Origin of the sequence: Streptomyces sp. NPDC003036, from assembly GCF_040611175.1 — a bacterium.
Taxonomy (GTDB): Bacteria; Actinomycetota; Actinomycetes; order Streptomycetales; family Streptomycetaceae; genus Streptomyces.
Window position 1 is genome coordinate 22,123 of sequence record NZ_JBEXNO010000043.1, and the last position, 45,207, is coordinate 67,329.

The 45,207-nt window shown below is 71.4% G+C and carries 48 protein-coding genes, 1 rRNA gene and 2 pseudogenes; 26 read left to right on the forward strand and 25 right to left on the reverse strand.

Going from position 1 to position 45,207, the window contains the following annotated elements; all coding sequences use genetic code 11:
- Nucleotides 1-73 precede the first annotated feature (73 nt).
- The 6 genes and pseudogenes from ABZX67_RS26995 to ABZX67_RS27020 form a co-directional block, all read right to left on the reverse strand.
- A pseudogene (locus ABZX67_RS26995) lies at nt 74-220 on the reverse strand (folate-binding protein); the annotation flags it as partial.
- 22 nt (nt 221-242) lie between these two features.
- On the reverse strand, nt 243-680 hold the full coding sequence (locus ABZX67_RS27000) for a transcriptional repressor (protein ID WP_355365029.1): 438 nt from the start codon (nt 678-680) through the stop codon (nt 243-245).
- A gap of 40 nt (nt 681-720) precedes the next feature.
- A complete protein-coding gene (locus ABZX67_RS27005) occupies nt 721-1,293 on the reverse strand; it encodes an FABP family protein (protein WP_355365032.1) in 573 nt (190 codons plus the stop codon).
- Nucleotides 1,294-1,522: 229 nt separating this feature from the next.
- Nucleotides 1,523-2,326: a hypothetical protein gene (locus ABZX67_RS27010; protein ID WP_355365035.1), complete on the reverse strand. Its 804-nt coding sequence runs from the start codon at nt 2,324-2,326 to the stop codon at nt 1,523-1,525.
- On the reverse strand, nt 2,323-3,099 hold the full coding sequence (locus tag ABZX67_RS27015; protein WP_355365038.1) for a hypothetical protein: 777 nt from the start codon (nt 3,097-3,099) through the stop codon (nt 2,323-2,325). The genes ABZX67_RS27010 and ABZX67_RS27015 overlap by 4 nt, the downstream gene beginning before the upstream one ends.
- Complete coding sequence (locus tag ABZX67_RS27020) at nt 3,096-3,851, reverse strand: hypothetical protein (RefSeq protein WP_355365041.1); 756 nt, start codon at nt 3,849-3,851, stop codon at nt 3,096-3,098. Before ABZX67_RS27020 ends, ABZX67_RS27015 begins: the two co-directional genes overlap by 4 nt.
- 106 nt (nt 3,852-3,957) lie before the next feature.
- Between ABZX67_RS27020 and ABZX67_RS27025 the strand changes: the two genes are divergently transcribed.
- Nucleotides 3,958-4,320, forward strand: coding sequence for a DsrE family protein (locus tag ABZX67_RS27025; RefSeq protein WP_355365044.1), 363 nt, complete (start codon nt 3,958-3,960; stop codon nt 4,318-4,320).
- Between the two features lie 3 nt (nt 4,321-4,323).
- Here ABZX67_RS27025 and ABZX67_RS27030 read toward each other — a convergent pair whose 3' ends face one another.
- The 8 genes from ABZX67_RS27030 to ABZX67_RS27065 form a co-directional block, all read right to left on the reverse strand.
- Nucleotides 4,324-4,635: a DUF3099 domain-containing protein gene (locus ABZX67_RS27030; protein WP_355365047.1), complete on the reverse strand. Its 312-nt coding sequence runs from the start codon at nt 4,633-4,635 to the stop codon at nt 4,324-4,326.
- Nucleotides 4,636-4,697: 62 nt separating this feature from the next.
- Complete coding sequence (locus tag ABZX67_RS27035) at nt 4,698-4,985, reverse strand: DUF1416 domain-containing protein (RefSeq protein ID WP_355365050.1); 288 nt, start codon at nt 4,983-4,985, stop codon at nt 4,698-4,700.
- Between the two features lie 43 nt (nt 4,986-5,028).
- Nucleotides 5,029-5,874 (reverse strand): sulfurtransferase, encoded by an 846-nt coding sequence (locus ABZX67_RS27040; RefSeq protein ID WP_355365053.1) that lies wholly within the window; start codon nt 5,872-5,874, stop codon nt 5,029-5,031.
- Between the two features lie 176 nt (nt 5,875-6,050).
- A complete protein-coding gene (locus tag ABZX67_RS27045; protein ID WP_350497993.1) occupies nt 6,051-6,131 on the reverse strand; it encodes a putative leader peptide in 81 nt (26 codons plus the stop codon).
- A 196-nt stretch (nt 6,132-6,327) separates the two neighbouring features.
- Nucleotides 6,328-7,023, reverse strand: coding sequence for a DUF2993 domain-containing protein (locus ABZX67_RS27050; protein WP_355365056.1), 696 nt, complete (start codon nt 7,021-7,023; stop codon nt 6,328-6,330).
- A 112-nt stretch (nt 7,024-7,135) separates the two neighbouring features.
- Nucleotides 7,136-8,347, reverse strand: coding sequence for a hypothetical protein (locus ABZX67_RS27055; protein WP_355365059.1), 1,212 nt, complete (start codon nt 8,345-8,347; stop codon nt 7,136-7,138).
- Nucleotides 8,283-8,537, reverse strand: a complete 255-nt coding sequence (locus ABZX67_RS27060) for a MoaD/ThiS family protein (RefSeq protein WP_355365062.1) — start codon at nt 8,535-8,537, stop codon at nt 8,283-8,285. Before ABZX67_RS27060 ends, ABZX67_RS27055 begins: the two co-directional genes overlap by 65 nt.
- A 51-nt stretch (nt 8,538-8,588) precedes the next feature.
- Nucleotides 8,589-9,404, reverse strand: a complete 816-nt coding sequence (locus ABZX67_RS27065) for an alpha/beta fold hydrolase (RefSeq protein WP_355365065.1) — start codon at nt 9,402-9,404, stop codon at nt 8,589-8,591.
- Between the two features lie 221 nt (nt 9,405-9,625).
- On the opposite strand from ABZX67_RS27065, the gene ABZX67_RS27070 reads away from it, so the two are divergent.
- The 5 genes from ABZX67_RS27070 (at nt 9,626) to ABZX67_RS27090 (ending at nt 14,728) form a co-directional block, all read left to right on the forward strand.
- A complete protein-coding gene (locus ABZX67_RS27070; protein ID WP_355365068.1) occupies nt 9,626-10,411 on the forward strand; it encodes a response regulator transcription factor in 786 nt (261 codons plus the stop codon).
- A gap of 24 nt (nt 10,412-10,435) precedes the next feature.
- Entirely contained in the window at nt 10,436-11,464 is a 1,029-nt protein-coding gene (locus ABZX67_RS27075) for a LacI family DNA-binding transcriptional regulator (protein ID WP_355365072.1), read from the forward strand.
- A gap of 110 nt (nt 11,465-11,574) precedes the next feature.
- Entirely contained in the window at nt 11,575-12,549 is a 975-nt protein-coding gene (locus ABZX67_RS27080; RefSeq protein WP_355365075.1) for a trypsin-like peptidase domain-containing protein, read from the forward strand.
- A gap of 29 nt (nt 12,550-12,578) precedes the next feature.
- Nucleotides 12,579-13,310, forward strand: coding sequence for a response regulator transcription factor (locus tag ABZX67_RS27085; RefSeq protein ID WP_355365078.1), 732 nt, complete (start codon nt 12,579-12,581; stop codon nt 13,308-13,310).
- Nucleotides 13,307-14,728, forward strand: coding sequence for a HAMP domain-containing sensor histidine kinase (locus tag ABZX67_RS27090; RefSeq protein ID WP_355365081.1), 1,422 nt, complete (start codon nt 13,307-13,309; stop codon nt 14,726-14,728). Before ABZX67_RS27085 ends, ABZX67_RS27090 begins: the two co-directional genes overlap by 4 nt.
- A 75-nt stretch (nt 14,729-14,803) precedes the next feature.
- Here ABZX67_RS27090 and ABZX67_RS27095 read toward each other — a convergent pair whose 3' ends face one another.
- Nucleotides 14,804-16,612, reverse strand: coding sequence for a bifunctional metallophosphatase/5'-nucleotidase (locus ABZX67_RS27095; RefSeq protein WP_355365084.1), 1,809 nt, complete (start codon nt 16,610-16,612; stop codon nt 14,804-14,806).
- A gap of 246 nt (nt 16,613-16,858) precedes the next feature.
- Between ABZX67_RS27095 and mshD the strand changes: the two genes are divergently transcribed.
- The 10 genes and pseudogenes from mshD (at nt 16,859) to pstB (ending at nt 27,194) form a co-directional block, all read left to right on the forward strand.
- Nucleotides 16,859-17,794, forward strand: coding sequence for a mycothiol synthase (gene mshD, locus ABZX67_RS27100; protein WP_355365087.1), 936 nt, complete (start codon nt 16,859-16,861; stop codon nt 17,792-17,794).
- A gap of 92 nt (nt 17,795-17,886) precedes the next feature.
- The gene (locus tag ABZX67_RS27105) at nt 17,887-18,273 is read left to right on the forward strand and encodes a GntR family transcriptional regulator (protein ID WP_355365090.1); all 387 of its coding nucleotides are present in this window, start codon (nt 17,887-17,889) and stop codon (nt 18,271-18,273) included.
- Nucleotides 18,270-18,557, forward strand: a pseudogene (locus ABZX67_RS27110) (ATP-binding cassette domain-containing protein); the annotation flags it as partial. The gene ABZX67_RS27105 and the pseudogene ABZX67_RS27110, both read left to right, overlap by 4 nt.
- A 471-nt stretch (nt 18,558-19,028) precedes the next feature.
- Nucleotides 19,029-21,260 (forward strand): RNA degradosome polyphosphate kinase, encoded by a 2,232-nt coding sequence (locus ABZX67_RS27115; RefSeq protein ID WP_355365093.1) that lies wholly within the window; start codon nt 19,029-19,031, stop codon nt 21,258-21,260.
- Nucleotides 21,247-22,143, forward strand: coding sequence for a CHAD domain-containing protein (locus ABZX67_RS27120; RefSeq protein WP_355365096.1), 897 nt, complete (start codon nt 21,247-21,249; stop codon nt 22,141-22,143). Before ABZX67_RS27115 ends, ABZX67_RS27120 begins: the two co-directional genes overlap by 14 nt.
- A complete protein-coding gene (locus ABZX67_RS27125) occupies nt 22,140-22,604 on the forward strand; it encodes an NUDIX hydrolase (protein ID WP_355365099.1) in 465 nt (154 codons plus the stop codon). The genes ABZX67_RS27120 and ABZX67_RS27125 overlap by 4 nt, the downstream gene beginning before the upstream one ends.
- A 477-nt stretch (nt 22,605-23,081) precedes the next feature.
- On the forward strand, nt 23,082-24,212 hold the full coding sequence (gene pstS, locus ABZX67_RS27130; protein ID WP_355365102.1) for a phosphate ABC transporter substrate-binding protein PstS: 1,131 nt from the start codon (nt 23,082-23,084) through the stop codon (nt 24,210-24,212).
- 112 nt (nt 24,213-24,324) lie between these two features.
- The gene (gene pstC / locus ABZX67_RS27135) at nt 24,325-25,317 is read left to right on the forward strand and encodes a phosphate ABC transporter permease subunit PstC (RefSeq protein WP_355365105.1); all 993 of its coding nucleotides are present in this window, start codon (nt 24,325-24,327) and stop codon (nt 25,315-25,317) included.
- Nucleotides 25,317-26,393, forward strand: coding sequence for a phosphate ABC transporter permease PstA (gene pstA / locus ABZX67_RS27140; protein WP_355365108.1), 1,077 nt, complete (start codon nt 25,317-25,319; stop codon nt 26,391-26,393). The genes pstC and pstA overlap by 1 nt, the downstream gene beginning before the upstream one ends.
- Before the next feature lie 24 nt (nt 26,394-26,417).
- Complete coding sequence (gene pstB, locus ABZX67_RS27145) at nt 26,418-27,194, forward strand: phosphate ABC transporter ATP-binding protein PstB (RefSeq protein WP_355365111.1); 777 nt, start codon at nt 26,418-26,420, stop codon at nt 27,192-27,194.
- Between the two features lie 345 nt (nt 27,195-27,539).
- Here pstB and ABZX67_RS27150 read toward each other — a convergent pair whose 3' ends face one another.
- Together ABZX67_RS27150 and ABZX67_RS27155 are read right to left on the reverse strand one after the other, a co-directional pair.
- Entirely contained in the window at nt 27,540-28,538 is a 999-nt protein-coding gene (locus ABZX67_RS27150; RefSeq protein ID WP_355365114.1) for an inorganic phosphate transporter, read from the reverse strand.
- Nucleotides 28,539-28,543: 5 nt separating this feature from the next.
- On the reverse strand, nt 28,544-29,164 hold the full coding sequence (locus tag ABZX67_RS27155) for a DUF47 family protein (protein ID WP_031073426.1): 621 nt from the start codon (nt 29,162-29,164) through the stop codon (nt 28,544-28,546).
- A 195-nt stretch (nt 29,165-29,359) separates the two neighbouring features.
- Between ABZX67_RS27155 and ABZX67_RS27160 the strand changes: the two genes are divergently transcribed.
- A complete protein-coding gene (locus ABZX67_RS27160) occupies nt 29,360-29,734 on the forward strand; it encodes a metal-sensitive transcriptional regulator (RefSeq protein WP_355365160.1) in 375 nt (124 codons plus the stop codon).
- A gap of 21 nt (nt 29,735-29,755) precedes the next feature.
- Here ABZX67_RS27160 and ABZX67_RS27165 read toward each other — a convergent pair whose 3' ends face one another.
- Nucleotides 29,756-29,923, reverse strand: a complete 168-nt coding sequence (locus tag ABZX67_RS27165) for a hypothetical protein (protein ID WP_355365117.1) — start codon at nt 29,921-29,923, stop codon at nt 29,756-29,758.
- A 114-nt stretch (nt 29,924-30,037) separates the two neighbouring features.
- The gene (locus ABZX67_RS27170; protein WP_355365120.1) at nt 30,038-30,892 is read right to left on the reverse strand and encodes a hypothetical protein; all 855 of its coding nucleotides are present in this window, start codon (nt 30,890-30,892) and stop codon (nt 30,038-30,040) included.
- A gap of 163 nt (nt 30,893-31,055) precedes the next feature.
- Between ABZX67_RS27170 and ABZX67_RS27175 the strand changes: the two genes are divergently transcribed.
- Both ABZX67_RS27175 and ABZX67_RS27180 read left to right on the forward strand, forming a co-directional pair.
- Nucleotides 31,056-31,241 carry a hypothetical protein gene (locus ABZX67_RS27175; protein WP_355365123.1) on the forward strand — a complete coding sequence of 62 codons (186 nt, stop codon included), beginning with the start codon at nt 31,056-31,058 and terminating at the stop codon, nt 31,239-31,241.
- Nucleotides 31,242-31,269: 28 nt separating this feature from the next.
- Nucleotides 31,270-32,697: an FAD-binding oxidoreductase gene (locus ABZX67_RS27180; protein WP_355365126.1), complete on the forward strand. Its 1,428-nt coding sequence runs from the start codon at nt 31,270-31,272 to the stop codon at nt 32,695-32,697.
- A 25-nt stretch (nt 32,698-32,722) separates the two neighbouring features.
- Here ABZX67_RS27180 and ABZX67_RS27185 read toward each other — a convergent pair whose 3' ends face one another.
- From ABZX67_RS27185 to ABZX67_RS27200, 4 genes are all read right to left on the reverse strand, one after another.
- A complete protein-coding gene (locus ABZX67_RS27185; protein ID WP_355365129.1) occupies nt 32,723-33,433 on the reverse strand; it encodes a phosphatase PAP2 family protein in 711 nt (236 codons plus the stop codon).
- A gap of 121 nt (nt 33,434-33,554) precedes the next feature.
- The gene (locus ABZX67_RS27190) at nt 33,555-34,577 is read right to left on the reverse strand and encodes a bifunctional lytic transglycosylase/C40 family peptidase (RefSeq protein ID WP_355365163.1); all 1,023 of its coding nucleotides are present in this window, start codon (nt 34,575-34,577) and stop codon (nt 33,555-33,557) included.
- Between the two features lie 76 nt (nt 34,578-34,653).
- Nucleotides 34,654-35,442 (reverse strand): SAM-dependent methyltransferase, encoded by a 789-nt coding sequence (locus tag ABZX67_RS27195; RefSeq protein WP_355365132.1) that lies wholly within the window; start codon nt 35,440-35,442, stop codon nt 34,654-34,656.
- Between the two features lie 25 nt (nt 35,443-35,467).
- The gene (locus tag ABZX67_RS27200) at nt 35,468-36,376 is read right to left on the reverse strand and encodes an NAD(P)-binding domain-containing protein (protein WP_355365135.1); all 909 of its coding nucleotides are present in this window, start codon (nt 36,374-36,376) and stop codon (nt 35,468-35,470) included.
- Between the two features lie 111 nt (nt 36,377-36,487).
- Here ABZX67_RS27200 and ABZX67_RS27205 point away from each other — a divergent pair, with 111 nt between their 5' ends.
- From ABZX67_RS27205 to ABZX67_RS27235, 7 genes are all read left to right on the forward strand, one after another.
- A complete protein-coding gene (locus ABZX67_RS27205) occupies nt 36,488-37,087 on the forward strand; it encodes a TetR/AcrR family transcriptional regulator (protein WP_355365138.1) in 600 nt (199 codons plus the stop codon).
- Nucleotides 37,088-37,379: 292 nt separating this feature from the next.
- The gene (locus tag ABZX67_RS27210; protein WP_017945892.1) at nt 37,380-37,688 is read left to right on the forward strand and encodes a hypothetical protein; all 309 of its coding nucleotides are present in this window, start codon (nt 37,380-37,382) and stop codon (nt 37,686-37,688) included.
- Between the two features lie 103 nt (nt 37,689-37,791).
- On the forward strand, nt 37,792-38,607 hold the full coding sequence (locus ABZX67_RS27215; protein ID WP_355365141.1) for a hypothetical protein: 816 nt from the start codon (nt 37,792-37,794) through the stop codon (nt 38,605-38,607).
- On the forward strand, nt 38,597-39,967 hold the full coding sequence (locus ABZX67_RS27220) for a hypothetical protein (RefSeq protein ID WP_355365144.1): 1,371 nt from the start codon (nt 38,597-38,599) through the stop codon (nt 39,965-39,967). Before ABZX67_RS27215 ends, ABZX67_RS27220 begins: the two co-directional genes overlap by 11 nt.
- Complete coding sequence (locus tag ABZX67_RS27225; RefSeq protein WP_355365147.1) at nt 39,964-41,526, forward strand: SCO6880 family protein; 1,563 nt, start codon at nt 39,964-39,966, stop codon at nt 41,524-41,526. Before ABZX67_RS27220 ends, ABZX67_RS27225 begins: the two co-directional genes overlap by 4 nt.
- A gap of 14 nt (nt 41,527-41,540) precedes the next feature.
- A complete protein-coding gene (locus ABZX67_RS27230) occupies nt 41,541-42,941 on the forward strand; it encodes an ATP-binding protein (RefSeq protein ID WP_355365150.1) in 1,401 nt (466 codons plus the stop codon).
- Between the two features lies 1 nt (nt 42,942).
- A complete protein-coding gene (locus tag ABZX67_RS27235) occupies nt 42,943-44,442 on the forward strand; it encodes a type VI secretion protein (RefSeq protein WP_355365153.1) in 1,500 nt (499 codons plus the stop codon).
- On the opposite strand, the gene ABZX67_RS27240 is transcribed toward ABZX67_RS27235, so the two are convergent.
- Both ABZX67_RS27240 and rrf read right to left on the reverse strand, forming a co-directional pair.
- On the reverse strand, nt 44,432-45,007 hold the full coding sequence (locus ABZX67_RS27240) for a GNAT family N-acetyltransferase (protein ID WP_355365156.1): 576 nt from the start codon (nt 45,005-45,007) through the stop codon (nt 44,432-44,434). The two genes, ABZX67_RS27235 and ABZX67_RS27240, sit on opposite strands and share 11 nt — an antisense overlap.
- A 118-nt stretch (nt 45,008-45,125) precedes the next feature.
- Nucleotides 45,126-45,207: ribosomal RNA gene (rrf, locus tag ABZX67_RS27245) — 5S ribosomal RNA — on the reverse strand; the annotation flags it as partial.

Sequence of the window (45,207 nt, forward strand, 5' to 3'; positions counted from 1 at the left end):
CATGTTGGCGACTGACGGGCCCTGGTGGTTCTTGGTGACCCAGTCGATGCCCGCGACGACCTGCTCGGTGGTGCACGCCTCGGTGGCTGAGGTCCACCATGCCTTTGCCGTCGGCGAGGGCGCGCTGCTCACGGAACAGGTCGCCGTAGTGCGCGGCGACCCCTTCGTCGCGTCCCTCGGCGGGCACCGCGCCGGGCAGGGACAGGAGAGGGCTCTTCATGGCAGCAAGCCTACGACCCGTACTACGAACCGCTGGTCGTACGTTTCGCCGTGCAGTCCCGGCACCGCCCGAAGATCGCGAAGTGCTTCAGGTCGGTGTCGAAGCCGAAGGTCTCGCGGAGCTTCCCGGTGAACTCGGCGGCCACCTCCACATCCGCCTCGATGACCTCCGTACAGTCCCGGCACACCAGGTGCAGGTGGTGGTGGCGGTCGGCCAGGTGGTACGTCGGGGCGCCGTGCCCGAGGTGGGCGTGGCTGACAAGTCCGAGCTCTTCCAGCAGCTCCAGCGTCCGGTAGACGGTGGAGATGTTCACGCCGGAGGCGGTCTTGCGGACCTCGGTGAGGATGTCGTCGGGCGTCGCGTGCCCCAGCGCGTCCACCGCTTCCAGGACAAGCTGGCGCTGGGGAGTCAGCCGGTAGCCGCGCTCCCGCAGATCGCTCTTCCAGTCGGTGCTCACCACGCGCTCCAGTGTAGGAGCACCGACCGCCGATTCACCGGGCCTACTTGAAGAAGGCGATGCCGTCGTCCGGCAGGTCGCCCAGGTCCTTGGCCCACGCCGCGACCTCGTCGGGCGTGACGACCTTCTTCAGGTGCGCCGACATGTACGGCCGCAGCGGCACCTCGGGCGTCGACTTCTCGCCGACCCACATCAGGTCGCCCTTCACATAGCCGTACAGCCGCTTGCCACCGCTGTACGGGCCCGAGGCCGCGGTACGCGCGACGGCGTCCGTGACCAGGTCGATCTGCGGCTTCTGGTCGGCGAGCTCGCCGTACCACACCTCGACGACGCCCTGGTCGCGCACCATCACGATTTCGACCTTGCGGTCCTTGTCGATGCGCCAGTAGCCGCTCTCGCTCTCCAGGGGGCGGACCTTCTGGCCCTCGGCGTCCAGGACCCAGGTGCGGGAGGTGTACTCGATGAAGTCCCGCCCGTCATGGCTGAAGGTCACGGACTGACCGAAGTTGCACTTCTCGGCACCGGGGAAGTCGGAGACACCCGCGCCCTCCCACGTACCCAGGAGGAACGCGAGGGGAACGAGGTCGGGGTTCAGGTCGGACGGGATCTCGATCATGAGCAGCTCTGTCGGTCGGTGGGAGTGGTCAGCGCTGGCCCTGGTACAGCTTCTTCACGGTCAGGGCGGCGAAGGCGACGACGCCGACGCAGACCAGGACCAGCAGGGCGGAGAAGAAAGCCTCAAGCACGGGTGCTCCTCGGTGAGCGATGTGGGTGAAGAAGGGGCCGGCTCCCAGCGTAATGGGTGGGACCCGGCCCCTCGGTGTGAGGTGCGTCCGACGCCCGCGTCAGCCGAGGAGCTGGTTCTGCAGCACGACCGTCTGGTGGAACGGCACCTCGGCGGTGTCGCCCTTGCGGGACTGCACGATCATCGCGACGGTGTCGCCGGCGACGATGTAGGCGAGCCGGGTCCGCTCCGGCCCGTACGGCGCCTTCTCGACGTACGCGTGCGAGGTCGTCCCGGGCACCACGTCCTGGCTGGGCCACTTCTCGTCGGGCGCGAGGTCCGGGGAGCCGGCCAGGGGCTTCCCGGCGGCGGCACCGAACTCCAGGTCGACGTCCTGGAAGGCCTGGGTGAAGGCCACCGAGTCGAATCGCAGCAGGTGGATACGGGTGGAGGTGCCGTCGGGCATGGTCCAGCCGCGGGCGACGACGTGCCGGACGGCGTGCTCGGTGAGCGCCTGCTGGAGCGCGGGCCGCTCGTCCTTCTCGTACTCGGCGAGGTACTGGCCGACGGTCGTCCAGCCACCGTTCAGTTTCTTGTCGACGGTGGCGCCGGCGGGCGCGGGCAGCAGCAGCTTGCGCAGGTCGGCGTGGTGGGCCTCGGCCTGGTTGCCGTCGGTGAAGGGACGCGGGGAGCCCTGGGGCAGCGCGGGGAGCGTCAGCTTCGGGTACTCCCAGCGCCCGTCGTGCTCGGTCGCGAGCCCCGGCACCTCGTGCCGCTCCATCCCGCTGATCCCGTACGCCGTCCCGGCCCCGAGCCCGCCGCACACCACGGCAGCGGTGACCCACCGCCCCACAGCCCGCAGGACCCTTCGCGTACGGACGCCGGTCGTGGGGTCCGTCGCGATCGGTGCGGTGTCGTCCGTCATATGTACTCCCCCGGGGACGCGATGTGGTCGAGCTGGTCCTTGACCAGATCGGCCACTTCCGAGCGGTCGAGCGGCTTCGTGCCGTACGCCTTGACGGCCACTTGGAGATCGTTCGCGTACGAGGCGCAGTGCATCGACTCCAGGGCCGCGTCCCCGCCGTCCTTCTTCAGCGGCCGCACAAAGCAGCTGGCCTTCTTGTGGCCCTCGATCTTGGGGCCCTTCTTCATGTCCAGTGCCTCGGCCAGGTCCGTTCGGAGCTGGTGCAGGTCGTGGATCTCCTTCGTGTCCTTCATCCGCACGATCTGAACCTCCAGGACCAGGTCGTTGCCGTACGAGACGTACGAGCGCATGGCGATGCCCTGGACGCCCAGCTCGTCGATGCGCTTGTCGAAGGCGCGGCGCTTCTTGCCGGCCAGTCCGCGGCCGGACTCCTTGATCAGGGCCGTGGCGGCCTTGCCACTCAGCTCGCCGTCGTTGCCGTAGTCGGCGATGTCCGGGCCGAGGTGGTACGACTCCGGCACCGGCATCAGCAGCTTGCCGAGCGGCGTGTGCGCGCGGCCCTTCTCGAAGCCGGCCGCCGGGTCCTTGGCGTTGGCCTCCTTGGGCCCCGACCACAGCGTGGTGGTGACGCTCCGGTCCGCCGTGTCGACCGTGTGCCGCGTGTACGCCAGCCCACCGCCGACCGCGCCCAGCACCAGGGCCAACGGCAAGGCGATCCCGAAGACATTGCGGGCCCTGCCCGGTGTCCGGCGCGGCTCGTGCTCCTCGTTCACAGGCGCTCCAGCTGTTGTTCGGCGAGCTTGCGGATGACGTCCTTGCCGATGCGCTCCGTGTCGAAGACGTCGATGTCGACCATCACGTCACCTCGGTGGAAGATCGCCCGCGCCCGGTACATCGGGAGGTAGCCGGGCTTGTTCTTGACGGGGTACAGGTAGTAGCGCCCTTCGGTGCTGCCGTTGATCGGATCGCCGTCGTTGCCGGCTCCGTTCTTGTCCTCGGGCATGTAGGCGCGCTGACCGGAGGCGTGGAGGGCGGCGCCCCGCTGGTACCCGGCGTGGAACTGCACGAGCTTGATGGTGGTGTCGCGGTGCTCTTCCTCCGACCAGCCGGCGATGGCGATCCGGCGGAGCCCCTGTCCGACGAGGTTCTCGAACATGTAGTCCTCGTCCTTGAACTCGAGCGCGTAGTCCACGGGGTCAAGCCAGCCGTCGCCCACACTCCAGTTGTCCAGGTCGCGTGCGCCCTTCGGCCGCGGCAGCAGCAGCTTCCGGAGGTCGCCCTCCGTCCGGACCGCGCGGTCCTCGGCGGCGCTCAGCGGCCTCGGCTCCTGGCCCTTGGGCAGGGGCTTCGCCGGGTAGGCGAGGCCCGGCTGGTTCAACGGCGGAAGCGGTGTCGGCGGACGGTCGGCCTGGATCCGGTAGCCGGTGGCCGTGCCGCCGACGATCCCGATGACGGCCGCCGCGGCGATCAGGAGCGCCGTACGGCCACGCCGACGGCGCTGCGCCGGTCTTTCTTCGATGTCCAAGAGGTCCCCCCACGAGACCGGTGAAGTGCGGGCTCGGATACCTGCACACATCACTGACATGTACAGGCAGCGCAGGGTTGTACGCGCGCGGATTACAGTTCCGCGTATGGCGAAGAAGCTCGTGATCAAGGTGACCGCCGGGGCCGACGCCCCCGAGCGGTGCTCGCAGGCGTTCACGGTGGCGGCGGTGGCCGTGGCCAGTGGGGTGGAGGTCTCGCTCTGGCTGACCGGCGAGTCGTCGTGGTTCGCGCTGCCCGGGCGCGCGGCCGAGTTCGAGCTGCCGCACGCCGCGCCGCTGCCCGATCTGATCGAGTCGATCCAGGCGAACGGGCGCATCACGCTGTGCACGCAGTGCGCGGCACGCCGCGAGATCACGGAGCAGGACGTGCTGGAGGGCGTGCGCATCGCGGGCGCGCAGGTCTTCGTCAGCGAGGCGATGGCCGAGGGGACGCAGGCGCTCGTCTACTGAGCCCTACGGGCGCTTCCGCTTGCCGTCGAGCTCGTCCCACCACTCGTCGGACTTCGGGTCGCCGGACGGGTCGTCCCACCAGCGGTCGTCCGGCCCGCGCCGGTTCGCGATCATCGCGGCGACGGGCGGGATGACCATGGCGACGAAGCACATCGCGACCGCTGCCGTGACCGACCACAGCCGGACGACGGCCCAGGCGCCCACGAAGAGCACCAGGCAGGCCGTCATCAGCGTGAAGTAGACACGCCTGCGCCGCGCCAGCATGTAATCAGCGTACGACCGAAGGGCCGCACCTCGGTCCCGGTAAGCGTCCAACCCCCAGGAGGTGCGGCCCTTCGGCCGGTATGTGTGACGTCGCCGTCAGAGCGTCGTCGCCGTCAGACCGCGATCGCGACCTCGGCCAGGCCGCCCTGCTGCGCGACGACCGTGCGGTCGGCCGTGGCGCCGGGGACCAGCGCGCGGACGGTCCACGTGCCCTCGGCGGCGTAGAAGCGGAACTGGCCCGTCGCGGAGGTCGGGACCTCGGCGGTGAACTCGCCGGTCGAGTCCAGCAGGCGGACGTAACCGGTGACGGGCTCGCCGTTACGGGTCACCTGGCCCTGGATCGTGGTCTCACCGGGCTTGATCGTCGAAGCGTCCGGGCCGCCGGCCTGTGCTCCACACATGGGTACTCCTGAGGGGTGTGAGGGGTGGACGGGAGGTCCGGGATTACTTGTTGGCGCCGAGCTCGATCGGCACGCCGACGAGGGAGCCGTACTCGGTCCACGAGCCGTCGTAGTTCTTGACGTTCTCCTGGCCGAGCAGCTCGTGCAGGACGAACCAGGTCAGGGCCGAGCGCTCACCGATGCGGCAGTAGGCGATGGTGTCCTTGGCCAGGTCGACCTGCTCCTGGGCGTAGAGCTCCTTGAGCTCCTCGTCGGACTTGAAGGTGCCGTCGTCGTTGGCGTTCTTCGACCACGGGATGTTGCGGGCGCTCGGCACGTGGCCGGGGCGCTGCGACTGCTCCTGCGGGAGGTGCGCCGGGGCGAGCAGCTTGCCGCTGAACTCGTCGGGGGAGCGCACGTCGACGATGTTCAGGCTGCCGATGGCGGCGACGACGTCGTCGCGGAAGGCGCGGATCGAGGTGTCCTGCGGCTTGGCCTTGTACTGGGTGGCCGGGCGGTTCGGGACCTCGGAGCCGTCGACCAGGTCGCGGGAGTCGAGCTCCCACTTCTTGCGGCCGCCGTCGAGCAGCTTGACGTTCTCGTGGCCGTACAGCTTGAAGTACCAGTAGGCGTACGCGGCGAACCAGTTGTTGTTGCCGCCGTAGAGGACGACGGTGTCGTCGTTGGCGATGCCCTTCGCGGACAGGAGCTTCTCGAAGCCCTCCTGGTCGACGAAGTCGCGGCGGACCGGGTCCTGGAGGTCCTGCTTCCAGTCGATCCGGACGGCGTTCTTGATGTGGTTCTTGTCGTACGCGGACGTGTCCTCGTCCACCTCGACGATGACGACCTTCGGGTCGTCGATGTGGGCCTCGACCCAGTCGGCGTCTACCAGGACGTCGCTGCGGCTCATGCTTTTCTCCTCCGGGGCAGTGTGCGGCGGGGTGTGGCGGGTGGTGCCGGCCGGCCGTCGGTCGCTCGTCGTGTACGGGGTACGCGGGTACGGGCGCGCTCGTCGGCTGCGTTCGGCACGGGGGATGGGCCCGAGGTGCTCAAGGGCCCGGGGAAGGCGGGAGGTTGGGGTCCCGCTCAGACGGAGCGACAGAGCATGGCGGCGACGCGGCACAGGTCTACTGCCCGCCGCTTCGTGAGGTCCGCCTGTCGCTTCATGGGTCAGATCGTAGGGACGGACGGGCGGCCGTGTCACCGGCGTGTCGCATTTCGAGACGCGATCGTCCGCGATGTGGGATGAGGTAGGGCCCCGGAGCCTCCCCGGCCCCGCGCCTCTCAGGCCGTCGTCGCAGGTGGTTTACGGAGCGGACGCCGCCGTCTCACCATGTGGCCACGGCCCCCTGGAGCTCGCTCGTCAGCCCGCCAGGACGACGTTCGTGCCGGTCAGCGTGATGACGACGCCCTCGGCCGTCGCCTCGACCTTCTGGAGCTTCAGGCCGGCCGGCAGGCCGGCGACCGAGCGGTCGAAGTCCGTGCGCTCGCGGACCCGCTCCTCCACGCCGGGTATGCCCTCGCCGGGCACCTCGTCGGCGCGGACCCGGATCGTGTCGCCGTCGGCGATGCTCACGGTCGACAGCACGCTGCGCGTGACGCTGCCCAGCACCGGGACCTGCACCGAGCCGGTGACCTTCACCTTGCCGTTGCCGCCGTAGCCGACGGTGACGTCCTCGCCGGACGCCTTGGCGAGCTCGGCGTACGAGACGCGCGCGGTGCCGGTGGCGGTGGCGGCGGTGGCCGTGGAGAAGTTGCTCCCCAGCCGTACGTCGTGGAGCGCGGCGGTCATCCGGGCGATGTGCAGCGTGCGGCCGCCGGCCTGCGCCTCGACGCCGTTGAGGGTGACGTCCACCTCGTCGAGCTCCTTGCCCAGCACCTGCGTCAGGAATGGGAAGCCCTTGATGGAGACGTCCGCCGAGCCGCCGCCCACGCCCCGCTGGGCCTGGATCTTGCCGGCCACCTCGCCCTCCGCGTAGTTCAGCGCCAGCCGGTCCGCGGCGATGAAGAGGCCACCGAGTACCACGGCGGTGATCAGCAGTATTCGCAGTGCTCGCATGGTTCGGTGATCCCCCACCCTTGTCGCGCCCGGCCCCCCGTCACGTCATGATCGACGTACGGGATCGTTCATTGGTTCCCTCACGAAAAGCCGCGGCCGTCAGCCGCAGCCGTCACACCAGCACGCGCCCCAGCAGGTACACGGCGGGCGCGGCGACCGCGAGCGGCAGCGCCACCCCGGCCGTCATGTGCACGAAGCGCGACGGGTAGTCGTAGCTCGCCACCCGGTGGCCGACCAGCGCGCAGACCCCCGCGCCGAGCCCCAGCAGCGCGCCGCCGAGCGGCCCGGCACCGACCGGCCCCCCGGCGGCGGCCCCGGCTCCGGCGGCCGCCAGCAGGCCCCCGAGGAGCGACACGGCACCCGGCAGCGGCAGCGCGCGGACGAGCACCGCGGCCGCGGCCGCGAGGGCGCCCACGACCACCGCGTCCGGCGCGGCGGCGAGGTACCCGGCCGCGACGACGGCCAGCGCCGACGAGGCCACCGTGGCCATCAGCCCGTACCGCCGCTCGTCGGCGCCCGCGTGGCTGCGCAGCTGGAGCACGAGCACCAGCAGCACCCACACCCCGAGGGTGCCGAGGATCGCGACGGGCGCGTGCTCCTCACCGGCGGCGAGCAGCGCGATGTCGGCGGTGACGCCGCCCGCGAAGGCGAGCGCGATGCCCTGCCGGGCCGGCCACATGCCGTTGAGCCGGAACCATCCGGCGGCCGTGACGGCCTGGAGCAGCACCAGCGGGACGAGGAGCCCGTACGGGGAGAGGGCGGCGCCCGCGGCGAGCAGGACGCCGAGCAGCGCCGTGAGCGCGGCCGGCTGGACACCGGGCTCGATGATCGGCGAACGGCCCTCGGCGCGGGCGCGCTGGGCGGCGGTCATCCGGGCGTTGCCCAGCGTGGTGGGCGCGCCGTACTCGGGGACCTCCGCCACCGCGGGGGCCGGTTCGGGCGCCACCGGGCGCAGCATCGTCGTCGGGGTGTCGTACGGCATTTCCGGCGGCAGCGGGTACGAGACCGGGGGCTGGGCCTGGGGGTGGGCCGGAGGCTGGGCCTGGGCCGCCGCCTGCTGCTGCTCCTGCACGCTCGGCTGGTAGTTCGTGTCCCAGGTCTGGCCCTGCCACGTCTGCGCGACGCCGGGCTCGGGCTCGGGCTCCTGGTAGCCGTACGCCTGATGCCCGTACGCCTGCTGCTCGTACGACGGACCGCCGTACGACGACTCGCCGTACGGCGGGTACTGCTGGTCGCTGCTGCTGCTCATGGTGTGCGGTTCACCCTCCTGCGAACGGCGGGAGCACCTCGACCGTGCCGCCCTCGGCCAGCCGTACGGTCTCATGCGCCCGGGTCCCGACGGGGTCGCCGTCGACCAGGAAGGAACACCGCTGGAGCACGCGGGCGAGCTCGCCCGGGTGCCGCTCGCGCACGGCCTCCAGCGCCTCGGCCAGGGTCTCCGCGGCGTACGGCTCCTCGGCGGTCCCGGCGGCGGCCTTGGCCGCGGCCCAGTAGCGGATGGTCCCCGCTGCCATAGCGGCACTCCTCTCGTCGGCCTCATCGGCCTCGTCGGCATCCATGATGGGCTATGCCGCCGACAGCCAGTCCGCGAGCCGGGTGAGGAGGGCGTCGTCGGCGGCGTTCTCGGCGTGGCCCATGCCCGGCTCCAGCCACAGCTCGGACGGTCCGGCCGCCGCCAGCATCCGCGGGTGGTCCAGCGGGAAGTACGGGTCGCGGTCGCCGTGCACGATCAGCAGCGGCGCCGGCGCGATCAGCGGCACCGCCTCGACCGGCGGCATCGGCACCGGGTCCCAGTCGCGGTCGTGGATGCGGGTGCGCAGCCCGTAGCGGCCCACCAGGCGCCCGGCGGGCCGGGTCACCACCCAGTGCAGCCGGCGCATCGGAGCCGTACCCCGGTAGTACCAGCGCGCGGGAGCGCTCACGGCGGCGACCGCGTCCGCGCGCGCCCTCGGGTCGTCCCGGTACAGCGCGCCGTGCCGCAGCGCCACCGAGCCGCCCATGGAGAAGCCGACCGTCACCACACGCGTGTACCCGAGCTCCCGCGCCCAGCTCACGGTCGCGGCCAGGTCCAGCACCTCGCGGTCGCCGACCGTCGAGCGGCCGCCGGAGCGGCCGTGCCCCCGGAAGGAGAAGGTCACCACCGCCGCGCGCCGCGAGAAGGCCCGCGCCGCCCGCCGGACGGCCGGCCGGTCCACCGAGCCGGTGAAGCCGTGGGCGACAACGATGGCCGTGTCCGTCACACTGTCCCTATGGCCCATATGCGGCTCGTGTACCGCTTCGATACGGATCCCGTCGGGGGTACGGAGGGTGGCGCGCAGAAGTCCAGGAGTGACCGAGGAAACATCCGCGATGTGAAACGCACCCTCTGCCTCGGATCCCATGTCGGCTATTGTGCTGGGAAGAGGATCCGGGCGAAGCAGCCCCCGGGTCCTTTTGTGTTTTGCCACCGTTGTTACAGGCGGATGAACAAAGGCTCTCTGGGCGCGGGAGTCGACAGCAGTGCCACAGGACGTCCTCGCAGGGACCGAGGAGGAACCGACGTTATGGGCGAGCGAACCGTGCACGACCGAGGAACGACGACCCGGGCAGGTGGGGCGTCGCGATGAGCTCTCTGCTGCTCCTGACCAATGCCCTCCAGCCGTCCACGGAGGTGCTCCCCGCCCTCGGACTGCTGCTGCACAACGTGCGCGTGGCGCCCGCCGAGGGCCCCGCACTCGTCGACACCCCCGGTGCCGACGTGATCCTCGTCGACGGCCGCCGCGACCTGCCGCAGGTGCGGTCGCTGTGCCAGCTGCTGCGCTCCACCGGGCCCGGCTGCCCGCTGATCCTGGTCGTCACGGAGGGCGGACTGGCCGCCGTCACCGCCGACTGGGGCATCGACGACGTCCTGCTGGACACGGCGGGCCCCGCCGAGGTCGAGGCGCGGCTGCGCCTGGCGATGGGCCGCCAGCAGATCACCGCCGACGACTCCCCGATGGAGATCCGCAACGGCGACCTGTCGGTGGACGAGGCGACGTACAGCGCGAAGCTGAAGGGACGGGTCCTGGACCTGACCTTCAAGGAGTTCGAGCTGCTGAAGTACCTCGCCCAGCACCCGGGCCGGGTCTTCACCCGCGCCCAGCTCCTGCAGGAGGTCTGGGGCTACGACTACTTCGGCGGCACGCGGACGGTCGACGTCCACGTACGGCGGCTGCGCGCCAAGCTGGGGCCCGAGCACGAGTCGCTCATCGGAACCGTCCGGAACGTCGGCTACCGGTTCGTCACCCCGGAGAAGGTGGAGCGCGCGGCCGACGAAGCCCGTACGAAGGAGGCCAAAAAGGCCGCCGTCACCCGTACGGCCGACACCGAAGAGGTCGAGGAAGCGGCCGTACGACCTGCCCAGAGGTAGGTCACCCCGCGTAGACTGCGGCGCGTGGCCAAGGTGACGCGGGACGACGTGGCACGACTTGCGGGTACTTCGACCGCGGTCGTGAGCTACGTCATCAACAACGGACCCCGGCCGGTCGCCCCGGCCACGCGCGAGCGGGTACTCGCAGCGATCAAGGAGCTGGGCTACCGGCCCGACCGGGTCGCCCAGGCCATGGCCTCGCGGCGCACGGACCTCATAGGCATGATCGTCCCCGACGCCCGGCAGCCGTTCTTCGCGGAGATGGCGCACGCGGTCGAACGGGCCGCCGCCGACCGCGGCAAGATGGTCCTCGTCGGCAACTCGGACTACCGCGACGAGCGCGAGCTGCACTACCTGCGGGCCTTCCTCGGCATGCGGGTCGCCGGCCTCATCCTGGTCAGCCAGGGCCCCAGCCAGCGCGCCGCGCAGGAGATCGAGGCGTGGGACGCCCGCGTGGTGCTGCTGCACGAGCGGCCCGAGGCCATCGACGACGTCGCGGTCGTCACGGACGACATCGGCGGTGCCCAGCTCGCCGTCCGCCACCTGCTGGAGCACGGCCACGCGTACGTCGCCTGCCTCGGCGGCGTCGAGTCGACCCCGGCGGTCGGCGACCCGGTGGCCGACCACGAGGAGGGCTGGCGCCGCGCGATGCTGGAGTCCGGCCGCTCGGTGGAGGGCCGGCTGTTCCAGGCCGCGTACAACCGCTACGACGCGTACCAGGTCGCCCTGAAGATCCTGTCCGGCCCGGACCGGCCTCCGGCGATCTTCTGCTCCACCGACGACCAGGCCATCGGCGTCCTGCGCGCCGCCCGCGAGCTCCGCCTCGACGTCCCCGGCGACCTCGCGGTCGCGGGCTTCGACAACGTGAAGGAAGCCGCCCTGACGGACCCGCCCCTGACGACGGTCTCCTCCGACCGTCCGGCGATGGCCCGCGCGGCGGTGGACCTGGTCCTCGACGACGGGCTCAGGGTGGCGGGCTCGCGCCGGGAGCGGGTGAAGCAGTTCCCGTCGGCGCTGATCGTGCGCCGGTCGTGCGGGTGTGACGGGGAGTAGGCGGCGCGCAGGCGCTCCGCGCGGCTCTTTATATGCGGCATACGGGAATCTGTCCGGACTCTTAGGGCGTCCTCAGCGTCCTCTCATGTACGGCACCGAGAGTCGTATCCATGACGGACTACTCGCAACGTGACCAGCAGCAGACGTCCCCGCCGTACCCGCCGCCGCCGGCGTACGCGCCACCCGAGTACGCCTCACCCGGGTACGCGCCCGCGCCGCCACGGCGCGAGCGGGCCCGGCGGCCCGTCGCGCTCATCGTCGCCGTCGCCATCGCGGCCGCCGGGATAGGGGGCGGGGCGTCGGCGCTGGTGCAGCAGGTGAGCCGGGGCGGGGAGGGCGCGGGGAGCGCGGTCAATGGGACCAGCGTGGCGCAGTCCAGCAAGGGCACCGTCGCCGGCGTCGCGCAGGCCGTGTCGCCGAGCATCGTCGAGATCAAGGCGGCGTCCACGGCCGGGCGGTCCACCGGATCGGGGGTGATCATCACCGGCGACGGCGAGATCATCACCAACAACCACGTGATCTCCGGCGCCTCCGAGATCACGGTCCGGCTCAGCGACGGCACGACGTACGCCGCCGAGGTCGTCGGCACCGACCCCGGCAAGGACCTCGCGCTGATCAAGCTCAAGGGCGCCTCCGGGCTGAAGCCCGCCACACTCGGCGACTCCGGCAAGGTGCGCGTCGGGGACCAGGTCGTCGCGATCGGCTCGCCCGAGGGCCTGACCGGCACCGTCACCAGCGGGATCGTCTCCGCGCTCGACCGCGATGTGACGGTCTCCAAGGAGGGGGACCAGCAGCCGCAGGACCCGGGACAGGGGTGGCCGTTCGAGTTCGGCGGGCAGGAGTTCAACGGCGACACCGGCCGGTCGAAGACGACGTACAAGGCCATCCAGACCGACGCCTCCCTCAACCCCGGCAACTCCGGCGGCGCGCTGATCAACATGAACGGCGAGGTCATCGGCATCAACTCCGCCATGTACTCGCCGAGCGCCGCCACCGGGTCCACCGCCGGCAGCGTGGGCCTCGGTTTCGCCATACCCGTCAACACCGTCAAGGCCGACCTCGACGAGCTCCGCGACGGCTCCTGAACGCGTGCGAGGCTGACTCCGTGAACCTCATGAACCCCGTGAACGCACCCGCTGACGCCGAGCGCATCCTGATCGTCGACGACGAGCCCGCCGTCCGCGAGGCGCTCCAGCGCAGCCTCGCCTTCGAGGGGTACGGCACCGAGGTCGCCGTCGACGGCGTCGACGCGCTCGCGAAGATGGAGGCGTACGCGCCCGATCTCGTGGTGCTCGACATCCAGATGCCCCGCATGGACGGCCTGACCGCCGCGCGCCGCATCCGCGCCGCCCGGTCGACCGTGCCGATCCTGATGCTGACGGCCCGGGACACAGTCGGCGACCGCGTCACCGGACTGGACGCGGGCGCGGACGACTACCTGGTCAAGCCGTTCGAGCTGGACGAGCTGTTCGCCCGGATCCGCGCGCTGCTGCGGCGCAGCTCGTACGCCCGGACCGTGGGCGAGCAGCCGGAAGCGGAGGTGTTGAGCTTCGCGGACCTGCGGATGGACCTGGCGACGCGCGAGGTGACGCGGGGCGGGCGGCGCGTGGAGCTGACCCGTACCGAGTTCACGCTCCTGGAGATGTTCCTGTCGCATCCGCGGCAGGTGCTGACGCGGGAGCAGATCCTCAAGGCCGTGTGGGGCTTCGACTTCGAGCCGAGCTCCAACTCCCTGGACGTGTACGTGATGTACCTGCGGCGCAAGACGGAGGCGGCGGGCGAGCCGCGCCTGGTGCACACCGTCCGGGGCGTGGGCTACGTACTGCGCACGGGGGGCGACGGATGAGGGGCCCGCTGCGACGCTTCCACGCGCTGCCGCTGCGCTCGCGCCTCGCCCTGCTAACGGCGGTCGCGGTCGCGGTGGCGGTGGCCGCGGTGGCGGTGACGTCGTGGTTCATGGTGCGGGGCGCGCTGCTCGGCTCGCTGGACGAGGCGCTGCGGGTCAACCGGGTCGACCCGCGGGGGGTGCTGGAGGAAGTCCGGGCGGGCCGGTGCGCCCCCGACCGCACCACCCAGGACCTGTTCAAGCAGACCATCCAGGTCATCGACGCCAAGGGCAACAGCTGCGTCCTCACCGGCCAGCAGTCCGTCACCGTCACGCCCGCCGACATCGCGGTCGCCGAGGGCCGGGCGGAGGAGACCGCGCACAACGCCAAGGCGTCCGACGGCTCCGAGTACCGCGTGCTCACCTATCCGCTGGCCGGCTACTCCGGTGCCGTGTCCGTGGCCCGCCCCCTCAACGAAGTGGACGACGCGCTCGGCGATCTGACGCTCGTCCTCGCCCTGCTCGCCGGGGTCGGGGCGGTCGGTGCGGGCGCGGCCGGGCTGTGGGTGGCCCGGACCGGGCTCAAGCCCGTCGACCGGCTCACCGGGGCGGTCGAGCACGTGGCGCGGACCGAGGACCTGGCGGTACGCATCCCCGTCGAGGGCGAGGACGAGATCGCCCGCCTGTCGCGGTCGTTCAACGCGATGACGGCCGCGCTCGCCTCCTCCCGCGACCGGCAGGCCCAGCTGATCGCCGACGCCGGGCACGAGTTGCGCACGCCGCTGACCTCGCTGCGGACCAACATCGAGCTGCTGGCGCGCAGTGACGAAACCGGCCGGGCGATCCCGCCCGAGGACCGGCGGGCCCTGATGGCGTCGGTCAAGGCGCAGATGACGGAGCTGGCGGCGCTCATCGGCGACCTCCAGGAGCTGTCCCGGCCGGACGCGACCGGACCCGGCGGCCGGCTGGAGGTGGTGGCGCTGCACGACATCCTGGACACGGCGATCCAGCGGGCGCGGCTGCGCGGCCCCGAGCTGACGATCACGGCCGAGGACGTACGCCCCTGGTACGTACGGGCCGAACCGGCCGGCCTGGAGCGCGCGCTGGTCAACGTCCTCGACAACGCGGTGAAGTTCTCGCCGCCGGGCGGGACGATCGAAGTCACCCTGGTGGACGGCGAGCTGACGGTACGGGACCACGGGCCGGGCATCCCCACCGAGGAGCTCCCGCACGTCTTCGAACGCTTCTGGCGCTCCCCGTCGGCCCGCAGCCTGCCGGGTTCCGGGCTCGGCCTGTCGATCGTCGCCCGCACCGTGAGCCGGGCGGGCGGCGAGGTGCGGCTGATCCCGGTGGGCGCGCGGGAGGGCAGCGGCACCCGCGCGGTGATCCGCCTGCCGGGTGCGCCGACGCCGCCCCCGGCGGCCGCCCCCCACACGTGAGCGGGGCGGCCCGGACCTCGATGGTCCGGGCCGCCCCGCCCCGTGCTCGTACGCGTACCCGCTACGCGACGCCCGCTACTTGACGACCGTGATGCGGTCGGCCGCCGGAGGCGCGATCGGGTTCGACGGCGAGGAGTTCGCCGCCAGGTAGGCGTTCAGCACGTCCAGGTCGGACGCGCCCACCAGCTTGTTCTTGCCCTGGCCGAGCGCCGGGAAGCCGTCGCCGCCACCCGCGAGGAACTCGTTCATCGCGACGCGGTACGTCTTCGCCGGGTCGATCGGCTCACCGTTCAGCTTCACCGAGGCGGCATCGACACGGGCCGCGCCCGTCTTCGTCAGGTCGAGGGTGTAGGTGAAGCCCTTCGACACCTGGAGGATCTTCGGCGAGGCCTCGTTGGAGCCGCTGACCTGCTGCTGGAGACCCGCGATGAGCTGGGCGCCGGTCAGGTCGACGACGTTCATCATGTTGGTGAACGGCTGCACGGTGAACGCCTCGCCGTACGTCACCACCCCGTCGCCCTCGGCGCCGGACGCCTTGTACACCAGGTCCGAGCGGATACCGCCCGGGTTCATCAGCGCGATCTGCGCGCCGCCCTTGTCGGCGGGGGCGAGCCCGGCGAGCTGCGCGTCGGCGATCAGGTCGCCGAGCGGCTTCTCGTACGCCGTGGAGCCGCGGCCGTTGATGTCGGCGGAGATGTAGCCCTGCGGCTTGTTGGCGATGGGCGCGGCGAGCGCGTTCCACCGCTCGATCAGCGAGGTCATGTCGGCGGCCTTCGCCACGTCGCGCGAGACGACGCGGTTGGCCGACTTCACCGCCGTACGGACGATGTCCTTGGTCTTCCGGTCGTACGTCAGCGTCGTGTCGGTGTAGAGCTTGCCGTATGAGGACGCCGACGTGACCATGCGCGGCTTGCCGCTCGGGTCCGGGATCGTGCAGACGTACGCCTGGTGCGTGTGGCCGGTGACCAGGGCGTCGACCTGCGGGCTCAGCCTCTTCGCGATGTCGACGACCGGCCCGGAGATACCGTCGCCCGCACCCGGGCTGTCGCAGTCGTAGTTGTAGGAGGACGAGGCCGGGGCGCCGCCTTCGTGGATGAGGGCGACGATCGACTTGACGCCCTTGCGCTCCAGGACCTTGGTGTACTTGTTGATCGTCTCGACCTCGTCACCGAACTTCAGGCCCTTGACGCCCTCGGCGGTGACGATGTTCGGGGTGCCCTCCAGGGTCACGCCGATGAAGCCGATCTTGACGCCCTTGCGCTCCCAGATGAAGTACGGGTCGAGGATCGGCTTGCCGGTCTTCTCGTCCGTCACGTTGGCGGCGAGGTATGGGAAGTTCGCGCCGGGGAAGGTCTTGCCGTCCTCGTAGCAGCCGCCGGTGGGGTGGCAGCCGCCGTTCTGCATCCGGGCGAGCTCCTTGGCCCCCTCGTCGAACTCGTGGTTGCCGACGGACGTCACATCGAGCTTGAGCTTGTTCAGCGCCTCGATGGTGGGCTCGTCGTGGAAGAGGCCCGACATCAGCGGCGAGGCGCCGATCATGTCGCCGGCGGCGGCGGTGATGGAGTACGGGTGGCCCTGGCGCGCGGTGCGCAGGTGGGTGGCGAGGTACTCGACGCCGCCCGCCTTGATCTTCTCGACCCGGCCGTCCGCGTGCGTGTGGCTGACCTCGCCGGACGATCCGGCCGGGGGCTCCAGGTTGCCGTGCAGGTCGTTGAAGGAGAGCAGCTGTACGTCGACGGTGCGGCCGGAGTGGTGCCCGGCGGCCTGCACCCGGTCGTCGGCGCCCGCCGGCAGGGCTGCGACCACGGCTCCGACGGTCGCCAGTCCGGCGGCGGTGGCGAGTATCCGCGTGACCGCGCGCTGCTTCTTGTGTGTCGCTGACATCTGTCCCCTCTGGGTACGGCAAGGCGTGTGGACGGGTAGGGCCCAGCGCAGCCTAGAGTCAACGCGCGTAGCGCAACAGGGGGGAGCGGGTTACGAGCTGGTTGCCTTCCTCCGAAAGGCCCTAGGTCGTGTCGTCAAAGTCCCGTCTGCCCGGCGACGCCTGGCACGCGCATCTGCCGCCGCCTGGCCCAGCCTCCGGGCGGACGACGCTACTTTGACGACACTCCCTAGTCGTACGCTCGTCGCATGACGACTGACGCCCCCGTACCCGGCATTGAGCCCGGTCGACGTATCGACACCCTCGACGAGCTCACCCCCGCGCAGGCCCAGGACGTCCTCGACCTGCTCGCCGAGGCCGCCCGCATCGACGGGATGCAGGCCGTCTCCGAACAGGGGCGGCTCCAGCTGCGCCACGGGCGACGCGAGGGGGTCTCGCACCTGCTGCTCACCGTCAGCGGCGAGCTCGTGGGGTACGCGCAGATGGAGGACACGGACCCGGTCGAGGCGCCGGCCGCCGAGCTCGTCGTCCACCCCTCGCACCGCGGCCGTGGCCACGGGCGGGCGCTCGGCGCCGCGCTGCTCGCCGCCTCGGGCAAGCGGCTGCGCGTGTGGGCGCACGGCGGCAAGTCGGCCGCCCGCCACCTCTCCCAGGTCCTCGGGCTGACGCTCTTCCGCGAGTTGCGCCAGATGCGCCGGCCGCTCGCGCCGCTGGACATCCCCGAGCCCGAGCTGCCGCCGGGCATCACCGTGCGCACCTTCGTACCGGGCCAGGACGACGCGGCCTGGCTCGCGGTGAACGCGGCCGCGTTCGCGCACCACCCGGAGCAGGGCTCGATGACCCAGCGGGACCTGGACGACCGCAAGGAGGAGCCGTGGTTCGACCCGAAGGGCTTCTTCCTCGCCGTACGGGAAGCGGACGGCGAGCTGGTGGGCTTCCACTGGACGAAGGTGCACGCCGAGGAGCGGCTGGGTGAGGTGTACGTCCTCGGCATCAGCCCGCAGGCGCAGGGCGGCGGCCTCGGCAAGGCGCTGACGGCGATCGGCCTGCGGCACCTGGCGGCGCAGGGGCTGCCGACGGCGATGCTGTACGTGGACGCGGACAACACGGCCGCGGTGCGGGTGTACGAGCGGATGGGGTTCGCGACGCACGAGGTGGACCTGATGTACCGCTCGGAGACGTGACGTAACAGCGCTTGGAGGGCGAGGTGTTGACACCTCGCCCTCTCTTGCACCACCCTTTCACTACTTGATTAGTGAAAGGGTGGTGCAAGGACGTGGTCGCGTACCGCATCGACCGGCGCAGCGGCGTCGCCACCTACCTCCAGATCGTCCAGCAGACCAAACAGGCCCTGCGCCTGGGACTCCTGGAGCCCGGCGACAAGCTGCCCACCGCGCGCGAGGTCGTTGAGGCCACCGCCATCAACCCGAACACGGTGCTCAAGGCCTACCGCGAACTGGAGCGCGAGGGCCTCGTCGAGGCCCGCCGCGGCCTCGGCACCTTCGTACGGAAGACGCTCGGCAGCGCCTCCGCCGACTCCCCGCTCCGCGACGAGCTGGCCGCCTGGGCCGCCCGCGCCCGCGCGGCCGGGCTGGAGCGGGACGACGTGACGGCGCTCTTCGGCTCCGTACTGGAACAGACTTACGAGGGGGACGACTCATGACCAGCGCCTTCGTGGCCCACGGCCTCACCAAACGGTACGGACGGCGCAAACCCGCCCTGGACGACTGCTCCTTCCGCCTCCCGGAGAGCCGGATCTGCGCGCTCGTCGGCCCCAACGGCGCCGGCAAGTCCACGCTCCTCGCCCTGGCCGCCGGCCTGATGCGGCCGACCGCCGGCACACTCCGCGTCCTGGGCACCGACCCGGCCGCCACCCGCCACCGCGTGGCGTACGTCGCCCAGGACAAGCCGCTGTACCCGCAGCTCACCGTCGCCGACACCCTGCGCTGAGCGGGCCGGGCACCGACAAGCTCACCGGCCTGCAGGGCCTCCCCCGGGACGCCTTCCTGCTCGAGTCCGGATACGTCACCGCGCACGGCCGACTCCCGTACGACGCGTGCTGGCGGGCAACCGGCGGCCTGGACGACTGCCCCGCGAGCCTCGGCATCACCGGCTGGTACGCCGAATACCACCCCGCCTCGCACTTCTGGCCCGTCCAGCTCGCCGAGACCGACATCGTCCTCGCCCTCGCGGCCCTGGCCGCGTACGCCGCCTTCCGCGTCCTGCGCCGCCACCATGCGTAACCACCGGACCGGGGGGCGGTCGGCCCGGACGGGGGTCTGGCCGTCCGCCCCCAGCACGTCACGTAATGGTTACCGACCATTCAGAAGGGCTTGCGACGCTCAGCGAATGAAGCCCGCCGTGTCAGCGGCCCGCTCCGACGCGCTTGACCACCCCCTGGCGCGGAAGAATGGTGCCATGAGCCAGCAGCCCGCCGAGGCCGACGTCCCGATCCAGCACGCCCAGCCGTCCGTGGGGTCCATAGCCGCGCACCGACCGCACATGGTGACCGCCGGGCCCGTGTCCGACCTGGCGCCGGACCTCGACTCCGACCTGGACGCGTACGACGAGGACGGCCCCGCCGGCGAGCTGCCCCCCGGCCGCTTCCTGGACCGCGAGCGGTCCTGGCTGGCGTTCAACGAACGGGTGCTGGAGCTGGCCGAGGACCCGGCGACGCCCCTCCTCGAACGAGCGAACTTCCTCGCGATCTTCGCCTCCAACCTCGACGAGTTCTTCATGGTCCGGGTCGCCGGCCTCAAGCGCCGCATCGCCACCGGCGTGGCCACCCGGTCCGCCTCCGGGCTCCAGCCGCGCGAGGTCCTGGAGCTGATCTGGACCCGCTCGCGGGAGCTCATGGCCCGGCACGCCGCCTGCTTCCAGCAGGACATCGCCCCGGCCCTCGCCGACGAGGGCATCCACCTCATCCGCTGGCCCGAGCTGACCGAGAAGGAGCAGGCCCGGCTCTTCACCCTCTTCCGCCAGCAGATCTTCCCCGTCCTCACCCCGCTCGCCGTCGACCCGGCGCACCCCTTCCCGTACATCTCCGGCCTCTCCCTCAACCTCGCCGTCGTCGTGCGCAACCCCGTCAGCGGCCACCGCCACTTCGCACGCGTGAAGGTCCCGCCGCTGCTCTCCCGCTTCCTGGAGGCATCGCCGCAGCGCTACGTCCCGCTGGAGGACGTCATCGCCGCGCACCTGGAGGAGCTGTTCCCGGGCATGGAGGTGCTGGCGCACCACATGTTCCGCGTGACGCGCAACGAGGACCTGGAGGTGGAGGAGGACGACGCCGAGAACCTCCTCCAGGCGCTGGAGAAGGAGCTCATGCGGCGCCGCTTCGGCCCGCCGGTGCGCCTGGAGGTCGAGGAGTCGATAGACCCGTACGTCCTCGACCTGCTCGTGCGCGAGCTCAAGGTCACCGACGCCGAGGTGTACCCGCTGCCCGGACCGCTGGACCTGACCGGGCTGTTCGGGATCTCGGCGCTGGACCGGCCCGAGCTCAAGTACCCGAAGTTCGTGGCCGGGACCCACCGCGACCTGGCCGAGGTCGAGTCGGCGTCCGCGCCGGACGTCTTCGCCGCCCTGCGCGAGCGGGACGTCCTGCTCCACCACCCGTACGACTCGTTCTCCACCTCCGTCCAGGCCTTCCTGGAGCAGGCCGCCGCCGACCCCGACGTCCTCGCCATCAAGCAGACGCTGTACCGGACGTCCGGCGACTCCCCCATAGTCGACGCCCTCATCGACGCGGCCGAGTCGGGCAAGCAGGTCCTCGTCCTCGTCGAGATCAAGGCCCGCTTCGACGAACAGGCCAACATCAAGTGGGCGCGCAAGCTGGAGGAGGCCGGCTGCCACGTCGTGTACGGCCTCGTCGGGCTCAAGACCCACTGCAAGCTCTCCCTGGTCGTCCGCCAGGAGGGCGAGACGCTGCGCCGCTACTCCCACGTCGGCACCGGCAACTACCACCCCAAGACCGCCCGCCTGTACGAGGACCTCGGCCTGCTCACCGCCGACCCGCAGGTCGGCGCGGACCTGTCCGACCTCTTCAACCGGCTGTCCGGCTACTCGCGCCGCGAGACCTACCGGCGCCTGCTCGTCGCGCCCAAGTCGCTCCGCGACGGCCTGGTCTCCCGCATCAACAAGGAGATCGTCCACCACCGGGCCGGGCGGCTCGCGTACGTCCGCATCAAGGTCAACTCGATGGTCGACGAGGCCGTCATCGACGCCTGCTACCGCGCCTCGCGGGCCGGCGTACCGGTCGACATCTGGGTCCGCGGCATCTGCGCCGTACGGCCGGGCGTGCCCGGCCTCTCCGAGCACATCAGGGTCCGCTCCATCCTCGGACGGTTCCTCGAACACTCGCGGATCTTCGCGTTCGGGAACGGCGGCGAGCCCGAAGTGTGGTTTGGTAGCGCCGACATGATGCACCGTAACCTGGACCGCCGGATAGAAGCGCTGGTCCGGGTCTCCGACCCCGCGCACCGCGCCTCGCTCTGCCGGCTGCTGGAAGCGGGCATGGCCGACACGACCTCGTCGTGGCACCTCGGCCCGGACGGCGAGTGGACGCGGCACGCGACGGACGGGGACGGCCAGCCGCTGCGGCATGTCCAGGAGATGCTCATAGACGCGCGGAGGCGCCGGCGTGCTCAGCCCTGACCAAGTCACCGCGGGCGAGGTCCTGTCCCCGTACCTCCACGCCCGCGCGGGGGACTTCCTACGGAACCTGCGCCAGCACGCCGAGAGCGGCGCGGACACGGCGGGCGCCGAGGAGGCGGCACGGGGACTGCGCACCGCCGCCCGGCGCATCGGCTCCACGCTGCACACCTTCCGGCCGCTGCTCGACGCCTCCTGGGCCGACCAGCTGCGCACCGAACTGGCGTGGCTGTCCGGCCTGCTGGCGCAGGAGCAGGCGTGCACCTCGCGGCTCGTCCGCCTGGTGGACGCGCTGTCCCGCCTGACGGGCGGCGCCGAGGCGCTCGCGGTGGGCGGCGCGCGGGCCGGGGCCCTGCTGGAGCGCCGCCTGACCCTCGCGCGGACGCGCGCCCACTCGGCGGCGCTCCAGGCCCTCGGCTCGTCCCGCTTCCACGCGGTCGCCGACGCGGTGGCCCTGCTCGCCTCGGAGGTACCGCTGGGCCCGGCCGCGGCCGCCCGCGCCGGCGAGGTCCTCGGCCCGCCCGCCGAGGCCGTCGAGCGGCGCCTGCTGGACGCGGTGGCCGCGCTGCCGATGAGCCCTGCCGTGGGCGGCGAGCAGCACGACACCTCCTGGCACCACGTACGGCTGCTGCTGCGGCTGCACCGCCACGCCCAGGAGGTCCTGGGCACGGACGCGCAGCTGTACGAGGCAGGCCGCGCGCTCGACCGGCACCGGGACGCCGCGGACGCCGCGTCCGCGGCGGCGAGCGCCGCGCGCACCCCGCGCATCGCGCCGGCGACGGCGTACGTGCTCGGCGTGCTCCACGCGGACCAGCGGCACGAGGTGGAGGCGGCGCGCGTCTGCTTCCACCGCGCGTGGCAGCGTACGGCGGTGACGGCCCGGTGACGCCCCTGGTCCATGCCGCCGGCTGCGTCCTGTGGCGCCGCGTCGCGGCCGGCGGCAGCGGCACCGGCAGCGGCAGCGGCAGCGGCAGCGGCAGCGGCAGCGGCGACATCGAGGTGGCCGTCATCCACCGCCCCAAGCACGACGACTGGTCCCTCCCCAAGGGCAAACTCGACCCCGGCGAGGACCACCGGCACGCGGCCGTCCGCGAGGTGCTGGAGGAGACCGGTATGACCTGCGCCCTCGGTCCCGAGCTGCCCAAGGCCTGCTACCGGGCGGGCGACCGTCCCAAGGAGGTCCGCTACTGGGCGGCCGAGGCCACGGGCGGCGCCTTCCGCCCCAACGGCGAGGTCGACGAGCTCCGCTGGCTCTCCCCGCCCGAGGCCCGGGCGCTCCTGTCGTATCCCGTCGACCGGGACCTGGTCGACGCGGCCCTCGCGGCGATCTCCCCCGGGCGCCGCTGACCGCGCGCGGCACCGGCGACCCTCAGCTTTCCGGGCGGCCTCGCCTTTCTGGGCGGCCTCACCCTTCCGGGCGGCCTCACCCTTCCGGGGGCAACCCGCCCCGCACCACCGCCACCCTCACGAGTGGCCCCGGTGCGGCCTCCGTGCGCCCGCGTACCGGCGCACAACCCCGCGCTCCGCGCCTCGCGCCGCCGGAGCGCGCCCTCGCCTGCCCGGGACCCCGTACGACCCCGCGCGACCCCGCCGTAAACCTCACTCCCGCCGCCCACCGCGCCCCCGGGACAATGGCCCCACAGGCTCTGGCCACGGCTCACCACGGCTTCCGTCACGGTTCACCTACCGTTCACTCTCCCCCGCCAGCCATGTCACCTGATCTGCCTAATTTCGGCCGTACACGGTTACTGACACACGCCGCCACCGCGCTCACGCACGGATTCGGACGACGCCGCGGCGGCTCCTGGAAGGAACACCCAAACAGTGAAGCTTCAGCGCAAGACCGGGCTTCGCGCCACCGCGCTCGGCGCCCTCGCCGTCTCCGGCGCCCTGGTACTCACGGCGTGTGGTTCGGACAACAACACGGGCGCCCCCGACGGCGGCCAGAAGACCGGCGCCACCTCGAACATCACGTGCGACGGCGCGAAGGGCCAGCTGCTGGCCTCCGGCTCCTCCGCGCAGAAGAACGCCATGGACCTGTGGGTCAAGAACTACATGGCCGCCTGTCCGGGTGTGGAGATCAACTACAAGTCCTCCTCCTCCGGCGAGGGCATCATCGCCTTCAACCAGGGCCGTGTCGGCTTCGCCGGCTCCGACTCCGCGCTGAAGCCGGAAGAGGTCGCCGAGTCCAAGAAGATCTGCAAGTCCGGCCAGGGCATCAACCTCCCCATGGTCGGCGGCCCGATCGCCATCGGCTACAACGTCCCCGGCGTGAAGGACCTCGTCCTCGACGCGCCCACCATCGCCAAGATCTTCAACGACAAGATCAAGAAGTGGGACGACCCGGCGATCGCCAAGCTCAACCCCGAGGCCAAGCTCCCGAGCACGCCGATCCAGGCCTTCCACCGCTCCGAGGACTCCGGCACCACCCAGAACCTCGGCAAGTACCTCGGCAAGGCCGCCAAGGCCGACTGGCCGTACGAGGCCGAGAAGAAGTGGCCCGCCCCCGGCGGCCAGGCCGCGTCCGGCTCCTCCGGCGTCGCCGCCCAGGTCAAGCAGGTCGAGGGCGCCATCGGCTACTTCGAGCTGAGCTACGCCGCCTCGCAGAACATCCCGGCCGTCCAGATCGCCACCGGCGCCCCCGCCCCGGTCCCGGCCACCTCCGAGAACGCCTCCAAGGCCATCGCCGCCGCCAAGATCAAGGGCACCGGCAAGGACCTGGCGCTCGACCTCGACTACACCACCAAGGCCGAGGGCGCGTACCCGATCGTCCTGGTGACGTACGAGGTCGTCTGCGACACCGGCAACAAGGCCGACACCCTCGGCACCGTCAAGTCCTTCCTGACCTACACCGCCTCCGACGAGGGCCAGAAGGTCCTGGCCGAGGCCGGCTACGCCCCGATCCCGGCCGAGATCAACGCCAAGGTCCGCGAGACCGTCAACGGCCTGTCGTAACCGCACGCAGGGCCGGCCCGGCCGCTCGCCGGGCCGGCCCCCCACCCCATCCGGTGCACCGCCGCCAGGGGAGCCGCCACCGCGGACTTCCCCCACACAGACCGGAAAGACCATGGCTATAACGACTGACAACGCACCGGCTCCGCCGCCGGTCGCCGGGAAGCCGGGCCCCACCTCCACCGGCCGCGCGGGCGACAAGATCTTCCTCGGCCTCTCCCGCGGCTCCGGGATCCTGCTCCTGGTGATCATGGCGTCGATCGCCGTGTTCCTCAGCTACCGGGCCTCGCTCGCCCTCGCCGAGAACGAGGGCAACTTCTTCACCACCTTCGACTGGAACCCGGTCGGCGACCGCCCGGTCTTCGGCATCGCGGTCCTCCTCTTCGGCACGATCATGAGCTCGGTCATCGCGATGGTCATCGCGGTCCCGATCGCGGTCGGCATCGCGCTGTTCATCTCGCACTACGCGCCCCGCAGGCTCGCCGCGCCCCTCGCGTACGTCGTCGACCTGCTCGCCGCCGTACCGTCGATCATCTACGGCATCTGGGGCGCGCTCTTCCTGGTCCCGTACCTGGAGGGCCTGAACCTCTGGCTGGACCAGTTCTTCGCCTGGACGTACGTCTTCGACAAGACCGAGGTCGGCGTCGCGCGGACCCTCTTCACCGTCGGCATCCTGCTCGCGATCATGATCCTGCCGATCGTGACCAGCGTGAGCCGCGAGGTCTTCCTCCAGGTGCCGCGCATGAACGAGGAGGCCGCCCTGGCCCTCGGCGCCACCCGCTGGGAGGTCATCCGGCTCGCCGTGCTGCCCTTCGGCCGCTCCGGCGTCATCTCCGCCTCGATGCTCGGCCTCGGCCGGGCACTCGGCGAGACCATGGCCGTCGCCACCGTCCTCTCCCCGAGCTTCCTGATCTCGCTGCACCTGCTCGACCCGGGCGGCGGCACGTTCGCCCAGAACATCGCGGCGAAGTTCGACGAGGCCGACCAGCTCGGCCGTGACGCCCTGATCGCCTCCGGCCTGGTCCTCTTCGTCCTCACCCTGCTGGTCAACGGCGCGGCCCGCCTGATCATCGCGCGCCGCAAGGAGTACTCGGGGGCGAACGCCTGATGAGCAACGCAATCCAGGACGCGCCCGCCAAGGCCGCCCCCCGCCCCCGCAAGGACAGCCTCAGCCAGCGCCACCTGCCGCGCTGGGCCCCGGCCGCCTTCGCCGCCGTCGCCGTCGCCCTCGGCTGCGGCACCGGCGTGGCCGCCGGCCTCGAGAGCCGCATCCAGTGGGGCCTGATCTCGGCGCTCGCCTTCGTCGTCGTCTCGTACGCCGTGACCTCGGCCGTCGAGAACCAGCGCCAGGCCAAGGACCGCCTCGCCACCAGCGTGGTGTGGGTGTGCTTCATCCTCGCCGTGATCCCGCTGTTCTCGCTCATCTGGGTCACGGTCAGCCGGGGCCTGAAGGTCCTCGACGGCTACTTCCTCACCCACTCGATGGCCGGCGTCCCCGGCTTCGACGTCGGCGGCGGTGTCTACCACGCGCTCGTCGGCACGCTGGAGCAGGTCGGCCTCGCCACCCTCATCTCCGCGCCGATCGGCCTGCTGACCGCGGTCTACCTCGTCGAGTACGGCAAGGGCTCCCTGGCCAAGGCCGTGACGTTCTTCGTCGACGTCATGACGGGCATCCCGTCGATCGTCGCCGGCCTCTTCATCCTCTCCATCATGCTGATGGCCGACCTCCAGCCGTCCGGCCTGATGGGCGCGCTGGCGCTGGCGATCCTGATGATCCCGGTCGTGGTCCGCTCCACCGAGGAGATGCTCAAGCTCGTCCCGAACGAGCTGCGCGAGGCGGCGCTCGCCCTCGGCGTACCGAAGTGGCGCGTGATCCTCAAGGTCGTCATCCCGACGGCGATCGGCGGCATCACGACCGGCGTCATGCTCGCCATCGCCCGCATCGCCGGTGAGACAGCGCCGATCATGCTGCTGGTCTTCGGCAGCCAGCTGATCAACACCAACCCCTTCGAAGGTGCTCAGTCCGCGCTCCCCTTCTACATCTGGGAGCAGTACAAGGTCGGCAGTGAGGCGTCGTACGACCGCGCCTGGGCCGCCGCACTCGTCCTGATCGCCTTCGTCATGATCCTCAACCTGGTCGCCCGCGGCATCGCCCGCTGGAAGGCCCCGAAGACCGGCCGCTAAGGCCTCCTGGAAGTGATCGAAACCATGGCCAAGCGAATCGACGTCAGCGGCCTGACCGCCTACTACGGCGCCCACAAGGCGATCGACGACATCTCCATGACCGTCGAGCCCCGCTCCGTGACGGCCTTCATCGGCCCGTCCGGCTGCGGCAAGTCCACCTTCCTGCGCACCCTGAACCGCATGCACGAGGTCACCCCCGGTGGCCGCGTCGAGGGCAAGGTGATGCTGGACGACCAGAACCTGTACGCCAAGGACGTCGACCCGGTCGCGGTGCGCCGCACGGTCGGCATGGTCTTCCAGCGCCCGAACCCCTTCCCGACGATGTCGATCTTCGACAACGTGGCGGCGGGCCTGCGCCTGAACGGCAGCTACCGCAAGCAGGACCTGGCCGACACCGTCGAGCGGTCCCTCAAGGGCGCGAACCTCTGGAACGAGGTCAAGGACCGCCTCAACAAGCCCGGCTCCGGCCTCTCCGGCGGCCAGCAGCAGCGCCTGTGCATCGCCCGCGCGATCGCGGTCGAGCCGGACGTCCTGCTGATGGACGAGCCGTGCTCGGCGCTGGACCCGATCTCCACGCTCGCCATCGAGGACCTGATCAGCGAGCTGAAGGAACGGTTCACGATCGTCATCGTGACCCACAACATGCAGCAGGCGGCCCGCGTCTCGGACCGCACCGCCTTCTTCAACCTGGCGGCGGTCGGCCAGCCGGGCAAGCTGGTCGAGATCGACGACACGGAGCGGATCTTCTCCAACCCGTCCGTCCAGGCCACCGAGGACTACATCTCGGGCCGCTTCGGATAGACCGTCCGCCGGAATCCCCTTGCGGTGCTGCATGGCGGTGCCACCGCAAGGCAAAGGGCCCGCCCCCTGTCCCAGGGGGCGGGCCCTTCCGTCACTCGAAAAGCAGCCCCGCCGGCGATTGAGGCGCGGGGGCCGGGGGGCAGAGCCCCGGTTCGGGAAGGGGCGGGGTGGGGAACAGCCCCGCAGGGCCCACCGCACCCGCCCGGCACGCAGCCGTCAGCCGAACACCAGCCGCACCACACCGAAGCTCGCCGCGGCGACCAGCGCCGCCGCCGGCATCGTGATACTGCAATCCCCCGGGGGATAACCCCCGGACCCCCAGCAACACGGCCCGGCACGCAGCCGTCAGCCGAACACCAGCCGCACCACGCCGAAGCTCGCCGCGGCGACCAGCGCCGCCGCCGGCATCGTGATGAACCATCCGAGGATGATGTTCTTCGCGACACCCCACCGCACCGCGTTGACCCGCTTCGTCGCGCCGACACCCATGATCGCCGACGTGATGACGTGCGTCGTCGAGATCGGCGCGTGGAACAGGAACGCCGAGCCGAACATGATCGACGCGCCCGTCGTCTCCGCCGCGAACCCCTGCGGCGGGTCCAGCTCGATGATCTTGCGGCCCAGCGTCCGCATGATGCGCCAGCCACCGGCGTACGTACCCAGCGACAGCATCACCGCGCAGGCGACCTTGACCCAGACCGGGATCGCCTCCCCGGCGTCGTGGACGTCCGCGATGACCAGTGCCATCACGACGATGCCCATCGTCTTCTGGGCGTCCTGGAGGCCGTGGCCGAGCGCCATGCCCGCCGCCGACACGGTCTGGGCGATACGGAAGCCGCGCTTCGCCTTGTGCGGGTTCGCCTTGCGGAAGATCCACATGATCCCGCACATCACCAGGTAGCCGACCACCAGGCCGACCACCGGCGAGATGAACATCGGGATGACGATCTTGTCGACGACGCCCGACCAGATCACATCGGTCCCACCCGCCAGCGCCGCGCCGACCATGCCGCCGAACAGCGCGTGCGACGAGGACGAGGGCAGGCCGAAGTACCAGGTGATGAGGTTCCAGACGATCGCGCCGACCAGCGCCGCGAAGAGGATGCCCATGCCGCGCGAGCCCTCGGGCGTCGCGATCAGGCCCTCGCTCACGGTCTTGGCGACCCCGCTGCCGAGGAAGGCGCCCGCGAGGTTCATCACCGCGGCCATCGCCAGCGCCGCGCGCGGCGTCAGCGCCCGCGTGGAGACGGACGTGGCGATGGCGTTCGCCGAGTCGTGGAAGCCGTTCGTGTACGTGAAGCCGAGCGCGACCGCGATGGTCACGACCAGTGCGAAGGTGTCCACGAAGCTCAGGACTCCTTGACCGCGATGGTCTCCACCGTGTTGGCCACGTGCTCGAAGGCGTCAGCGGCCTCTTCCAGCACATCCACGATCTGCTTCAGCTTGAGCACCTCGATGGCGTCGTACTTGCCGTTGAAGAGGTGGGCCAGCAGCTTGCGGTGGATCTGGTCGGCCTGGTTCTCGAGCCGGTTGACCTCGATCCAGTACTCGGTGAGGTTCTCCATCGTCCGCAGGTGCGGCATCGCCTCGGCGGTCAGCTCCGCCGCCCGCGCCAGCACCTCGATCTGCTGCTCGACGCCCTTCGGCAGTTCCTCCACGTTGTAGAGGACGACGAGGTCGACGGCCTCCTCCATGAAGTCCATGATGTCGTCGAGCGACGACGCGAGGGAGTAGATGTCCTCGCGGTCGAACGGCGTGATGAAGGAGGAGTTCAGCTGGTGGAAGATCGCGTGGGTCGCGTCGTCACCCGCGTGCTCCGCCGCCCGCATCCGCTCCGCGATCTCGGCCCGGGCGGAGGATTCCGCCCCGAGCAGTTCCATCAGGAGTTTGGAGCCCGTGACGATGTTGTCCGCGGAGGCGGAAAACATGTCGTAGAAGCTCGTCTCCCTGGGGGTCAGACGAAAGCGCACGTGGGGTCCTCGGGGTGCATGGGTTTCGGTCAGGCTGATGCTAGGCGCATCATCCGGCCACGGCTAACCGGCGTCATTCAGTGTCGCCCATCAGGCACAGTGAACAGAACCGGGGCCCCGCCACCTTGGCGCGAGGATCGGTACCATATACCCATGAGGGGTATAGAAACCCCTACTGGACAACGGGAGGACGCGATGACGACCACCGAGGCGGCCGGCCTTCCGGTCGAGGAGCAGACCATCGGGGAGCAGGCCGTCGAGGAGCCGGTCACCGACCACGACCACGGCGTGCACGGCTACCACAAGCAGAAGGACGAGCACCTCAAGCGCCTGCGCCGCATCGAGGGCCAGATCCGCGGCCTCCAGCGCATGGTCGACGAGGACGTCTACTGCATCGACATACTCACCCAGGTCTCCGCGTCCACGAAGGCCCTGCAGTCCTTCGCGCTCCAGCTCCTGGAGGAGCACCTGCGCCACTGCGTCGCCGACGCCGCGGTCAAGGGCGGCGACGAGATCGACGCCAAGGTCGAGGAGGCCACGAAGGCGATCGCCCGCATGCTGCGCACCTGACGCTCCGCCCGGAGCCAGGGCTCACTGGGGTGCGGCCGGCGTGACCTTCAGGACCTCGTCGATGAGGTCCGCGCTGAGCCGCTCCCCGTCCGTGGCCGATGCGGCGATCATCAGTTCACCGCACAGCTCGATCTCGGCGAGGGCCACGTGGTCCTGGACTGTCGTAGAAGGGAGCGGGGCCACGCGCATCACCTCTTCCTGCGGGTCCTGGCGTATCCCAGCGTAGGGAGCGGACCACACGCCGCGCATGGCACGTCCGGACCATTCTTCGGGCCCTGACGGATCACGCGGCTCACGCCCGTCTCAGGCCTCGATCTTCCCGGCGTAGATGTCCTTCCGGGGCGGAAGCCGTACGACGACGGGCACGCCGAAGTCGTACAGCAGCGTCGTCGACGCGACGGCGACCGTGCGCCCCTCGTTGGTGAAGCTGAACCGGTGGCGCACCTTCCGCAGCCGCCCCTCCCGGTCCAGGTACGCGTCGAACGGCACCGCGTCCTTGGCGAACCCTTTCGCCGCCGCCGCGAGCGCCCCCCGCACCTGCGGTGACGCGGCCCGCGCCGCCCGCCCGAGATCGGTGACGCCGCGGTAGTGCGTGACCGGCACCCCGGCGAGCTCCTCCTCGCCGACGTACGTGACGCGCTCGGCGCCGCGCAGCAGCTCGGCGGCGGCCGCCGGATCGGTCGCGCCGCCCGTGACCAGGTTCCCGTCGGCCAGGGTCGTGGTGTCGACGCGCACCCACTTGTCGGCGGGGACACCGGCGCCGCGGTTCTTCATGTAGAGCGCGCCGGGCGCGAGGAGCTCGGTGATCGGCCGGTGGCGGCTGCCGCCGGCGGCGTCCTTGGGCAGGACCACCTTGAGCTGCCCGTGCCGCGCGGCGAAGTCGTACGCGCCCTCGCCCCGGATCGTCACCCGGGTCCCGCCGGTCGCCATCTCCATCGACGTACGGGCCTTGGACGTGCCCGCGCGCGCCAGCGCGTCGGGGGCCTCCCGCACGGCGGCGGCCGCGGCGGCCGCGTCGGCACCGGGGCTCGCGCCCGCGGGGCCGGAACACCCACCGGCCGTCACCGCCACGACCACGGCCACGACCGGCGCCACGACCGGGGCCACCGGGAACCCGCGCCCGTACCGCCGCCGCTGCTGCTGTCCCTGCACCACCATCGCCTGCAACCCCCAACGCCTAGACGCTGCTGCCTGCCTGCTTACCTGCCTGCCTGTGCTGCCTGACCGAGACCCCCACCCTTCCCCTGGGCCCTGAGGGCCCAGGGACACCCCAACCCTTAACGACCACCGCGGCGCCCCGTCACGCCGGTACCGTGGTGCCGTGCCTGTGCATGACTCACCTCCGGCCGTCACGAGCGGCCACGAAGCCACCACCGTCGAACGCGGCTCGTTCTGCGTGGCCCGGTGCAGCTGCGGCTGGTCGGGCCCGGCGCGGCGCTCGCGGGACCGGGCCCGTACGGACGCGGCGGCGCACACGACGGCACCACCGGCCGACGCCGACGACTGAGCGGGGCCCTTCGGGGAAGGGTCACCCCATGGACGACTGGGCCGCCCTCGCCCGCGGCCTCGACGGCCCGCTCGTACGCCCCGGGGACACCGAATACGCCACCGCCCGCCGGCTCTACAACACCCGCTTCGACCACCTGCGCCCCGCCGCCGTCGCGTACGTCGCCGGGGACGACGACGTACGCGAGTGCCTCGCCTTCGCGCGCCGCCACGGCACGCCGGTCGCCATCCGCAGCGGCGGACACTCCTACACCGGTTGGTCCAGCGGCACGGGCCGCCTGGTCGTCGACGTGTCGGGCATCGACCGCGTGCGCCCCGACGGCACGTCCGCGGCGGTCGGCGCGGGCGCCCGGCTCGTCCACGTCTACCGCGCCCTCGCCCGCCACGGCCGTACGATCCCGGGCGGTACGTGCCCGACGGTCGGCATCTCGGGCCTCACGCTCGGCGGCGGGCACGGCGTGGCCTCGCGCGCGTACGGCCTGACCTGCGACAGCCTCACCGGCGCCACCCTCGTCACGGCGGACGGGCGGCGCCTGACCGCCGACGCCGAGCAGCACCCGGACCTCTTCTGGGCGCTGCGCGGTGCCGGGGCCGGGACCCTGGGGGTCGTCACCGAGCTGCGCTTCCGTACGCACCCGGTGCCGGCGACGGTCGTCTCCGGGCGGGTCACCTGGCCCTGGGCCCGGGCCCGGTCCGTACTGGCCGCCTGGCAGGAGTGGGGCCCGGCGCAGCCCGACGAGATCTGGTCGGCCCTGCGCCTGGAGGCGGATGCGGACTCGAGGCCCGCCGTCACCCTGTCCGTCTTCACCCTCGGCGGCCGTACGGAGCTGGAGAACGCCCTCGACCGCCTCGCCGACCACGCGGGCGCCCCCGCCGACCGCGTACACCTGCGCGCTCGCACCTACCTGGACGCGATGCTGGCGTACGCGGGGTGCGACGGACTGACCGAGGCGCAGTGCCGTCTGCCGGGCACCACCCCGGGCCGCGATCCGCGGGGCGTGCTGCGGCGCGGCACGTACACCGCCGTGTCGGGCTTCTTCGACCGGGAGCTGTCACCGGCGGCGGTCGCGGCGCTGACGGCCGCCCCGGAGGCCTTCGCCCGGATCCCGGCGGCGGAGGGCGGCGGCACCGGATCCCTGCAGCTCACGGCGTTCGGCGGCGCGACGGGCCGCGTCGACCCGCTCGCCACGGCCTTCGTGCACCGCAGGCAGCGGATCCTGGTGCAGTACTCGGCCTCCTGGCCGGCCGGCACCCCGGGGACGGCGCAGCGGGCGTGGCTGGCGACCACGCGGGACTCGCTGGGCCCGTACGCATCGGGGGCGGCGTACCAGAACTACCCCGACCCGGCGCTGAAGGACTGGCGCACGGCGTACTACGGACCGGCGGCGGACCGGCTGACCGCGGTGAAGCGGCGCTACGACCCGGAGCGCCGCTTCACCTTCCCGCACGCGTTCTAGGCCCTGCTTCAGGCGAGGCCCTGCTTCAGGCGGCGAGGTCGTTCTCGCTACCGCCCACCTTGGGGTCGGGCAGGTCCACCGTCTCGTGCCGCTCCCCCCGCGGACGCGCTTTTCGCGAGCGTACGAGCCACCCGGCCCGTTCCGAACGGGCCACGGCCGACACGAGCGGCGTCAGCAGCGCGAGGGCGAGCGGGGCGAGGAGCAGGGCCACGGCCGTGCCGAGGGCGAAGCCGCCGACGACGTCGGTGGGGTAGTGGACGCCCATGTAGACGCGGCAGAAGCCCTCGGCGAGGGCGAGGCCGATGGCGGCGAGGCCGAACTTCCGGTTGGCGACGAAGAGCGCGGCGCCGATGCCCATGGCCATCGTGGCGTGGTCGCTCACGAAGGAGTAGTCGGTCTTGCCCGCGACCAGGACCTCCAGGCCCTGGTGGTCGAGGAAGGGCCGGGGCCGCTCCACGAAGCCCCGGATCGGGACGTTGACCAGGAGGGCGATCCCGGCGGCGAGCGGCGCCCACACCAGCCCGGCGACGGTGGCGATGGAGTCCTCCGGGCCGCCGCGCCGGCGCGCGCTCCACCAGCACCAGAGCACGACCAGCACCATCGCGAGCATGATCCCGTACTCGCCGACGAACTCCATGACCCGGTCGAACCAGGTCGGGGCGGACTTGGCCAGCCCGTTGATGTCGTAGAGCAGGCTGACATCGGGGTTCGAACCGTCCGATGCGAGTCCAGCCATCTGCTGCGGCCCCTTGCCTTGTCACTGTGTCAGTCCAGGGAACGACACGAGGGAAGCGTACGTTCCACTCTCCACCGAACGATCACGATGACGTTATCGAAGAGAGATACGTCGCCGCAGCTCAGACCGGATCGGCCGCGCGGTTCGGCAGTGCTTTCGCGCCATCTTCGGTGACGCGGGTGGCGCCGAAGTAGTCGGGGGTGTCGATCTTGTCGAACCGGATGACGGCGCCGGTGTACGGCGCGTTGATCATGTACCCGCCACCGACGTAGATACCCACGTGCCGGATGGCCCGCGAGTTCGTCAAGTCGTCGGAGAAGAACACCAGATCGCCCGGCAGCAGCTCGTCCCGCGACGGGTGCGGTCCGGCGTTGTACTGGTCGTTCGCGACGCGCGGCAGCTCGATCCCCACGGTCCGGTAGGCGGCCTGCGTGAGCCCGGAGCAGTCGAACCGGCCCTGCTGCTCGGGCGTGCCGTTGCCGCCCCACAGGTACGGCGTGCCGAGCTTCTTCTGCGCGAAGTAGATCGCCCCGGCCGCCTGCCGCGAGGGCGCCACGCGCCCCACGGGGCGGGCGAAGCTCTTCTCCAGGGAGCGGATGATCCGGACGTAGTTCTGCGTCTCGCTGATCCGCGGCACCCCGCCGGCCTTTATCACCCGGTACGCACCGGCGTTGTAGGCCGCGAGCATGTTGTTGGTGCGGTCGCCGGGTACGTCCTTCACGTACCCGGCCAACTCGCAGTCGTACGAGGCGGCTGACGGGATGGCATCCGCCGGGTCCCACACGTCCCGGTCGCCGTCCCCGTCACCGTCGATGCCGTGCGAGGCCCAGGTGCCGGGGATGAACTGCGCGATGCCCATGGCGTTGGCGTGGCTGGTCACCTTGGGGTTGAAGCCGCTCTCCTGGTACAACTGCGCGGCCAGCAGAGCCGGGTTGATGGCGGGACACAGGTTCCCCCACTTCTGCACGAGCCCCTGGTACGCCGCGGGCACGGCCCCCTTGGCCAGTCCCACGACACCCTGCGCCCCCGCCTGGGCCCCGCCGAACAGCCCGGCGGCCGCGGAGTACGTCCCGACGACGAGCAACGCGACGAACGCCATGCACAGCCCGACGGCTCCCCCGGCGACGAGCCAGCCCTTACGCACCGTCAACCACCCCTCGCGCTGTGGGACTCCACCCGGGGATCAGTGTAGGTGGCGGACCCTGTTTTCAGGGGCCTACTCAGAGCTTGCGGCCGACGCCCGCGTACATCGCGACCTCTTCCGGTGCTTGTTCCTCGGAACGCCAGCGGGAGCAGGAGACGACGCCCGGGGCCAGGAGCTCCAGGCCCTCGAAGTAGCGGGTGATGGCCTCGGGGGTGCGCTGGGTGAGCTTCGGGGTGCCGTGCTCGTTCCAGAAGGCGACCGCCGCGTCGACGTCCGGCATCGCCGGGTGGCGCACGGTGTGGGACAGCACCAGGTGGCTGCCGGGCGCCAGCGCGTCCATCAGGCGCCGGACGACGGCGTACGACTCAGCGTCATCCTCGACGAACATGACGACGCCCAGCAGCATGAGCGCGACGGGCCGGTCGAGGTCCAGGGTCTTGGCCGCGGCCGCCAGGATGGCGTCCGTGTCGCGCAGGTCGGCGTCCACGTAGTCCGTGCGCCCCTCCGGCGCGCCGGTGAGCAGGGCGCGGGCGTGGGCGAGGACGAGCGGGTCGTTGTCGACGTACACGACGCGCGCGTCCGGCGCCACGCGCTGCGCGACCTCGTGGGTGTTGTCGGCGGTCGGCAGTCCGGTGCCGACGTCCAGGAACTGGCGGATGCCCGCCTCCGCCGCCAGGTGCCGCACCGCGCGCCCGAGGAAGAGCCGGTCCGCGCGGGCGTACGCGCCGATGCCGGGGTGGAGGGCGCGGATCCGGTCGCCGGCTTCGCGGTCGACGGGGTAGTTGTCCTTGCCGCCGAGCCAGTAGTTCCAGATGCGGGCGGTGTGCGGCCTGTGGGTGTCGACCCTCGATGCGATGTCGGTCACGCCACCAACGTAACCGCCAATTCCGTCACGTGTTCGGCTTCTTCAGCACCTCGACGAGGCTGGAGGAGCTGTCCGCGCCGTGTCCGGCCGCCATGCCGCGCCGGAAGATGTCGAGGACGGCCGCGGGCAGCGCGCCGTCGACGCCCGCGTCCACGGCGGTGTGGAGGACGTGCTCGGCGCTGGCGACGCCCATGGCCAGCCGGTCGACGTCGCCGCGGTGGTCGCCCGCGTCGACGCGGGGCGCGTAGAACTCCACGAACTGCTTCAGGTTCAGCGCGTCGACGGCCAGGGTCTGGATGTCGGCGGCCTTCAGGCCATGGGCGTCGGCCATGGCGAGGGCCTGCCAGTAGCTGGTCAGGGCGGTCCAGAACATGACCATGTTGAGCTGGTAGAGGAGCGCCGCCAGGCCCGGGTCCTCGCCCCGGTGGTCGGCGGTGCCCGTCAGCACCTCCAGCGTGGCCCGGTGCGCCTCGAACACCTCGCGCGGGCCGCTGTAGAGGGTGGTGGTGTCGGGGCTGCCGATGCCGGAGGGCGGCGTGAGTACGCCGCCGGTGAGCTGCGTGGCCCCGCGCTCGGCGGCCCAGGCGGCCGCGGCGCGGGCCTTGGCCGGGGTGTCGGAGGTGAGGTTGACGAGGACGCGGCCGGCGAGGGCGGCGGGGTCGGCACTGCCCAGGACGGCGTACAGGGCGTCGTAGTCGGTCAGGCTCACCACCACGAGCTCGGCCGCGCGGAGGGCGTCGTCGACGGTGGGCGCGAGGTGCGCCCCGCGCGCGACGAGGGCGCCGGCGCGGGAGGCGGTGCGGTTCCAGACGGTGACGCGGTGGCCGCGGTCGAGGAAGGCACCGGCCATGGCCTCGCCCATGGGGCCGAGACCGATGACGGTGACGGGAGTGCGGGCGGTGGTGACGGGGGCGGAGGTCTTGTCGATGTTCACGGGGAACCCCTTCTGGAGTCGCTAGAACGAACGCTCTATCCAGAGCGCTGACGTGACCGTAGCACGGCTCTAGAACGAACGCTCTACTCAATTTCTCGCTAGGATCGCCCCATGCAGCCCGCCGCCACCCCCACCGCCTCCCCCTCCAGCACCCGCGACCGGATCGTCGTCGCCGCAGCGCGCCTCATCCAGCGCCAGGGGTACGTCGGCACGGGCATCAAGCAGATCGCCAAGGAGGCGCAGGCCACCCTCGGCTCCGTCTACCACTTCTTCCCGGGTGGCAAGGAGGCCGTGGCCGTCGCCGCGATCACCCACAGCGGCGAGGACTTCGCGGCCATCCTCCGCGAGGCCTTGGCCGTCCACGACGACCCGGCCGCCGCCGTGGACGCCTGCGCCCGTCTCCTCGCCGAGGCGCTGCGCGAGTCCGGCTGGGTCGACGGCTGCCCCGTCACGGCCACCGCCCTGGAGACCCTCGGCGACGCGGACTCCGAGATCCAGCGCGCCTGCGCCACCGCGCTCCGCGCCTGGCAGGACATGGTCGCCGACAAGCTCCTCCGCTCCGGCCTCCCGGCCGCCGACGCCCGCGAACTGGCGGTGACGGTCATCAACACCCTGGAGGGCGCCGAGGTCACCGCCCAGGTCAACCGCGACGAGGAGCCCCTGCTGCTGGCGGGTCGTCACCTGGCGCGCCTCGTCGGCGCGTACCGCTGACGGAGCTGACGGAACGGCGCGGCGTACCGCGCATACGGGCCCAAGGTGGGACAACGACAGTCATTGCCCGGAGTCACCCCCCGTGATACACAGAGTGACCGTACGCGTACGCGCGCTCACCCGGTTCACCAACCGACGCAGGTCACGACGGTCGGACCGGTCAAACGTGCGGGGATCGGGTAAAGAGACCAGCCAAGTCGGCATACGCGGGCGGTTTCATCAGCGAAGATAGTGCGGTGACCCGTGCCGAGTGGCAGGGGCGTCGAATTACCCAACAGGGGCGGTGAGTTACATGTACCTGGCGGCTGAAAAAGGCGACATCACCACCATCATCGGCGGAATCGCCCCGAACTGGGGGCCTTTCGGGAGCCTTGGTAACGAGGCCCGCGTGATGATCGAGGTCGTGATGGCCGTGGCCATCCTGCTGTGCCTGGGCATCGCGATCTGGGGAGCGGCGAAGCAGCGCATCGGCGCGACCGCCCTCCGGGACACGTTCAGCGCCGAACAGGGCAAGGGCCTCATCGTGGCCGGCCTGACCGGGGTCTTCATCATCGGCTCGCTGGGCACGCTCTTCACCATCGTGTACGGGATGGCCGTCTAGCCCCTCCCGCCAGCGGCCCCCGCGGTCCCCGGTCCCTGAGGTTGCGTCACCTGATGTCAAGTCACCACACCGAACAGCGAAAGGTTGAGGGGGCGTACCCGTCATGAGCCTCGGCGACGAGAACGACGGCGGCCAGACCCGCACCCGCCTGCCCGACGGCGGCACCGGCGACGTCTACGGCGGCGCCCGCCGCCCCGCGCGCAACTCGCGCTCGCTGATCACGGTGGTGGGTGTGGTGGTGCTGCTGATCGCCGCCATCGCCTTCGCGAACAGAAGCGGCACCGGCGAGGGCACCTCCGACGACACCGCCAAGGGCCCGGGGGCCGGGGCCCCCACGTCGGCGACGGGCGTGCGCCCGGTGACGGGCAAGGACGGCACGATCCCGACGGGGTACGCGCACGACGAGCAGGGGGCGCAGAGCGCGGCGGCGAATTACGCGGTGGCGCTGGGGTCTGACGGCATGTACCACGCCGAACAGCGTCAGGCAATCGTCAACGCCGTGTACGCGCCCGACGTGGCCGCCGCCCGCCGAGGCGCCCTCGACAAGGTGTACTCCGACTCCAAGTTCCTGACCAGCATCGGACTGAACCCGGATGGGACACCGCCGAGCGGGATGACGTTCGTATCCCGCTTCACCCCCGTGGGGTCGAAGGTGGAGCGGTTCAGCGAGGACACGGCGACCGTGGCCGTCTGGTACTCAGCTCTCTTCGGTCTCGCCGGTGAGGGTTCGAAGAATCCGGTCTCCGAAAGCTGGTACACGAACACGTTCGAACTGAAGTGGGTCAACGGCGACTGGAAGGTCACCGACTTCACGCAGAAGGACGGCCCCGTTCCGGTGGGCCGTGACCAGGCCGCGTCCAGCGCCGAGGAGATGTCCGGCGCTGTCCAGCAGTTCGGAGGGTTCACCTATGCCCGGTAAGCGCCCTCAACGCATCGTCCGGACCGCCGCGGCCCTCACGGCGGTCCAGACGGTTGTCGTGCTGCTGGCGAGCCGCGCCGTCGCCGCACCGACGCCGTCACCCTCGCCGAGTGGCAGCAACGACCCGTGCGACCTCATCCGAGGCCCTGCCCGCGACTACTGCGACAACGGCAGCGGCCCCGCCCCCGGCTCCCGCTCCACCCCCACCGACCCCACCGCCGCCCTCGACCCCCTCGCCTCCCTCGCCCGCGGCTGCGCCGACGCCGCCGTATCGATCGTCGACGCGCTGTCGAAGGCCGTGAAGTCCACCGCCGAGGTGGACTTCACCAACGGCACCTTCCTCTCCCAGTACGCCGTCGTCTTCGCCGCCGCCACCTTCCTCACCCTCCTCCTCTGGCTCCTCGCCGTCGCCAAGCGCGCCATCCGCGGCGTACCGCTCGCGACGGCCATGTCCGAGGCCATCGGGTTCCTGTGGCTGACGGTCCTCGCGTCCGCCTTCACGCCGCTGATCCTCTACACCGTCGTCTCCGCGACCGACGCCGTCACCGAGGTGATCGCGCAGAGCACCGGCGGCCAGACGGACGTCTTCTTCGGCGGCTTCAAGGAGGCGCTCCAGAAGGGCGACGGCATCGGCGGCGGGCCGATCATGCTGATCATCGTGTCGCTCGTGACCGTCCTCGCCGCGGGCGTGCTCTACCTGGAGCTGTTCCTCCGGGCCGTGCTCCTGTACGTCGGCGCCCTCCTCGGCGTCGTCGTGTACGCCGGACTCGTCGACAAGAACCTCTGGGGCCACGTACGCCGCTGGGCCGGCATCATGATCGCGGTCATCCTGGTCAAACCGGTCATCATCATCGTGCTCGGCCTCGCCGGGGCGCTCGCCGGCGACGACGGGCCGAAGGCGTTCTCCGCCGTCGTCACGGGCCTCGCCATCATCCTGCTCGCCATCTTCGCCTCCGCGATGATCTACCGCTTCGTCCCCGGCTTCGGCGACGAGATCGCGGCCTCCCGCAACAACCGCATCCAGAACAGCGCCGAGAACAAGGCCGCCGCCGTCATCTCCTCGCCGGCCGCCCTCGTCTCTCAGGGCATCAAGACCCACAGCACCCGCAACGACACGGGCGGCTCCGGCGGCTCCGGCGCGCCCCAGTCTGCCGGTGCCCTCACCGGCGGCGTGGCCGCCCACAGCTCCCGTACGCCCACGGCAGGAGGCGCCGGAGGCGGCGCGGGCGGCGGCGGAACTGTCCCCTCCGCCGCACCCCCGCCCCGCAGCCCCAGTAGCAGCAGTCCGACCACCAGCACCCCCCACAGCCACCGCAAGAGCACAGGAACCACCGGAAGCACAGGAGGTGGAGGGCGTTGACGACCCAGTCCCCAGCGATCACGCCCCGCCGCACGTATCTCATCGGCAGGGCCCGGCCCAACGCCATCATCGGCAAGAACCGCGAGACCGGCGAGATCGCCCTGATCATCGCCGGCGCGTTCCTCGGCATGATGAGCGGGCTGCTCGTCCCGGTCCTGTCGCTGCGGATCGTGCTGCTCATGGGCTTCCCGATGCTGGCCCTCGCCGCCGTGTACGTCCCGTACAAGCACCGCACCTTCTACAAATGGTTTGAGATCAACCGCAGCTACAAGCGCACCCTCCGCCAGGGCACCGCCTACCGCTCCGCCGCCATGGAGGCCGGCACCCGGCTCGACGGCCGCGAGGTCGAGGTCGGCCCGCCGCCCGGCATCGGCCGCATCAACTGGCTCTCCGCCCCCTTCGGCCCCGACGAGATCGCCGTCCTCCTCCACGCCGACCGCCGCACCGTCACCGCCGCCATCGAGATCGAGGGCCCGGGCGTCGGCCTGCGCGACAGCGAGGACCAGGAAGCCCTGGTGGACCGTTTCGGCACGCTTCTCAAGCACGTCGCCAACGGCGACGGCTTCGTGACGCGCATTCAGATGCTGGCCCGCACCCTCCCCGCCGACCCCGACGCCCACGCCAAGGACGTCGCCCAGCGCGGCGACCCCAGGAGCCCCGCCTGGCTCCAGGAGTCGTACGACCAGCTCCAGTCCATGGTGTCGACCTCCAGCGAGCAGCACCGCGCGTACCTCGTCGCCTGCATGCACTACACCCGCGAACTGGCCGCCGAAGCCCACGCCATGGCCCGCGCCGCCCGCCACGCCGCCGGCACCTCCGGCCCGCGGAAGCTCGACAAGGACGCCGGCCTCGCCGTCGTCATGGCCCGCGAGCTCACCGACATCTGCGCCCGCCTCGCCGAGGCGGACATCCGGGTCCGGCAGCCCCTCGGGCAGGCCCGCCTCGCCTCCCTCGTGCACTCCATGTACGACCCGGACCACCCCATCGACCACATCCAGGCGATGACGAAGAGAAACGCCTGGCCCGCCGAGCTCGACGCCGTCGAGCCCACCTACCTCCAGGCCAAGACCCGCGAATCGTCCACCCGCGCGCCCTGGTGCCACGCCACGGCCTGGGTGAAGGAGTGGCCGATGACGCCCGTCGGCGTCAACTTCCTCGCCCCGCTCCTCGTTCACACCCCCGACGTCATCCGTACCGTCGCCGTCTGCATGGACCTCGAACCGACCGAGGTCGCCATCGAGCGCATGCTCACGGAGAAGACGAACGACGAGGCGGAGGCCAGCCGTGCCGCCAAGATGAACCGCACCGTCGACCCGCGCGACATCGCCGCGCACGGCCGGCTCGACCAGCGGGGTGAAGATCTCGCCAGCGGCGCGGCAGGAGTGAATCTTGTCGGGTACATCACTGTGTCGTCTCGTTCGCCCGAGGCCCTGGCCAGGGACAAGCGGACGATCAGGGCCTCGGCCGGCAAGTCGTATCTGAAGTTGGAGTGGTGCGACCGCGAACACCACCGGGCCTTTGTGAACACCTTGCCGTTCGCGACCGGCATCCGCCGATAGGGGCCCTGATCCTCATGCGAGATCCGCTGTCAGCCCTCACCGAGGCCTTCACCTCCTTCCTCTTCGGGAAGGTGGAGACGACCCGCCTGCCCGTGCGTACGTCGACGGGCCAGGCCCAAGCCGTCTACCTGCCGACCGCCGCCCCCGGCCTCGGCGACTCCGGCGTGATCATCGGCCGCGAGGTCTACAGCGGCAAGGGGTACATCTACGACCCCTTCCAGCTGTACGGGCAGCAGCTCCCGGCCCCCCACTGGCTGGTCCTCGGCGAGTCCGGCAACGGCAAGTCGGCGCTGGAGAAGACGTACGTGCTCCGCCAGCTCCGCTTCCGCGACCGGCAGGTCGTCGTCCTCGACGCCCAGGGCGAGGACGGCGTCGGCGAGTGGAACCTGATCGCGCAGCAGCTGGGGATAACTCCCATCCGGCTCGACCCGATGGCCGCCCTCGACGACGGCATCCGGCTCAACCCCCTCGACCCGTCGATCACCACCACCGGCCAGCTCGCCCTGCTCCGTACGATCATCGAGGTCGCGATGGGGCACGGCCTGGACGAGCGCTCCGGCTTCGCGCTCAAGGTGGCGCACGCGTACGTCAACGAGACCATCACCGACCGCCAGCCGGTGCTGTCCGACATCGTCGAGCAGCTGCGCCACCCGGAGCCCGAGTCGGCGGCGGCGATGAACGTCGCCATAGACGACGTACGCGCCTGGGGCCTGGACGTGGCCCTCGTCCTGGACCGGTTGGTCGACGGTGACCTGAGGGGCATGTTCGACGGCCCGACGACGGTCGGGATCGACCTCGACGCACCGCTGATCGTCTTCGACCTCTCCCACATCGACCGCAACTCGATCGCGATGCCGATCCTGATGGCCATCGTGGGCGTGTGGCTGGAGCACACCTGGATCCGGCCGGACCGCAAGAAGCGCATCTTCCTGGTGGAGGAGGCGTGGCACATCATCAACAGCCCGTTCGTCGCGCAGCTCTTCCAGCGCCTGCTGAAGTTCGGCCGACGCCTCGGCCTGTCCTTCGTGGCGGTCGTCCACCACCTCTCCGACGTCGTGGACGGAGCGGCCGCCCGGGAGGCGGCAGCGATCCTGAAGATGGCGTCCACGCGCACGATCTACGCCCAGAAGGCGGACGAGGCGCGGGCGACGGGCCGGGTACTGGGGCTTCCGCGCTGGGCCGTTGAGATCATCCCCACGCTCACGCCCGGCATCGCGGTCTGGGACGTCAACGGCAACGTCCAGGTGGTCAAACACCTGGTCACCGAGGCCGAACGACCGCTGGTCTACACGGACCGCGCGATGACGGAGTCGTCCGTACCCGATGACATCCAGGCTGCGGAATGGGAGGCGGAGCAGCGCGCGGCCCTCATGGAGCGGCAGATGAACGAGTCCTCACAGTCGACGGTGGCATGACATGGACCGCCATGACATGGACCGCAAGAACGGCAGAGGCGGTACGAACGAGGGGGGCATCCCCGACGGCCTGCTGGTGGGGCTGCTGGGCTTCCTGCTCGGCGTGACGCTGCTGGTGTGGTCCGCCACCGGCCTCTCAGGCATGTTCGCGCACGGCGCCTGGCCGGACTCCGTCACCTTCGGCCGTACGCCGCTGGCGATGCGCGCGCTCGTCTCCCAGCCCCACGACCTCGCGGCGGCCTGGCCGGAGACCCCGTCGGCCCAGCTGTCGGGGTACGGGCTGTTCTGGGGCCTGTTCATCGGCGAGCTGATGGTGCTGGTGGTGCTCACGGTGTTCGTCCTCGGCACCCTGGCCCGCTGGCGCGCGGTACGGGCCACCCGTCGGCAGAGCAAGCCGTACGCGTACGAGCCCGACCGCGAGCCGGACCGCGGGCCCGCGCCCGTTGAGACCCGCAGCGCACCGGCCCCCGCGCCGGCCCCGACGCCGGACACAGCGACGTCAGGGACTCCAGGTACCGCCGCAGACACGGCCCCTGCCCCCGTACTCACCGCCCGCACGGTCCCGACCCCCCGCACGCCCGACCGCGTCTTCTACGGCGGCCCCGACACGCGCCGCCCGACCGCTCTCCAGGCCATCCACGACGCCGAAGGCGCCGCCCTCGTCGTCACCTCCGACCCCGGCCTCTGGGCGGAGACCAAGGACGCCCGTGCGAAGCTCGGCCCGGTCCTCGTCTACGACCCCAGCCACCTCTGCGACACGCCGGCTCGCCTCCACTGGTCCCCCACCTCCGGGTGCGAGGACACCGACACGGCGGCGGCCCGCGCCGCCGCGCTCCTCGGGCCCGTGCGGCCTCCGGCCCGGATGGACGCGGCCGTCGCGGACACCGCCGAAACGCTCATGCGCTGCTGGCTGCACGCCGCGGCCGTCGACGGACGCCCGTTCAAGCAGGTGCACCGCTGGGCGCAGAACAACGGCGCCCACGAACCCGTACGCATCCTGCGCACCCACCCCAAGGCCACCAACAGCCACGCCGGCCTCCTGGAGTCCGCCCTCACCGCGTATCCGGAACGCCGCGAGATCGCCCAGGAGTTGACGGTCCGAGCGCTGTCGTCGCTCTCCTCGGTCCACATCCGCGAGGCGTGCACACCTCATCGAACTGATTCGCTGACCTTGGAATCATTCATCGCGGAAGGGGGCACCCTTTATGTGGTGGGGGAATCCATCGAGGATCCCCGCACCCGCCCGGGCGCGATGCCCCTTCTCACCGCGCTCGCCTCGTACGTGGTCGAGCACGGCCGCCGCATGGCCGCACGGTCATCCGACGGTCGGCTCGACCCACCAATGACGCTGGTCCTCGACGACATCGCCGCGGTGGCCCCGCTGCCCCAACTGCCCGACCTGCTGATGTCAGGTCAGGACACCGGCATGCCCACGCTCGCCCTGCTCCGCTCCCCCGAGCAGGGCCGCGCCCGCTGGCCGCACCACACGCTCACACCGTGACGGACGACTCCGGCCGCCTGATCTCGTACTCCAGCTCCAGAGCACCGTCGCCGTCGCCCTCCAAGGGGACGCTCTCACCCGTCGGTACGAAGCCCACCTTGCGGTAGAGCGCCGCGGCGCGCGCGTTCCGCTCGTGCACATAGAGCCGTACGCGTTCGACCGGGGGGCCCTCCAGCGACCAGGACCACTCCACGCCCGCGCGCATCAGCGCCTCGGCCAGCCCGCTGCCGCGCGCCTCGGGCCGTACGTACACGCCGACGACATGCGTCTGGTCCAGCTTCGCCGGCTCCCCGAACCGTACGTCCCCGCCCGCCCGCTCCACGAGCACGGTGACGGTGCCCGCCCAGCTGCCGTCCGGCGCCTCGGCGACGAACTGGCGGGCGCTGTCGCTGCCTTCCGCCGCCCCGGCCGTCCGCCCGCGCCAGAAGTCGTCGGGCTGGGCGGAGGCGTTCTCGTACGTATCGAGGAAGGCGAGGGGCGCGGCGGGGTCCTGGAGGGCGGCCAGGCGTATCGCTCGGGCCTGGCGCCACTCGTCGGCGCGGAGGGAACGGATGACGTATCGCATCCCCCGATCCTGGCCGCCCGAGCCCCCGCTGGCCAACCCATTTCCGCGACCGGCCTTTCGGGCCGTGAACGCAGAAAAGCCCCGCACCATAACGGTGCGGGGCTTCCCCACAATAATTGTTCGGCGGCGTCCTACTCTCCCACAGGGTCCCCCCTGCAGTACCATCGGCGCTGAAAGGCTTAGCTTCCGGGTTCGGAATG

Excerpts from the sequence above, each read along its gene's own strand:
- ABZX67_RS27005 (WP_355365032.1), bottom strand. The coding sequence starts at position 1,293 with ATGATCGAGATCCCGTCCGACCTGAACCCCGACCTCGTTCCCCTCGCG.
- ABZX67_RS27010 (WP_355365035.1), bottom strand. The coding sequence starts at position 2,326 with ATGACGGACGACACCGCACCGATCGCGACGGACCCCACGACCGGCGTC.
- ABZX67_RS27025 (WP_355365044.1), top strand. The coding sequence starts at position 3,958 with ATGGCGAAGAAGCTCGTGATCAAGGTGACCGCCGGGGCCGACGCCCCC.
- ABZX67_RS27035 (WP_355365050.1), bottom strand. The coding sequence starts at position 4,985 with ATGTGTGGAGCACAGGCCGGCGGCCCGGACGCTTCGACGATCAAGCCC.
- ABZX67_RS27040 (WP_355365053.1), bottom strand. The coding sequence starts at position 5,874 with ATGAGCCGCAGCGACGTCCTGGTAGACGCCGACTGGGTCGAGGCCCAC.
- ABZX67_RS27045 (WP_350497993.1), bottom strand. The coding sequence starts at position 6,131 with ATGAAGCGACAGGCGGACCTCACGAAGCGGCGGGCAGTAGACCTGTGC.
- ABZX67_RS27050 (WP_355365056.1), bottom strand. The coding sequence starts at position 7,023 with ATGCGAGCACTGCGAATACTGCTGATCACCGCCGTGGTACTCGGTGGC.
- ABZX67_RS27055 (WP_355365059.1), bottom strand. The coding sequence starts at position 8,347 with ATGAGACCGTACGGCTGGCCGAGGGCGGCACGGTCGAGGTGCTCCCGC.
- ABZX67_RS27060 (WP_355365062.1), bottom strand. The coding sequence starts at position 8,537 with ATGGCAGCGGGGACCATCCGCTACTGGGCCGCGGCCAAGGCCGCCGCC.
- ABZX67_RS27065 (WP_355365065.1), bottom strand. The coding sequence starts at position 9,404 with ATGGGATCCGAGGCAGAGGGTGCGTTTCACATCGCGGATGTTTCCTCG.
- ABZX67_RS27070 (WP_355365068.1), top strand. The coding sequence starts at position 9,626 with ATGAGCTCTCTGCTGCTCCTGACCAATGCCCTCCAGCCGTCCACGGAG.
- ABZX67_RS27080 (WP_355365075.1), top strand. The coding sequence starts at position 11,575 with ATGACGGACTACTCGCAACGTGACCAGCAGCAGACGTCCCCGCCGTAC.
- ABZX67_RS27085 (WP_355365078.1), top strand. The coding sequence starts at position 12,579 with ATGAACCCCGTGAACGCACCCGCTGACGCCGAGCGCATCCTGATCGTC.
- ABZX67_RS27090 (WP_355365081.1), top strand. The coding sequence starts at position 13,307 with ATGAGGGGCCCGCTGCGACGCTTCCACGCGCTGCCGCTGCGCTCGCGC.
- ABZX67_RS27095 (WP_355365084.1), bottom strand. The coding sequence starts at position 16,612 with ATGTCAGCGACACACAAGAAGCAGCGCGCGGTCACGCGGATACTCGCC.
- mshD (WP_355365087.1), top strand. The coding sequence starts at position 16,859 with ATGACGACTGACGCCCCCGTACCCGGCATTGAGCCCGGTCGACGTATC.
- ABZX67_RS27115 (WP_355365093.1), top strand. The coding sequence starts at position 19,029 with ATGAGCCAGCAGCCCGCCGAGGCCGACGTCCCGATCCAGCACGCCCAG.
- pstC (WP_355365105.1), top strand. The coding sequence starts at position 24,325 with ATGGCTATAACGACTGACAACGCACCGGCTCCGCCGCCGGTCGCCGGG.
- pstA (WP_355365108.1), top strand. The coding sequence starts at position 25,317 with ATGAGCAACGCAATCCAGGACGCGCCCGCCAAGGCCGCCCCCCGCCCC.
- pstB (WP_355365111.1), top strand. The coding sequence starts at position 26,418 with ATGGCCAAGCGAATCGACGTCAGCGGCCTGACCGCCTACTACGGCGCC.
- ABZX67_RS27160 (WP_355365160.1), top strand. The coding sequence starts at position 29,360 with ATGACGACCACCGAGGCGGCCGGCCTTCCGGTCGAGGAGCAGACCATC.
- ABZX67_RS27165 (WP_355365117.1), bottom strand. The coding sequence starts at position 29,923 with ATGCGCGTGGCCCCGCTCCCTTCTACGACAGTCCAGGACCACGTGGCC.
- ABZX67_RS27170 (WP_355365120.1), bottom strand. The coding sequence starts at position 30,892 with ATGGTGGTGCAGGGACAGCAGCAGCGGCGGCGGTACGGGCGCGGGTTC.
- ABZX67_RS27180 (WP_355365126.1), top strand. The coding sequence starts at position 31,270 with ATGGACGACTGGGCCGCCCTCGCCCGCGGCCTCGACGGCCCGCTCGTA.
- ABZX67_RS27185 (WP_355365129.1), bottom strand. The coding sequence starts at position 33,433 with ATGGCTGGACTCGCATCGGACGGTTCGAACCCCGATGTCAGCCTGCTC.
- ABZX67_RS27205 (WP_355365138.1), top strand. The coding sequence starts at position 36,488 with ATGCAGCCCGCCGCCACCCCCACCGCCTCCCCCTCCAGCACCCGCGAC.
- ABZX67_RS27210 (WP_017945892.1), top strand. The coding sequence starts at position 37,380 with ATGTACCTGGCGGCTGAAAAAGGCGACATCACCACCATCATCGGCGGA.
- ABZX67_RS27215 (WP_355365141.1), top strand. The coding sequence starts at position 37,792 with ATGAGCCTCGGCGACGAGAACGACGGCGGCCAGACCCGCACCCGCCTG.
- ABZX67_RS27220 (WP_355365144.1), top strand. The coding sequence starts at position 38,597 with ATGCCCGGTAAGCGCCCTCAACGCATCGTCCGGACCGCCGCGGCCCTC.
- ABZX67_RS27230 (WP_355365150.1), top strand. The coding sequence starts at position 41,541 with ATGCGAGATCCGCTGTCAGCCCTCACCGAGGCCTTCACCTCCTTCCTC.
- ABZX67_RS27235 (WP_355365153.1), top strand. The coding sequence starts at position 42,943 with ATGGACCGCCATGACATGGACCGCAAGAACGGCAGAGGCGGTACGAAC.
- ABZX67_RS27240 (WP_355365156.1), bottom strand. The coding sequence starts at position 45,007 with ATGCGATACGTCATCCGTTCCCTCCGCGCCGACGAGTGGCGCCAGGCC.